At 67.7% G+C, this 56,669-nt stretch carries 50 protein-coding genes and 1 tRNA gene (2 of these 51 running past the window's edge); 30 read left to right on the top strand and 21 right to left on the bottom strand.

From position 1 onward, the window contains the following. Positions 1-264, bottom strand: the 5' portion of a protein-coding gene (locus AC07NC_RS07440; protein WP_008264222.1) for a hypothetical protein. It extends 51 nt beyond the left edge of the window; the window shows 264 of its 315 coding nt (coding positions 1-264); it begins with the start codon at positions 262-264; its stop codon lies beyond the left edge, outside the window. A gap of 198 nt (positions 265-462) precedes the next feature. Between AC07NC_RS07440 and AC07NC_RS07445 the strand changes: the two genes are divergently transcribed. Next, positions 463-2,499, top strand: a complete 2,037-nt coding sequence (locus AC07NC_RS07445; RefSeq protein ID WP_494569192.1) for an AsmA family protein — start codon at positions 463-465, stop codon at positions 2,497-2,499. Positions 2,500-2,562: 63 nt separating this feature from the next. Continuing rightward, positions 2,563-3,414 (top strand): alpha/beta hydrolase, encoded by an 852-nt coding sequence (locus AC07NC_RS07450; protein WP_494569112.1) that lies wholly within the window; start codon positions 2,563-2,565, stop codon positions 3,412-3,414. Positions 3,415-3,616: 202 nt separating this feature from the next. On the opposite strand, the gene AC07NC_RS07455 is transcribed toward AC07NC_RS07450, so the two are convergent. The 10 genes from AC07NC_RS07455 to AC07NC_RS07500 form a co-directional block, all read right to left on the bottom strand. Continuing rightward, positions 3,617-3,701 (bottom strand) — tRNA-Leu (locus tag AC07NC_RS07455). Positions 3,702-3,849: 148 nt separating this feature from the next. Further along, a complete protein-coding gene (locus AC07NC_RS07460) occupies positions 3,850-4,386 on the bottom strand; it encodes a CcdC protein domain-containing protein (RefSeq protein ID WP_494569113.1) in 537 nt (178 codons plus the stop codon). A gap of 49 nt (positions 4,387-4,435) precedes the next feature. Beyond that, entirely contained in the window at positions 4,436-5,455 is a 1,020-nt protein-coding gene (locus AC07NC_RS07465; protein WP_426026398.1) for a fumarylacetoacetate hydrolase family protein, read from the bottom strand. A 46-nt stretch (positions 5,456-5,501) separates the two neighbouring features. Further along, the gene (locus AC07NC_RS07470) at positions 5,502-6,221 is read right to left on the bottom strand and encodes a hypothetical protein (RefSeq protein WP_494569114.1); all 720 of its coding nucleotides are present in this window, start codon (positions 6,219-6,221) and stop codon (positions 5,502-5,504) included. A gap of 61 nt (positions 6,222-6,282) precedes the next feature. Beyond that, positions 6,283-6,549, bottom strand: coding sequence for a hypothetical protein (locus AC07NC_RS07475; protein WP_292098921.1), 267 nt, complete (start codon positions 6,547-6,549; stop codon positions 6,283-6,285). 212 nt (positions 6,550-6,761) lie between these two features. Further along, complete coding sequence (locus tag AC07NC_RS07480) at positions 6,762-7,823, bottom strand: isoaspartyl peptidase/L-asparaginase family protein (protein WP_494569115.1); 1,062 nt, start codon at positions 7,821-7,823, stop codon at positions 6,762-6,764. Between the two features lie 158 nt (positions 7,824-7,981). Continuing rightward, the gene (locus AC07NC_RS07485; protein ID WP_231492561.1) at positions 7,982-8,161 is read right to left on the bottom strand and encodes a hypothetical protein; all 180 of its coding nucleotides are present in this window, start codon (positions 8,159-8,161) and stop codon (positions 7,982-7,984) included. A gap of 6 nt (positions 8,162-8,167) precedes the next feature. Continuing rightward, positions 8,168-9,280 (bottom strand): 4-hydroxyphenylpyruvate dioxygenase, encoded by a 1,113-nt coding sequence (hppD, locus tag AC07NC_RS07490; protein WP_494569193.1) that lies wholly within the window; start codon positions 9,278-9,280, stop codon positions 8,168-8,170. Between the two features lie 149 nt (positions 9,281-9,429). After that, complete coding sequence (locus tag AC07NC_RS07495; RefSeq protein WP_494569116.1) at positions 9,430-10,557, bottom strand: DUF5694 domain-containing protein; 1,128 nt, start codon at positions 10,555-10,557, stop codon at positions 9,430-9,432. A gap of 107 nt (positions 10,558-10,664) precedes the next feature. After that, positions 10,665-11,300, bottom strand: coding sequence for an exopolysaccharide biosynthesis protein (locus tag AC07NC_RS07500; protein ID WP_492071728.1), 636 nt, complete (start codon positions 11,298-11,300; stop codon positions 10,665-10,667). 108 nt (positions 11,301-11,408) lie between these two features. Here AC07NC_RS07500 and AC07NC_RS07505 point away from each other — a divergent pair, with 108 nt between their 5' ends. The 3 genes from AC07NC_RS07505 to AC07NC_RS07515 are packed head-to-tail and all read left to right on the top strand — an operon-like array spanning position 11,409 to position 13,158. Then, entirely contained in the window at positions 11,409-11,984 is a 576-nt protein-coding gene (locus AC07NC_RS07505; RefSeq protein WP_008258849.1) for a YqaA family protein, read from the top strand. A gap of 39 nt (positions 11,985-12,023) precedes the next feature. Next, on the top strand, positions 12,024-12,566 hold the full coding sequence (locus tag AC07NC_RS07510) for a disulfide bond formation protein B (RefSeq protein ID WP_426026402.1): 543 nt from the start codon (positions 12,024-12,026) through the stop codon (positions 12,564-12,566). 4 nt (positions 12,567-12,570) lie between these two features. Then, positions 12,571-13,158 (top strand): demethoxyubiquinone hydroxylase family protein, encoded by a 588-nt coding sequence (locus AC07NC_RS07515; RefSeq protein WP_292150714.1) that lies wholly within the window; start codon positions 12,571-12,573, stop codon positions 13,156-13,158. Between the two features lie 44 nt (positions 13,159-13,202). On the opposite strand, the gene AC07NC_RS07520 is transcribed toward AC07NC_RS07515, so the two are convergent. Beyond that, positions 13,203-14,405 (bottom strand): acetyl-CoA C-acyltransferase, encoded by a 1,203-nt coding sequence (locus AC07NC_RS07520; RefSeq protein WP_494569117.1) that lies wholly within the window; start codon positions 14,403-14,405, stop codon positions 13,203-13,205. A 284-nt stretch (positions 14,406-14,689) separates the two neighbouring features. On the opposite strand from AC07NC_RS07520, the gene AC07NC_RS07525 reads away from it, so the two are divergent. The 6 genes from AC07NC_RS07525 (at position 14,690) to aguB (ending at position 22,635) form a co-directional block, all read left to right on the top strand. Continuing rightward, on the top strand, positions 14,690-15,844 hold the full coding sequence (locus tag AC07NC_RS07525) for an outer membrane beta-barrel protein (RefSeq protein ID WP_494569118.1): 1,155 nt from the start codon (positions 14,690-14,692) through the stop codon (positions 15,842-15,844). Positions 15,845-16,274: 430 nt separating this feature from the next. Beyond that, the gene (locus AC07NC_RS07530) at positions 16,275-17,501 is read left to right on the top strand and encodes a capsular polysaccharide export protein, LipB/KpsS family (RefSeq protein ID WP_494569119.1); all 1,227 of its coding nucleotides are present in this window, start codon (positions 16,275-16,277) and stop codon (positions 17,499-17,501) included. A gap of 180 nt (positions 17,502-17,681) precedes the next feature. Further along, complete coding sequence (locus AC07NC_RS07535; protein WP_494569120.1) at positions 17,682-20,153, top strand: TonB-dependent receptor; 2,472 nt, start codon at positions 17,682-17,684, stop codon at positions 20,151-20,153. Positions 20,154-20,327: 174 nt separating this feature from the next. Then, positions 20,328-21,347, top strand: coding sequence for an agmatine deiminase family protein (locus AC07NC_RS07540; protein WP_494569121.1), 1,020 nt, complete (start codon positions 20,328-20,330; stop codon positions 21,345-21,347). Further along, positions 21,344-21,739: a four helix bundle protein gene (locus tag AC07NC_RS07545; RefSeq protein ID WP_494569122.1), complete on the top strand. Its 396-nt coding sequence runs from the start codon at positions 21,344-21,346 to the stop codon at positions 21,737-21,739. The genes AC07NC_RS07540 and AC07NC_RS07545 overlap by 4 nt, the downstream gene beginning before the upstream one ends. Continuing rightward, a complete protein-coding gene (gene aguB, locus AC07NC_RS07550) occupies positions 21,736-22,635 on the top strand; it encodes an N-carbamoylputrescine amidase (protein ID WP_494569123.1) in 900 nt (299 codons plus the stop codon). The genes AC07NC_RS07545 and aguB overlap by 4 nt, the downstream gene beginning before the upstream one ends. Positions 22,636-22,775: 140 nt before the next feature. On the opposite strand, the gene AC07NC_RS07555 is transcribed toward aguB, so the two are convergent. Then, entirely contained in the window at positions 22,776-23,516 is a 741-nt protein-coding gene (locus tag AC07NC_RS07555) for an alpha/beta fold hydrolase (protein WP_494569124.1), read from the bottom strand. Between the two features lie 71 nt (positions 23,517-23,587). Here AC07NC_RS07555 and AC07NC_RS07560 point away from each other — a divergent pair, with 71 nt between their 5' ends. The 6 genes from AC07NC_RS07560 to rplT all read left to right on the top strand — a co-directional run bounded on the left by AC07NC_RS07560 (position 23,588) and on the right by rplT (position 29,439). After that, positions 23,588-24,550 (top strand): glycosyltransferase family 9 protein, encoded by a 963-nt coding sequence (locus tag AC07NC_RS07560; protein ID WP_494569125.1) that lies wholly within the window; start codon positions 23,588-23,590, stop codon positions 24,548-24,550. 124 nt (positions 24,551-24,674) lie between these two features. Further along, the gene (infC, locus tag AC07NC_RS07565; RefSeq protein WP_035309352.1) at positions 24,675-25,196 is read left to right on the top strand and encodes a translation initiation factor IF-3; all 522 of its coding nucleotides are present in this window, start codon (positions 24,675-24,677) and stop codon (positions 25,194-25,196) included. Positions 25,197-25,336: 140 nt separating this feature from the next. Continuing rightward, positions 25,337-27,343, top strand: a complete 2,007-nt coding sequence (locus AC07NC_RS07570) for an alpha/beta hydrolase family protein (RefSeq protein WP_494569126.1) — start codon at positions 25,337-25,339, stop codon at positions 27,341-27,343. A 28-nt stretch (positions 27,344-27,371) separates the two neighbouring features. Then, the gene (locus tag AC07NC_RS07575; RefSeq protein ID WP_494569127.1) at positions 27,372-28,673 is read left to right on the top strand and encodes an MFS transporter; all 1,302 of its coding nucleotides are present in this window, start codon (positions 27,372-27,374) and stop codon (positions 28,671-28,673) included. A gap of 160 nt (positions 28,674-28,833) precedes the next feature. After that, on the top strand, positions 28,834-29,031 hold the full coding sequence (gene rpmI, locus AC07NC_RS07580) for a 50S ribosomal protein L35 (protein WP_003166435.1): 198 nt from the start codon (positions 28,834-28,836) through the stop codon (positions 29,029-29,031). Positions 29,032-29,085: 54 nt separating this feature from the next. Further along, positions 29,086-29,439, top strand: a complete 354-nt coding sequence (gene rplT / locus AC07NC_RS07585) for a 50S ribosomal protein L20 (RefSeq protein WP_008258832.1) — start codon at positions 29,086-29,088, stop codon at positions 29,437-29,439. 131 nt (positions 29,440-29,570) lie between these two features. Here rplT and AC07NC_RS07590 read toward each other — a convergent pair whose 3' ends face one another. Continuing rightward, positions 29,571-31,181, bottom strand: a complete 1,611-nt coding sequence (locus AC07NC_RS07590; protein ID WP_490334405.1) for a response regulator — start codon at positions 31,179-31,181, stop codon at positions 29,571-29,573. A gap of 160 nt (positions 31,182-31,341) precedes the next feature. Here AC07NC_RS07590 and AC07NC_RS07595 point away from each other — a divergent pair, with 160 nt between their 5' ends. From AC07NC_RS07595 to AC07NC_RS07615, 5 genes are all read left to right on the top strand, one after another. Further along, entirely contained in the window at positions 31,342-32,319 is a 978-nt protein-coding gene (locus tag AC07NC_RS07595; protein WP_494569128.1) for a polysaccharide deacetylase family protein, read from the top strand. A 63-nt stretch (positions 32,320-32,382) separates the two neighbouring features. Next, complete coding sequence (gene pheS, locus AC07NC_RS07600) at positions 32,383-33,459, top strand: phenylalanine--tRNA ligase subunit alpha (RefSeq protein WP_494569129.1); 1,077 nt, start codon at positions 32,383-32,385, stop codon at positions 33,457-33,459. 4 nt (positions 33,460-33,463) lie between these two features. Then, positions 33,464-33,853 carry a hypothetical protein gene (locus AC07NC_RS07605; RefSeq protein WP_154726387.1) on the top strand — a complete coding sequence of 130 codons (390 nt, stop codon included), beginning with the start codon at positions 33,464-33,466 and terminating at the stop codon, positions 33,851-33,853. Then, positions 33,850-36,288 (top strand): phenylalanine--tRNA ligase subunit beta, encoded by a 2,439-nt coding sequence (gene pheT, locus AC07NC_RS07610; RefSeq protein ID WP_494569130.1) that lies wholly within the window; start codon positions 33,850-33,852, stop codon positions 36,286-36,288. Before AC07NC_RS07605 ends, pheT begins: the two co-directional genes overlap by 4 nt. A gap of 350 nt (positions 36,289-36,638) precedes the next feature. Further along, a complete protein-coding gene (locus AC07NC_RS07615; protein WP_008260390.1) occupies positions 36,639-37,247 on the top strand; it encodes a DUF1134 domain-containing protein in 609 nt (202 codons plus the stop codon). Between the two features lie 93 nt (positions 37,248-37,340). Here AC07NC_RS07615 and AC07NC_RS07620 read toward each other — a convergent pair whose 3' ends face one another. Both AC07NC_RS07620 and AC07NC_RS07625 read right to left on the bottom strand, forming a co-directional pair. Beyond that, entirely contained in the window at positions 37,341-38,252 is a 912-nt protein-coding gene (locus AC07NC_RS07620) for a Rossmann-fold NAD(P)-binding domain-containing protein (protein WP_494569131.1), read from the bottom strand. An 8-nt stretch (positions 38,253-38,260) separates the two neighbouring features. Next, positions 38,261-39,484, bottom strand: coding sequence for an NAD-dependent epimerase/dehydratase family protein (locus AC07NC_RS07625; RefSeq protein WP_008259673.1), 1,224 nt, complete (start codon positions 39,482-39,484; stop codon positions 38,261-38,263). Positions 39,485-39,839: 355 nt separating this feature from the next. On the opposite strand from AC07NC_RS07625, the gene AC07NC_RS07630 reads away from it, so the two are divergent. From AC07NC_RS07630 to AC07NC_RS07640, 3 genes are all read left to right on the top strand, one after another. Continuing rightward, the gene (locus AC07NC_RS07630; protein ID WP_494569132.1) at positions 39,840-40,886 is read left to right on the top strand and encodes a DUF4167 domain-containing protein; all 1,047 of its coding nucleotides are present in this window, start codon (positions 39,840-39,842) and stop codon (positions 40,884-40,886) included. A 128-nt stretch (positions 40,887-41,014) separates the two neighbouring features. Continuing rightward, entirely contained in the window at positions 41,015-41,704 is a 690-nt protein-coding gene (locus tag AC07NC_RS07635) for a DUF4893 domain-containing protein (protein ID WP_008260147.1), read from the top strand. Positions 41,705-41,760: 56 nt separating this feature from the next. Further along, positions 41,761-42,504: a DUF4893 domain-containing protein gene (locus AC07NC_RS07640; protein ID WP_494569133.1), complete on the top strand. Its 744-nt coding sequence runs from the start codon at positions 41,761-41,763 to the stop codon at positions 42,502-42,504. A gap of 4 nt (positions 42,505-42,508) precedes the next feature. Here AC07NC_RS07640 and AC07NC_RS07645 read toward each other — a convergent pair whose 3' ends face one another. Together AC07NC_RS07645 and AC07NC_RS07650 are read right to left on the bottom strand one after the other, a co-directional pair. Then, positions 42,509-44,155, bottom strand: coding sequence for a serine hydrolase (locus AC07NC_RS07645; protein WP_494569134.1), 1,647 nt, complete (start codon positions 44,153-44,155; stop codon positions 42,509-42,511). Between the two features lie 50 nt (positions 44,156-44,205). Next, on the bottom strand, positions 44,206-46,098 hold the full coding sequence (locus AC07NC_RS07650) for a BCCT family transporter (protein ID WP_492071691.1): 1,893 nt from the start codon (positions 46,096-46,098) through the stop codon (positions 44,206-44,208). Between the two features lie 138 nt (positions 46,099-46,236). On the opposite strand from AC07NC_RS07650, the gene AC07NC_RS07655 reads away from it, so the two are divergent. The 4 genes from AC07NC_RS07655 (at position 46,237) to AC07NC_RS07670 (ending at position 51,696) form a co-directional block, all read left to right on the top strand. Beyond that, positions 46,237-46,881, top strand: a complete 645-nt coding sequence (locus AC07NC_RS07655; protein WP_494569135.1) for a LysE family translocator — start codon at positions 46,237-46,239, stop codon at positions 46,879-46,881. Positions 46,882-47,083: 202 nt separating this feature from the next. Further along, positions 47,084-49,672 (top strand): ATP-dependent chaperone ClpB, encoded by a 2,589-nt coding sequence (clpB, locus tag AC07NC_RS07660; protein ID WP_494569136.1) that lies wholly within the window; start codon positions 47,084-47,086, stop codon positions 49,670-49,672. 107 nt (positions 49,673-49,779) lie between these two features. Then, the gene (locus tag AC07NC_RS07665) at positions 49,780-50,448 is read left to right on the top strand and encodes a hypothetical protein (RefSeq protein ID WP_494569137.1); all 669 of its coding nucleotides are present in this window, start codon (positions 49,780-49,782) and stop codon (positions 50,446-50,448) included. A gap of 42 nt (positions 50,449-50,490) precedes the next feature. Continuing rightward, positions 50,491-51,696 carry a helix-turn-helix domain-containing protein gene (locus AC07NC_RS07670; protein ID WP_291548175.1) on the top strand — a complete coding sequence of 402 codons (1,206 nt, stop codon included), beginning with the start codon at positions 50,491-50,493 and terminating at the stop codon, positions 51,694-51,696. A gap of 497 nt (positions 51,697-52,193) precedes the next feature. Here AC07NC_RS07670 and AC07NC_RS07675 read toward each other — a convergent pair whose 3' ends face one another. Beyond that, a complete protein-coding gene (locus AC07NC_RS07675; RefSeq protein WP_291548174.1) occupies positions 52,194-52,490 on the bottom strand; it encodes an endonuclease domain-containing protein in 297 nt (98 codons plus the stop codon). A gap of 640 nt (positions 52,491-53,130) precedes the next feature. After that, the gene (gene prmC / locus AC07NC_RS07680) at positions 53,131-54,045 is read right to left on the bottom strand and encodes a peptide chain release factor N(5)-glutamine methyltransferase (protein WP_494569138.1); all 915 of its coding nucleotides are present in this window, start codon (positions 54,043-54,045) and stop codon (positions 53,131-53,133) included. 93 nt (positions 54,046-54,138) lie between these two features. Between prmC and AC07NC_RS07685 the strand changes: the two genes are divergently transcribed. Continuing rightward, a complete protein-coding gene (locus AC07NC_RS07685) occupies positions 54,139-55,443 on the top strand; it encodes a YihY/virulence factor BrkB family protein (protein ID WP_494569139.1) in 1,305 nt (434 codons plus the stop codon). On the opposite strand, the gene hslU is transcribed toward AC07NC_RS07685, so the two are convergent. After that, positions 55,433-56,669, bottom strand: the 3' portion of a protein-coding gene (hslU, locus tag AC07NC_RS07690) for an ATP-dependent protease ATPase subunit HslU (protein ID WP_292150886.1). Its footprint extends 65 nt past the window's final position; the window shows 1,237 of its 1,302 coding nt (coding positions 66-1,302); its start codon lies beyond the right edge, outside the window; its stop codon occupies positions 55,433-55,435. The two genes, AC07NC_RS07685 and hslU, sit on opposite strands and share 11 nt — an antisense overlap.

The raw sequence follows: 56,669 nt of genomic DNA on the forward strand, positions 1-56,669 counted from the left end.
CGCCGTCATGCAGCGCGGCGTGGACCAGGTTTCGCCGTTCGAGCGGGCGTTCAAGGTTTCGCGCGCGCTGACGAAGACCGGCTGAACGCCGAACTCGCGCTGGTAGGCGCGACGGGTGGCCGCATCGGTCGCGCAGATCATGACGATCTGTTGGGATTCGGCGCGCTGCGGCTTGGACGTCTCGGCCAGGCTGGGGGTCGCGGTCGCCGCAATGGCGGCGAGAACCAGCGCGGGCGATGCAAATCGGGTCATTGAGCGGGTCATCGGGCATCCTCCTGTGGCCTGAATTAAGATCAGGGCTCTGATGAAATATGCGCCGAATTTTCGCGTTGTAAAGTTTTTGCGACAACTAAGCGCATAACTGACGAAATTTTAGGCCAGGAGAGGTCGGAGGGGACCGGGCGGCTCCAAACCGCGACTTGCGCGTTCTGTCTGGCTCACGGAGCCGATTGTTTGGCCAAGATGCTGAAGTGGAACGAGTTGTGGTCGGGCCTGCGTCGCAGGGGCATAGATCCGGCTGTGGTTCGCGCGCGAAGCTTTCACGATTGGGTGCGGCGGAATGACCCGGTGTACGCCGCCGTCCGACGGCCCGGTCGCGCCGAGGCCTGGGCAGGGGGCGTCGGCCTTTTTCTGATCGGTCTGGTGGTTCTGGCTCTGATCCTGTTCGACTGGAACATGGTGCGCGGACCCATCGGACGCTGGGCCTCGGCGGCGTATGATCGCGACATTGCGCTTCAGGGCGACCTGGACGTCCATCTGTTCAGCTGGACGCCTTCGGCGGTGGTGCGGGGTCTCAAGATCGGCGGGCCGGAGTGGGCGCGGGATCGCGATACGGCCGATGTGGACGAAATCCGCGCCTCGGTGCGGCTGCGCAAACTGTTCGCCGGCCAGATCGAAATGCCGTTGCTCAGCTTCACCCGCCCCCAGCTAGTGCTGATCACCGACAAGGACGGCCGCAACAGCTGGGACCTGAACCCCGAAAAGCCCGACACGGGCGAGGGGATGAAACTGCCGGTCATCCAGCAACTGGTCATCACCGACGGCCGCCTGGTCTTCGACGAGCGGCGACGCGGTCTGAAACTGGAGGCGACGGTCGATGCGCGCGAGGGGCAGGGCGACGACGCCGGTTTCGTGCTGGACGGCGAGGGCGAGGTCAATGGCTCGCCGCTGACGCTCCGCGTTCGGGGCGGTCCTTTCATCAATATCCGGCGAGACCGACCCTATGACTTCGAGGCGAGCGTCAGCGGCGCGGGTTCCAGCCTGACCGCCAAGGGCGCCGTGACCCGGCCGTTCGACCTGGGCCGGTTCGACGCCACCCTGAGCTTGCAGGGGCGCGACCTGTCGGACCTGTATCTGCTGACGGGGGTCGCCCTGCCCAACACCCCGCCCTATCGACTGAAGGGCGCGTTGAAGCGGAACGAGAATATCTGGACCTTCAGTGATTTCGACGGCCGGGTCGGGGCCTCGGACCTGTCCGGCGATGTGCGGGTCGATGCGGCGAAACGGTTGCGGGTCGATGCGGAACTGACGTCGCGCCGCCTCGACATCGACGACCTGGCCGCCGTCCTGGGCGCCCGCACCGTGACGAATGCGGCGGGATCCAATACCGAGGCGCCCGTGGCCGTCGGCGGCAAGCTGCTGCCCGACGCGCCGCTGCAGACCGAGCGCCTGCGGGCGATGGACGGAAGCCTGAGCTATCGGGCGGTCGCGGTGAAGGCCAATGACCTGGATGTGCGGGCGGTGAACCTGGGCGCGGAACTGAAGGACGGCGTCCTTGATCTCGATCCCGTCAGTTTCAACTTCAATCGGGGCGAACTGAACGGCACGGCCCGGATCAATGCGACGCGCGACATCCCCTACAGCGTCGTCGATTTCCGTCTGGCCGGCTATCCGCTGGAATCCATCATTCCCGCGCGCGACGGAACTGCGCCCCTGACCGGGCGCGCTCTGGGCCGGGCGCGGCTGGAAGGACCCGGCGCCTCGATCCATGATTTCGCAGCGGCGTCCAAGGGCTCGCTCAGCCTGGTGGTGCCCGACGGTCAGATGCGGTCGGCCTTTGCCGAACTGTTGGGCATCAACGCCAGCGCCGGCCTGCTGAAACTGTTGCGCGGAGACCAGTCCACGGCCCAGATCCGGTGCGCCGTCGCCGATTTCGACGTGCGGGGCGGCGCGGCGACGGTCAAGACCCTGGTCATCGATACGGATGTGGTTCTGGCCCAGGGCACAGGCACGATCGACCTGGGGGCCGAAACCCTGGACCTGCGTGTGGATGGCGAGTCCAAGAAGCCGCGCCTGCTGCGGGTCTGGGCGCCCATCACGGTCAAGGGGGCCTTGACCGCCCCCCAGGTCGGCGTCGATGTCCGCGCCCTGGTCGGCCAGGGCGGGGTCGCCGGTCTTCTGAGCGCGGTGGTGGCGCCGGTCACGGCCCTGTTCGCCTTCGTCGATCCGGGCCTAGCCGAGGATGCGAACTGCGGCCGGCTGATCGCCGGGGCGCGATAAATCTGCAAAGGGTCTGGGCCGAACGAGGGGCGACGACGTATTGGAAGCCATGGACTGTATCGCATGACCCGGCGGGGCCTGTTGGCGCCCATTGCGGGCCTGATGGCCGCCGCCTGTTCACCCCTGGGCCTGCTCAACAGTCTGGGGCCGAGGGACGGGGGCGTGCGACGCGTGGCGCGCGACATCGCCTATGGCGACGATCCCCGCCAGAGGCTGGACCTGTACGGCCCGACCGCGCCGGGGACCTATCCGGTCCTGGTCTTCTTCTATGGCGGCGGCTGGGATTCAGGGTCGCGCGACCTCTATGGCTGGGCGGCCCAGGCCCTGGCCGCCCAGGGGTTCGTCGTGGCCCTGCCCGATTACCGCGTCGTGCCCCAGGTGGTCTTTCCCGCCTTCATCGAAGACGCCGCCGTCGCCACGGCCAGGGCGGCGGATGTCGCCGCAGCCTATGGCGGCGATCCGGAACGGCTGGGGGTGTTGGGCCATTCGGCCGGCGCCCATCTGGCCCTGATGATCAGTCTGGACCGTCGCTATATGCAGGCGGTCGACCGCCCTGGACTGATCAGGGCGGCGGCCGGTCTGGCGGGCCCCTATGATTTCCTGCCGTTCGACGTGGGGGCGTCCCGCAACGCCTTCGGCCGCGCGCCCGATCCGACCCTGACCCAGCCCGTCACCTTCGTTCGCGCCGACGCACCGCCGATCTGGCTGGGTCACGGCACGGCCGACGTCGTGGTTCACGCCGAGGACACGACCATTTTGGACCAGAGAATGAAAGCGGTCGGCGGTCGGTCCGAGGCGAAGCTCTATCCTGGTCTGGACCACGCCGACCTGATCGCGACCTTCTCGCCTCTGTTCCGCAAGAAGGCGACGATTCTGGCCGATGTGACCGGCTTCTTCCACCGCGAACTGGGCTGATCGCCGAGCGGGGACTTTTCAAGAATGCGACTTAATGCCAATATGTCGGCTGGTCGGATTTTAGTATTCGTACCGATCATTCACGGCCCGTTCCGAACCTGTCTGGCTCCGGCGCCCACGCGTGCCGAACCTGCTGGCTCCGGGGCGGGCCGTCTTCGTTTCCGCGCCATATGGCGGCGGGAAGACACACCGACAGGAAGGGTGGTGCGGGCGGCCGGGGTCGAACCGGCACTCCTTTCGGAACTGGATTTTGAGTCCAGCGCGTCTACCAATTCCACCACGCCCGCAGCGGAGCCGGTCTCATGCCACAAGGGCATGAGCCGGGTCCAGAGGGTCTTCACCGCATCATGAAGTTTACGCGGACGGCCGTCCTGCGTGGGGCGCAGCCTGAGCGCCGCAGGCGGATTTCGGGATCGTTGCAATGATGGGGCCCGATCAGGCCGCCACCTCCACATGGCTGTCGGTCCCGCCGGCCAGCACCCGTCGGGCGCGGATGTACATCTCGACCCGCTGCAGGACGATCAGTCCCATGGCGAAGACCAGGAAGGCGTCGGTGACGGCCATGGCGTTCAGGCGCCAGTCGGCGGCGTGGGTTTCGATCAGGTCGCGCAGGCCGGCGCGGCCCGCGAACAGCACGACCAGCAGGATCAAGCCCAGCGGCGAAGCCTGGGCCATCAGCGAACCGTCCGGCTCCTTCTCTATGGTGACGGTCTTGCCGCGATACCAGCCGGCCAGGCCGCCCAGGACGGCGCCGATGGCCAGCACGGCCCAGGCGCCGGGGCCGAACGGCGCGTGTACGGCGCGAGGACTATAGGTCGAGCCCCAGACGCCGAGCCCGATCAGGGGCACGACGATGGCGGGCATGATCCACAGGAACTGGGGCTTCAACGGCCGCTTGCGCCGGTTCTTCAGCAGCACCAGGACCAACACGGCCGGGAAGACCAGCAGCGGTATGAGTTTCTCGGGCGGCATGTCGTCCTCCAGGCCTCCCCCGAGGCCGACATCGGTCAATCCGGCGTGGTCAGGCGTCGCGCGGAAGCGGCTCCACCGTCTGCTCGATGGCCCCGAAGATCGAACGATGCTGGTCGTCCATCATCTCGATCCGGACCGTATCGCCATGGGCCAGGAAGGGGGTCTCGGCGGCGCCGCGCAGGATCGTCTCGACCGTGCGGACCTCGGCGATGCAGGAATAGCCCAGGCCGCCCTCGGCGACCGGCTTGCCGGGGCCGCCGTCGGCGTCGCGGTTGGAGACCGTGCCTGAACCGATGATCGTCCCGGCCGACAGGGACCGGGTCTTGGCCAGATGGGCGATCAGGGTCCCGAAGTCGAAGGTCATGTCCACGCCCGCGTCGGCGCGGCCGAAGGGCTGGCCGTTCAGCTGGACGGTCAGTTCGCCGTGCAGCTTGCCGTCCCTGAAGCGGTCGCCCAGCGCATCCGGCGTCACGAAGACGGGCGAGAGGGCGCTGGCGGGCTTGGACTGGACGAAGCCGAACCCCTTGGCCAGTTCGGCCGGGATCAGGTTGCGAAGCGACACGTCATTGACCAGGCCGACCAGGCGGATGGCGGCCAGGGCTTCGTCCCGCGTCGCGCCCTGGGGCACATCGCCGACGACCACCACGATCTCGGCCTCCAGGTCGCAGCCCCAGGCGGGGTCGGCGAGCGGGATGGGGTCGCGCGGCGCCAGGAAGCCGTCGGAGCCGCCCTGGTACATCAGGGGATCGGTCCAGAAGCTAGCGGGCATCTCGGCGCCCCGGGCGCGGCGCACCAGCTCGACGTGATTCACATAGGCCGAGCCGTCAGCCCACTGATAGGCGCGGGGCAGGGGGGAGGCGGCGTCGCGTTCGTGGAAGCGGCCGCGCGGCACGGCCTCGTGCTCGAGGCTCTCGGCCAGGGCGTGGAGCCGGGGGCCGCAGCGGTCCCAGTCGTCCAGCGCGGCCTGGAGGGTGGGGGCGATAAGGAAGGCGTCGGTGAACCAGTGCAGGTCCTGCGAGACGACCACGAGGCGGCCGTCGCGGCCGTGCTTGAGCGAGGCGAGTTTCATGCCCAAGGCCTAGACCGATTTCGCGCCGGGGGGAACAGAGGGGCGGTCAGTGACGGGGGAGGGGCGGGGCGTCGTCCTTTTCCACCTTGGGCGGCAGGGTCGTCGCGAAGGCGCGCTGGAGGGCCGAGAGTTCTGAAATCCGGCTGGCGCGATCGCTCCAGTAAATGTGGAACGCCTCGACCGCTTGTCGGATCTGGATGCGATGGGCCGCCACAAGCTCCTGGGGAGACGGGCAGGGCGGGGGCGCGGGCGGTGGGGGCGGCGCGGCCTCCGTCACGACATAGCCGTCCTCGACTCCCGTTCCGCAGAGGCCGGACGTGAGAACCTTCGCCTCTTCCAGCTTGTAGCTGATCGGGACCGGTCGCACCGGGGGCGGGCTCGGTTCCGGCGACTTTGGTTTGGGCTTGTCGGCTGCCTTGCCTTCCAGCGCATCGTCCAGCTTCTTCAGCGGAAGATCCGCGCCGATGGCCAGGACAGATTTCAGTTCGCGCCGGACGGTCGCCACAAGCTCTCGCGCCGCCGGCTCTCCGTCGCCGACCGCGCGAATGGCGCGTTCTGACGCCTGCAGAATGATCTCGTACTTACGCTTGATGATCGTGACCAGGACGACGTCCTGTCGCCGGCGCTCTCCGTTTACGCCCAGCCAGTTCGCGATGACGGCCGCCGCCACGGCGCTCAGAATACAAAGGATGAAGGTGGTCGAGCTGTCCCAGGCCATGGGCGTGGTTACAGCCTCAGCGGGAAAGTCGGTTTGTGTCGGCAACATTGTCATCCCCCCACTCGCCGACCCATGATGCCGCAGCCGCGAAGCTGGGCCAAGTGAAAGCTTAACGATGTTCGGTGAGCAGGGCCTTGGCCTCGGCGCCGGCGCGGGCGGCGGGATCGCGCACCTCGACCTCGACGATGACGCCGCCCTCGGGCTCGACCGCCCACAGATAGCGACGCTCGACCTCGACCGTGCGGCCGGAGGGGGCGAACCCCTCGAAGGTGTCGCCCCAGGGGGTGATTTTCTTCAGCTCGACAAAGGGCATGGCGCAGGCGGCGTCCAGCTCTTCTTCGGCCATCTTGGTCAGTTCGTCGTCGGTCGGGGTCATGGGGTCAGTCTTACAGGAGGGAACGGCTTTTTGCTTTCGTCATCCTCCGGGCCGCGAAGCGGAACCGGGGGACCCAGCGGCGCCGGAGGCGAAATCCATCCGCCGCAAGAACGCTAAGGGGCGAGTCCCCGACAGGTTCGCGCTCGCGCGCGCCGCTGGGTCCCCCGATCTGCGCCGCTGCGCGGCTTGTCGGAGGATGACGAAAGAGGAGGTCAGTCTTCGTCGGCGTAGATCGCGACGCGCGCGGCGGCCGTCGAAGACACCGCCCCCCGATACATGCCCGAGGTGTTCATGGCGAAGGCCGGGGTTCCGGTCAGACCCATGACGATGACCCCTCCGTCGCCGCCTATGGAGCCGACGTCGGCGATCTCGGCCTCGGCCGCCGCCTGGACGGTCGCGCCGTCGGCGGTGCGGCGACAGATGTCGCGCGCCACGGTCGAGCGGATGAAATACTCGCCCGAGCCGGTGGCGGAGACCGCGCAGCCGTCGGCGTTGGAGGCGTAGGTGCCGGCGCCGATGATCGGCACGTCGCCGACCCGGCCCCAGCGTTTGGCGGTCATGCCGCCGGTCGAGGTGGCGGCGGCGAGACGGCCCTGGCTGTCCAGGGCGACGGCGCCGACGGTGCCGAACTTGCGTTCGTTCAGAGGCGGAGCGACGGCCGCTTGGGCTCCGGGCGCGGGCGCGTCGGCGGGACGGGCGGGCAGGGGCAGGCCGGCCTCGGTCAGGGCCTTGATCAGGCCCTGCCAGCGGCGTTCGGTGAAGAAGAAGGCCGGATCGACCTGTTCCAGACCGGCCTGGGCGGCGAAGGCGTCGGCGCCGGGACCGATCAGCATGACGTGCGGCGACTGTTCCATCACGGCGCGGGCGGCGGCGACCGGGTGGCGGGTGGTGGTCAGCCCGGCCACGGCGCCGGCGGTCAGGTCCGCCCCGTTCATGACGGCGGCGTCCAGCTCGTTGCGGCCGGCCGCGGTGAAGACGGCGCCCCGCCCGGCGTTGAACAGGGGATCGTCCTCCATGACCTGAACGGCGGCCTGGACGGCGTCCAGCGCCGAGCCGCCCTGTGACAGGACCGCCGATCCGGCGTCCAGCGCCCGTTGCAGGGCGGCGCGATAGGCGGCGTCCTGTTCCGGCGTCAGGCCGGCCCGCTCGATCACCCCCGCCCCGCCGTGGATGGCCAGGGACCAGCGGGGAGCAGCCGGCTCCTGGGCGTGGGCAAGGCCGGCGACGATGGAAAAACAGAGTGTAATTAGTGCAATTCGTCCAGATCGCATCATGGTCGGTCCCTCCATCGGTGGATTGTAGCCCGACCCCCGGCGATGTCAGGTCGATGGGTGCGACAATCTGAAAAGCGGTGCGTTTTCAAGCACGAGGTAGATGAAATTGTGCGGGGACGGGCCTGAGAGCGACGGGAGTGGGGGGCAGACGCGGCCCATCACTCCCGATGGTGCAGCCGCTTCCACACCCGATAGGCGACGATGGGAGCGAAGCCGCAGATCAGGGCGGCGAGCAGGACCGTCCAGAACCCGCCGCCCAGCCAGAACTCCCCCGCCAGGGCGCCGGCGCCGGCCGCGAGGGCCGGGCCGAGCCAGGGCAGCCAGGTCGGCGGCCGCATCCGCATTCAGGCGTCGACCTTGATGACGCCGCGACGGATCTGGTCCAGTTCGATGGAGTCGAACAGGGCCTGGAAATTGCCGTTGCCGAAACCCTCGTTGCCCTTGCGCTGGATGATCTCGAAGAAGATCGGACCGAAGGTGTCCTGGGTGAAGATCTGCAGCAGCAGGCCCTCCTCGTCCGACCCGTCGATCAGGATGCGGTTTTTGCGCATCCGCTCCACGTCCTCGCCATGGTTGGGCAGGCGTTTGTCGATCAGTTCGAAATAGGTCTCGATGGTGTCCTGGAAGTCGACGCCGCGCGCACGCATGGCCTCGACCGTCTCGAAGATGTTCTCGGTGGTCAGGGCGATGTGCTGGATGCCCTCGCCATTGTAGCGGCGCAGGAATTCCTCGATCTGGGAATTGTCGTCCTGGCTCTCGTTCAGGGGAATGCGGATGGCGCGATCGGGCGCGATCATGGCTTGGGAGAACAGGCCGGTCGCCTTGCCCTTGATGTCGAAATACTTCTGCTCTTCGAAGTTGAAGACCGAGCCGTAGAAGCCGGACCAGGTGCGCATCTGGCCGCGGCGGACATTGTGGGTCAGGTGGTCCAGGATCTCGAGGCCCATCGAATTCTTGCGCTCGGCCTCCTCCCAGCCCTCGATCTCGTCCCAGGCGTCGTACAGCGAGCCGGCGTCGCCATACTGGTCGATGACGTACAGCAGCGATCCGCCGATGCCTTGGAGGATATAGGGATAGTCGCCCAGCGCCCCGCCGTTCGCATCCGTCGCGGCCACGGCGCCGCGTTCCAGCGCGCCCTCATAGGCGGCCTTGGCGTCGCTGGTGCGGAAGGCCATGCCGTTGGCAGAAGGGCCGTGGTCGGCGGCGAAGGCCTGGGCCTGACCGGTCGGCGTGCGGTGGACCAGGAAGGAGATGTCGCCCTGTTTCAGGCGCACCACGTCGGTCTTCGGGTTCACGTGGGTCTGGGTGAAGCCCATCAGTTCAAGGCGCGAAATCATCGCCTTCGGTTCCGGGCCGGTGAATTCGACGAATTCGAATCCATCGACGCCGAGGGGGTTTTCCAGGTTGATCTGTTCCGCCGTCGTCTGGGCAGGGGCCTGATCAGAGGTGGGGGTCATGTCGTTCATGGCGCGTCTCCCGCGTAGCTTCTGTGGCGGGCTTAACCGAAAGGGGCCGCCGATTGGCGCGGAACCTAGTCGCGGATGACGACAGAGCCAAGGCGGTCCCACGGGGTCGTGATGGCGACGGCCCCGCTCGGCCTACGCGATCAGCGCAGCATCGTCTCCACATCCGCCAGACGCACATCATGCATCTGGTCCAGATAGGCGTCGTAGTAGCCCTTGTGCGCCGCGCCGACGATGGTCAGCATCCGCGTGCCCGGATAGCGGCCCAGCACGTCGCGCATGTTGGCGACCATGCGCAGGTTGCGGGTTTCCCAGAAGCCGACGTACCGGCGACCGAAACCTTGGGGCGACGGTTCCGTCAGAGCGGCGCCGAAGTCCGACTGGTAGACCAGCGCCGGCGCATCCGGGGCGTTATAGGTGCGATACATCTGAAGGACGCCGTCCGGTTCGGTCAAGGCGGCGCCGAGGCGGATATCCGTCGCCCTGCGGGCATGGCTGGCGGGATTGTCCCACGCGCTCATGATGGCCGCGCCATAGGCTTCCACCTCGGCGGGATCGGCGCCGTCCGGCGTGTCGGCGGAATGGTCGTCAACGCTCCAGAGACGCTCCAGGCCGAGTTGAGCCGCAAGGGGCGCCGCGATCAGATAGGTCTCGTTGTGCTGGCTCTTGATCCTGTTCAAGCGCGTGACCAGGGCCGCGTTCAGGCCGTCTTGCGCGATACGCTCCTCCGGCTGGAGGCGAAGCCACTGCACGAGCGCGGATCCGTTTTCTCCCGCCGCCATGAAGACCGCCGCCAGACGGCGTCGCTGGGCGGGCGTGGGTTGAGCGGGCCAATCCGCCAGAAGACGCTCGGCCTCAGCATTGGCGGCCGGCACGTCCAGGCTCAGGGCCGCATTGGCGGCGGTTGTGTCGTCGCAATAGGTCTTGACCGTCTCGGCATAGCGCGACGGGTAGCGACGCAGGTTGTCGCATTGCAGCCCCGACAAATCTTCCGTTGCGATGGCGGTGGGCCGCCAGGCAGCCAGGCGATCCAGAAGCGGCGTCAGCAAGACCGGCTGGAAGCCCTCGTTGAGGTTGGAAAGGTGCGGCGTGCCGAGCACCAGAACTTCATTCGGCGCCCCGGCGGGCGGTCCCTTCAGTTCGGACGGATGGAAAGAGGGACGAAAGGCGGGCGACGTCGCGTCCTGGGCCATCACCGCCGATTTCGCGACCAGAGCCAGGCAGACGGAAGACAGGACCAACGACAGGAAACGGCCGGAAGAATGGGACATGAGGCGCCTCGAAGCGAAAACCACATCGCTCCATAGCGACGCTGGTGTCTTCTTCCGGCGAAACACAGTTCGACGCCCGTTAAATTTCGGACATCCCGGGACGCGCCTTAGCCCGGCAGAAGCCGCGTCGCCCATTCGGCGCCTAGCAGCAGCCCGGTCGCCACCACGCCCAGGAGCGTCAGCCAGGCCGTCGTCACCGCCGCGCCGGCGATCACGAACAGGCCGTCGCGTTGAATCAGGCCGACCGACAGAAGCGCCAGGGCCACGGAGGGGATGGTGTTGGTCATCGGCAGGACGATGGTCAGGGTGGCCAGGATCATGAAGACTGCCGCCAGCTTCTCGCCCGGTCCATCGGCGAAGCGACGCAGTCGGGGGCGAGAGAACCGGTCGATCCAGCCCAGTTTCGACTCGGCGAAATCGGCCATGGCCTTGAGCCACGAACCCCTGGCGCGCAGCTTCAGCAGCCAGCGGGGCAGCCAGGGCTCTTCCCGGCCCACCAGCATCTGGCCGGCCAGCAGGATAACGGCCACCCCGACCACCTGGGGCACGCCGTAAAGGCCAGGGACCAGGCAGGGAATCGACAGCAGCAGGATCAGCAGCCCATAGGCGCGCTCGTCCAGACGGTCGCGAATTTCTTCCAGGGTCAGGCCGGCCTCGCCCCCGTCGTCGGACAGCCGACGCAACAGGCGAGCGATGTCTTGGCTGACGTCGTCGGCGTGGCCGGACGGAGAGGGGACGGTCATGCCGCCTCCTTTAGAGGCGTCGGGAACGGACGGCGAGGGCTTCGATGTCGCGGCGCGTGACGTCGGGCGCAGGTCTTGCTAGGGCGTCGCCCCTGCCAGGGGATTTCCATGCTTCGCAAGCTCTATGACGGCGTCTTCAATCTGGCGCGAGGCCGCCACGCGACGCCCGCCCTGGCCATGGTCGCCTTCGCCGAGAGTTCCTTCTTCCCCATCCCGCCCGACGTGATGCTGGCGCCGATGATCCTGGCCCGGCCCGAGAAGGCTTATTTTTACGCCGGGGTCTGCACCCTGGCCTCGGTCCTGGGCGGGATTCTCGGCTACGCCATCGGCTATTTCCTGACCGATCTCGGTCTGGCGATCCTTCGGGTTCTCGGCCATTCGGACGGGCTGGATCATTTCCGCCAATGGTTCGCCCAGTGGGGGCTGTGGGTCATACTGATCAAGGGGTTGACCCCCATTCCCTACAAGCTGGTGACCATCGCCTCCGGCCTGGCGGCCTTCAGTTTCCCGGTCTTCATGGGGGCGTCGGTCGTGACCCGGGGCGGCCGGTTCTTCCTCGAGGCCTGGATCCTGAAACGCTGGGGCGCGGCCATGCTGGCCCAGGTCGAGAAACGCCTGGCGCTGTGGTCCGGGATCGGCCTGGTGGTGTTGATCGCCCTGATCGTGATGCTGAAGCTTCTGTAAGTCGACGGCGACGCCTTGGCGGGTTAAGACCGCTGCACGATGAGAGACATCTATCGCCTGATGACCCGTTGGTGGACCGCCTTCGCCCTGGCCGCGTCGCTGGCCATGCTGGGCGCGGCCCACGCCTTCGAGCGGTTCGCGGGCCTGGCGCCCTGCAACCTCTGCCTCAAACAGCGCGAGGTCTATTGGGGCGCGGTCGCCGTGGCGGCGGTGGCCACCGCCTGGACCTTGCTGAGCGGCAGCCGGCGCGGCACGCCCCGGATCGCCGCCTTCCTGCTGGCCGCCGTCTTCGCCACCGGCGCCGTCACCGCCGTCTTCCACATGGGCGGCGAGTACAAGTGGTGGAGCCTGCCCGCGACCTGCATGGGCGGGGGCGGCGTCGATCTGGAAAGCCTGACCGCCTTGGCGCTCGGCACAGGGCCGGCCCAGAGGGTGGCCATGTGCGATTCCGTGGCCTGGAGCTGGCTGGGCCTGTCCATGGCCGGCTGGAACGCCCTCCTCTCCCTCGCGTTGGCGGGGTTCAGCCTGCTGGCGGCCAAACGCCCCAAGGACGCCCGCGCCCCCCGGATCGAAAAGGCCTGACGCCATGACCGACGCGGCGACCCCCGACTCCCGGCCTCGTCCCCCTCTGCCCCGGCCAGGCCGCGGCGCCGACAAGGCGCGGATGGATGAGATCCTGCGGGTCGATCACGCCGGCGAATATGCGGCGGTCCTGATCTATCGCGCCCAGAAGGCCGTGTTCGAGGGCCGCAAGGCGCACGGCGGCATGGTGCGCGACCTGGGCGAGATGCAGGATCAGGAGGCCGTGCATCTGGCCCGGTTCGAACGGCTGTTGACCGAACGCCGGGTGCGGCCCACGGCGATGACGCCGCTGTGGCGGATCGCGGCCTCGGCCCTGGGGGCGGGCACGGCCCTGATGGGCGAGAAGGCGGCCCACGCCTGCACCGAGGCAGTCGAGAGCGTGATCGAGAAACACTACGCCGAACAGATCGCCGAGATCGGCGAGCGCGATCCCGCGCTGGCCGCCGAACTGAAACAGTTCCGCGACGAAGAACTGGCCCACCACGATCACGCCATCGAACACGGCAGCCGCGAAGCCCCGGCCTATCGGCTGCTGAGCGGGGTGATCAAGGCCGGCTGCCGGGTGGCGATCAAGGTCAGCGAGAAGGTTTAGACGTCTCCTCCCCATCGCTACGCGACAGGGAGGAGACGGGAACCTCAGAAGATCTCGAATAGCCCCGCCGCGCCCATGCCGCCGCCGATGCACATGGTGACGACGCCGTATTTGGCGCCGCGCCGCTTGCCCTCGATCAGGACGTGGCCGGTCATGCGGGCGCCGGACATGCCGTAGGGGTGGCCTATGGAGATGGCGCCGCCCGAGACGTTCAGCAGTTCGTCCGGGATTCCCAGGGTGTCGCGGCAGTAGAGGACCTGGACGGCGAAGGCCTCGTTCAGCTCCCAGATGCCGATGTCGTCGACCGTCAGGCCGTGACGTTTCAGCAGTTTGGGCACGGCGTAGACCGGGCCTATGCCCATCTCGTCGGGTTCGACCCCCGCCACCGCCATGCCGCGATAGGCGCCGAGCGGCTGGAGATTGCGCTTCACCGCCTCGCCGGCCTCCATGATGACGCAGGCCGAGGCGCCGTCCGACAGCTGGGAGGCGTTGCCTGCGGTGATATATTCGCCCTGCTGGATCTCCTCGCCGCCGCCGAAGACCGGCTTCAGCGTCTTCAGCCCCTCCAGGGTGGTTTCGGGCCGGTTGCCCTCGTCCTTCGACAGGGTGACCTCCCGGGAGGTGGTCTCGCCGGTCGCCTTGTCCGTGACCAGCATGGTGGTGGTCACGGACACGATCTCGGCGTCGAGCCGGCCTGCCGCCTGGGCCGCCGCCGTGCGCTGCTGGGACTGAAGCGCGTATTCGTCCTGACGGTCGCGGCTGATGTTGTAGCGGCGGGCCACGACCTCGGCTGTCTCCAGCATCGACATATACATGTGGGGCGCGAGCTTCAGCAGGGTCTCGTCCTTGGCCCGGTACAGGTTCATGTACTGGTTCTGGACCAGGGAGATGCTCTCCAGCCCGCCGCCGACCGCCATCTTCTGCTGGTCGAACATCACCTGTTTGGCCGCCGTGGCGATCCCCATCAGGCCCGAGGCGCACTGGCGGTCCAGACTCATGCCCGGAACCGAAGAGGGCAGGCCGGCGGCCAGGGCGATCTGGCGGGCGACGTTGGTGCCGGTCGAACCCTGCTGCAGGGCCGCGCCCATGATCACGTCCTCGATCTCGGCCGGATCGACGCCGGCGCGCTGGACCGCGTGTTTCACTGCATGGGCGCCCAGCTGCTGGGCCTGGGTGTCGTTGAAGGCCCCGCGATAGGCCCGGCCGATGGGAGTGCGGGCGGTGGAGACGATGACGGCTTCGCGCATGACGGAGATCCTTCTTTGTTGGGCGGGCCTGTCGCGATTTGCGCGACTTGTGACCAGAACGGTTTCCTCTGCGACGAACTTAGGCCCCTCACGCGGCGTCAACGCAAGCCGCGACACGTCACGAACGGCGCGGTTTCCCGACCCTCGTTCGCCCATTGTGTTGAAACGGCGCCACAGTCGCCACATTCATCTCAGGCGGGCGGAACAACCGGCCAGCGATGCCGTTTGGCTCGGGAACGTCGGGCAGCAGCTCGGCTTCAGGCATTTTACAGATTGAGGAAGCTATGAAGCTCAAACTTCTCGCCTCCGTCGCCGTCGCAGGGCTGTTCGCAGCTGGCGCGGCCTCGGCGGAACCGAACGGCTGGTACGGCGCGATCGACGCCGGTTACCACATGATCGACGACATCAACGCCGAATCGTCGACGACAGGCGCCAACTGGAACTATGAAGTGAACGACGGCTGGGCGGCTTTCGCCCGTCTCGGCTATCGCTTCAACCCCAACTGGCGCGTTGAACTCGAAGGCGGCTACCGCTCGGGCGACATCGGCACCGTGCGCGCCGTCTCCGGCACCCAGGGCCTGTGCAACCTGACCCCGGCGACCGGCGGCTGCTTCTCTCCGGAAGGCGACATCAAGTCGGCCACCCTGATGGCCAATGTCATCTATGATTTCGGCTATGAAGCCTGGGGCATCCGTCCCTTCGTCGGCCTCGGCGCCGGCGTGAACCGCGTCACCACCGACACCAACGGCAACCTGCGCGCCAACCGCGGCGCCACCTTCACCGCCGATGACGACTCGACCAAGTTCGCCGCTCAGGCGATCGCCGGTCTGGCCTGGGCTGTGGGCGACCGCACCAATATCGACCTGACCTACCGCTATCTGACGGGCGACGCCTCGTTCGCCTCGACCACGGTGGGCACGGGTCCGGGCGCAACCTCGTTCGGCGAATGGGACGGCGACTACGATCAGTCGCACACCGTGACCCTGGGTCTGCGTTACAGCTTCGGCGCTGAAGACGCCCCCCCGCCCCCGCCTCCTCCGCCCCCGCCGCCGCCGCCTCCTCCGCCCCCGCCGCCGCCCCCGGCTCCGGTGGCCCAGGCTCCGGTCGCCCGCCAGTTCGTCGTCTACTTCGACTGGGATCGCTCGGACCTGACGACGGAGGCCCGTTCGGTGGTCAGCCAGGCCGCCACCTACGCCAAGTCGGGTCGTCCGACGCGCGTCCTGATCGTCGGCTACACCGACACCTCGGGCTCGGCCGCCTATAACCTCGGCCTGTCGAACCGTCGTTCGCGCACCGTCGCGGACGCCCTGGTCGCCCAAGGCGTCAACGGCGGCGTCATCGCTCTGGACGCCAAGGGTGAAACCGCCCTGGCCAAGCCGACCGCTGACGGCGTGCGTGAGCCGCTCAACCGTCGCGCGACGATCGACATCAACTTCTAAGACCTAGCCCCCCGGCCCGACGAAAGTCGGATCGGGGGGCGCGGGACCTTGAGGTACGTCTATCGGACGGATCAAAAACCGCCGTCTTCGTTCGAGGATGGCGGTTTTTCCATGTGGAGAGGCGGTAACGGTTGGTCGAAATCGCGCCGCATTATGGAATTTGGGTTGATCCGACCTCTGGAGCGAGCGAGATAAAGCCTAATGGTCACATTCTCCGCCAAACGCCCCGATTGCATCGGCGAAGAGTCGTTCCTTGACCCGCCGCGCCGCTTTAAGCGCACTGGGGATCTGTAAAATGGTCGATCTTCGCCAGTCGCATCGACAGGTCACGGGGCGTCGGCGGCGGCGGTACCGGCTTCGGGCGGACAGCCCCCCGGCCGTTCAATCGCGGCTTCGCGCACAGCCCCCAGCGCCTGCGCGCGGCGGCGAGGTGACGATCCTGCCTGTCGGCTCCCGTCACCATAGTCAAAGCCTGGCCGGCCGGCGGTTCCTGATCGTGTCGGCGCCGTTTGGCGGATTCGGCGTCGCTCTGGCGCGGACGTTGGAGGCGCGGGGCGCGACGGTTCAGCGGATGATCTTCAACGCCGGCGACGCCATGAATTGGCGCCGCGCCGGCGGCCTGGTGTTCAAGGCCGCAGCCGAGGTCTGGGCCGAACGGTTGGCGGAGGTGGCGGCCGACTTCACCGATCTCCTCCTGTTTGGTGAAGGCGGCCCCTATAATCGCGCGGTCCTGTCGGCGACCGAAGGGCTCGACGCCCGCGTCTGGGTGCTGGAAAATGGATATTTCCGTCCTGATTGGGTCACGGTCGAGCTGAACGGCGTCAATGCGTCCAGCGGCCTTCCCCGTTTTCGCGACGGCTATCCCGCGCCGGAACCCGTCCTTCCCGAACCCATCCCCGTGGGCCGGATTCTGCCTCACCATGTGGTCAACATAACCGCCTACCATGTGGTCCAGACGTTGGGCGCCTTCCTGTTTCCGCGGCACGCCAACCATTACACGGCCTCGCCCCTGAGCCAGTGCCTGGGCCATGTGCGGCGCTATCTGGGCCTGGCTACGCGGCGTGCGTCGGAGAACGATGTCGATGTCATCGCCGCGAGGGGTGAATTCTTCATCGCCTGTCTCCAGCGTGAAGGCGATGCGCAACTGCTTCGCTATTCGCAGTATGCCGACAACACCGCCTTCCTCGCCAAGGTCATGACCAGTTTTGCGGCCCATGCGCCCCGGAACGCGCGACTGGTGGTGAAGAACCATCCGCTGGATCCGGGTCTGATCGATCTTGCGGCGGTGACGCGACGTCTGGTCATAGAGCGCGGCCTGCAAGGCCGGGTCGATTTCATCGACGGCGGAAATCTGGCCCAGTTGTGCCGCGCCTCTCAGGGCATGGTGGTGAACAATTCCAGCGCCGCCCTGTCCGCCCTGGGCTTCCATACGCCGGTCAAGGTTCTGGGCGACGCCTTCTTCGACTTCGACGGATTGACCGACCAGCAGGCGCTGGACGACTTTTGGTCGGCGCCCCAGGCGCCGGACACGGCCCTGTTCACCCGATTCCGCGCCCATGTGATCGCCCAGAGCCAGGTGAACGGCAATTTCCATGAACCCCGGGCGATCGGGCGGACAGCGCATGGCGTCGCCGACATGTTTGAGCGGATTTTCTAAGCAATCCCCCGTAGGGCGGCATGAATGTTGCGAAGGGGCCACAGCTGGGCCTTGTCATATCTCTGTCATATAACTGTCGCCTGACATTGCAACACCCGACGTAGATGGGGCCAGATTTCGACAGGCGACCCCGCCTGTCGCCTTTAGGGTCTGTACGGCCTTCATCTGGGGATAGATGCAATGATCAACCGCAAGCGCCTCTTCTGGGCGACCACCGCCATCGTCGGCACGCTGGCCGGCGCCGGCGCCGCCTCCGCACAATCGACCGGCACCCAAGCGACTGAAGTCGATGAAATCGTTGTCACCGGCGCGCGCGGTCCGCGCACCATCGACGGCGCCATCGTGGCTGAGAACGTCGGCAAGAGCCGTTCGACGATCACGCAAGAGTATATTGCGACCCAGGCTGCGGGTCAGTCGATCAACGAGATCCTGAACCTCGTTCCCGGCATGAACTTCACCAACAACGACCCGTATGGTTCGTCGGGCGGCAACATCCGCCTGCACGGCTTCGACGGCAACCGCATCGCGCAGACCTTCGACGGCATGCCGCTGAACGACTCGGGCAACTACGCGCTCTATACGAACCAGCAGCTGGATAGCGAGCTGATCGACCGCGCCACGGTCAACACCGGCACGACCGACGCCGACAGCCCCTCGGCCTCGGCCACGGGCGGCACGATCAACATCTCGTCCATCACCCCCACCGAAGAGTTCGGCGGCTGGGTGAAGGGCTCGCTGGGCGACTTCAACTACAAGCGCGTCATGGGCCTGGTGAACACCGGCGCCGTCGGCCCCTGGGGCACCCGCGCCTGGCTGGCCTATTCCGACCAGTCCTACGACAAGTGGAAAGGCATCGGCGACCTGGGCAAGATCCAGTACAATGCCAAGATCTACCAACCGATCCGCGACAACGGCGACTTCGTCTCGCTCGCCGCGCACTGGAACCGCAACCGCAACAACAATTACAACGGCCCGAACCTGTTCCGTAACGCGGATGGTTCGCTCGGTTCGACGGCCGACACCAGCCCCTTCGGCTGGAACGTCGACTTCGTCCCGACCTACACGGCGCCGACCTTCCGCAATGGCTTGGCTGACGTTGATTCCAACGGCACCAGCTACTGGGGCCTACGCGTCAACCCGTCGGACACAGGCAACCTGCGTGGTCAGTCGCGCTTCACCCTGGCCGAGGGTCTGATCTTCACCTTCGACCCCTCGTTCCAGTATGTTCTGGCTAACGGCGGCTCGCAGCAGACGGTTCTGGCTGAGAATGACGCGCGACTGCTCGGCACCAAAGCCACGGGCGGCGTCGATCTGAATGGTGACGGCGATCTGCTCGACAAGGTTCGCGTCATGGCCCCGTCGAATACCCATACCCAGCGCTACGGCATCAACTCTTCGTTGATCTGGAACGTCAACAACGACCACTCGCTGCGTCTGGCCTATACGCTGGACTGGGCGCGTCACCGTCAGACGGGCGCCTACGGCACGATCGACTTCTCCAACCCGTCCGAGCCACGCTTCTCGAACTACTTTGGCGGCCGCAACGGCGAAACCATCACCAACCTGGACGGCTACGACCTGCGTGGGCGTGACCGTCTATCCTACGCCGAACTGAACCAGGTGGCCTTCGAATACCGCGGCAAGTTCATCGACGATCACCTGCGCCTGAGCCTGGGTGTCCGCGCGCCCTTCTTCAAGCGCGACATGAACCAGAACTGCTACTCGGCCAAGGGTTCCAGCTCGGTGGCCTGCACCACGCAGACGACGACCGTGTCGCCGAACTCGACCTCCAAATACACCTACTACCGGATCGGCACTTCGACGACCGACTACATCGCGCCCTACAGCCGCGAGAAGACGTTCGACGACATCTTGCCGAACCTGAACGCCACGTGGCGCTTCGACGGCGCCAGCAGCGTCTACTTCTCCTATGCGGAAAGCCTGACCCTGCCGCGCACCGACAACCTGTACACGGTTCTGTACAATGCGGACGGTGAGCTGATCAGCCCGATCCTGGACCCGGAAACCAGCAAGACCTACGACGCCGGCTACCGCTACCAAACCGGAACCCTGATCGCCTCGGCCAACGTCTGGTACACCCAGTTCCAGAACCGCATCCTGTCGGCCTATGATCCGGAAACCAACATCAGCACCGACCGTAACGTCGGCGATGTGGACATGATGGGCTTCGACGCCCAGCTCGGCTACTCGCCGATCGAGTCGCTGTCCTTCTATGCCTCGGCTTCGTACAACGACAGCGAGATCCAGGACGACTATCGCAGAAACTCGAGCAGCGTCATCGCGACGGGCGGCAAGAGCCTGGTCGAGGTGCCGGACTGGACCTTCGTCCTGAGCGCCAAGTATGAAACCGGGCCGCTGAGCGCCGGCGTCAAGGCCCGCTACGTCGGCGAACGCTGGTTGACCGACCTGAACGATCTGGCCGTGCCGAGCTATACGGTCGTCGACGCCAACGCCCGCTTCGACCTGGGCTACTTCGGCTTCGACGGCACGTCCTTGCAGATCAATGTGACCAACCTGCTGGACGAAGAATATTTCGGCTCGCTGGGCACCGGTCTGGACGCCAACTCATCGCTGTACGCCAACCAAGGCCCGCCGCGCACGATCCAAGCTTCGGTCCGCTACGCCTTCTAAGGCTTAGCCAGACTGAAACGATGAAGGGCGGTCCGTTCGCGGGCCGCCCTTTTTCTTTGCGCGAGAACCGCAGCCGCCGTCGCGCCGTTGAAGTCGGGGGCGGTTGGGGCCATATGGCGCGGCTCGCGGGTCGCCCGCCCGCTCCGTTGGACCCCAGACAGGACCTGCCCGCCGATGACCGCTCCCATCTCCGCCGCCATTCCTGCCGAGTGGGCTCCGCACCGCGCCATGTGGGTGGGCTGGCCCAGCCATGCCGAATACTGGTTCGAGGCGCTGGAACAGGCGCAGGACGAGGTCGAGGGGCTGGTGCGGGCTCTGGCTGGGCCGGGGCGTGAACAGGTCAAGCTGATGGTCGGCAAGGCCGAGGTGCTGGCGGACGCCCGGGCGCGCTTTGAGGGCGTCGAGAATGTCGAGGTGGTGGCCGGTGAGTTCGGCGACATCTGGCTGCGCGACACCGGGCCGATCTTCGGCGCGGGATCGACGACGGCGGCGGCGTTCAAGTTCAACGGCTGGGGCGGGAAATACGACATGCCGGGCGACGAGCTGGTCGCCGGTCAGATCGGCGAACATGCGGGCGTGGCCCTGACGTGGAACGATTTCGTCATGGAGGGCGGGTCGCTGGATCATGACGGGGAGGGGACGGTGCTGACCACCCGCCAGTGCCTGCTGAACCCGAACCGCAACCCGGCCTGGAACCAGGACGAGGCGGTCGCGACGGCTGCGCTGGAGGCCGCCATTGGCGCCAAGGCGGTGCTTTGGCTGGGCGACGGCCTGTTGAATGACCACACCGACGGCCACGTGGACAACCTGGCCCGTTTCGTCGCCCCGGGCGTCGTGGCCTGTCCCATCGCCTGGGGGCGGAACGACCCCAACGCCGAGGTCTATGACGCCACGGCGCGTGATCTGTCGGGCATGACCGACGCGGCGGGGCGTAAGCTCCGTGTACTGAGAATCCCGTCTCCGGGCCTGGTGCTGGACGAGGACGAACGCCCGATTCCGGCCAGCCACATGAACTTCCTGATCGCCAACGGCGCTGTGGTGGTGCCCACCTACGGCGACGACGAGGCCGCGCGGTTCGCCTGCGAGGCCCTGGCGACCGCCTTCCCTGATCGCGAGATCATTCCGCTGCCGTCCAAGGCCATCCTGACCGGCGGCGGTTCGTTCCACTGCATCTCCCAGCAGGAGCCGGAATGAGTGGTGAGTGGCGAGTGGCGAGTGGCGAGGTTCGTCACTACCGCGACCTGCTGGTCTGGCAGAAGGCGCTGACCTGGGTCGAACTTGTCTATGCGGCGACCCGAGAATGGCCGTCCGATGAGCGTTTTGGACTGATCAGCCAAGTCCGGCGGGCTTGCGTGTCTGTGCCTTCCAACATCGCCGAAGGTTGCGCCCGGCGTTCCACGCCTGAATTTCTGCGTTTCCTCTCTATCGCCAGGGGATCGCTGGCGGAGGTGGAGACCCAACTGATTATCGCCCAACGGCTGACCTATCTGGAGGACGCCGCACTGACGCGGCTGCTCGACTCCGCCGACGAAATCAGCCGGGTGCTTTCCGGCCTCATCTCCAAGCTCGAGGAGCGCACGAAATGACTTCCCTCGCCACTCGCCACTCGTCACTCGCCACTTCCAGAACCATCACCGTCGCCGGCATCCAGACCTCTTATGGCGAGGACATGCAGGCGAACATCGCCAAGACCATCGACTTCGTGCGCGAGGCGGCGGGCAAGGGCGCGCAGGTGATCCTGCCGTCGGAACTGTTCCAGGGGCCGTATTTCTGCGTGTCGCAGGAGGAGCACTGGTTCAGCCAGGCCTATGAATGGCGCGAGCATCCGTGCGTCACGGCCATGGCGCCGGTGGCCAAAGAACTGGGCGTGGCCATTCCCGTCTCCATCTTCGAAAAAGACGGGCCGCAGTATTACAATTCGCTGGTCATGCTGGACGCGGACGGAGAGGCCCTGGGCGTCTATCGCAAGAGCCATATTCCCGACGGCCCCGGCTATCAGGAGAAATATTATTTCCGGCCGGGCGATACGGGCTTCAAGGTCTGGAAGACGCGCTTCGGCAAGGTCGGGGTCGGCATCTGCTGGGACCAGTGGTTCCCGGAAGCCGCGCGCGCGATGATGCTGATGGGCGCCGACGTGCTGATGTATCCGACCGCCATCGGCACCGAGCCGCATGACGCGACCCTGCACACGGCCCAGCCGTGGCGGCGCGCCATGCAGGGGCACGCCGTGTCCAACGCGGTTCCCGTCGTCGGGGCCAACCGGATCGGGCATGAGAGCGTGACCGAGGTCGGCCAGACCTTCTACGGCCATTCCTTCATCGCCGATCAGCAGGGCGATCTGGTCGAGAGCCTGGGCGCCGAGGAGGAGGGGGTGCTGGTGCACCGCTTCGACCTGGATGAACTGGACAAGTATCGCGCCGCCTGGGGCTTCTTCCGGGATCGGCGGACGGATCTGTATGGGGCGTTGACGGGGGGGAAGTAGCCCACAAACCTTCGTCATCCTCGGGCTTGACCCGAGGACCGGATGCGGGGCGGACTTTGCGCCCAACGGGGCGCAATGCGGCGGACAGCCCGGCCCTCGGGTCAAGCCCGAGGGTGACGAAGCGAGGGGGCGCGGGGGGCTTAGCCCCGCATCCCCTCCACCGCCGCCACCAGCCGGTCGAGGTCTGAGGGCGTGGACAGCCGGTGGTCGCCGCCGTCGATCAAGTCCAGGCGGACGTCGCCGCCCGTCAGCCGCTCGATCAGTTCGACCTGATGGCGCCAGGGGACCACGTCGTCGGCGCGGCCTTGCAGGATATGGACCGGGGCGGCGATGTTGATGACGCCGTCCAGCAGCAGCCAGTCGCGCGCCTCCTCGAACATGCGCCGCGTCAGGACGTATTCGCCCAGGCCTTCCTCGACGATCAGGGTCTCGCCCTCGCGCAGAATGGCCTGACGTTCGTGGTCGGCCAGGCCGGGCCACATCAGCCGTTCGGTGAAGTCCTGGGCCGGATTGACCAGGACCAGCCCCTTGATCCGCTCGGGCCGCGCCAGGGCCGCCAGCAGGGCGACCCAGCCGCCCATCGACGAGCCGACCGGGATGATCGGGCCGGACAGGCTGTCGATCAGGGCGACCGCATCCTCGCGCCAGCGACCGATGGTGGCCCGGCGCCAGTCGCCGGAGGACTGGCCGTGGGCGAAATGGTCGTAGCGGACGAAACTCCAGCCGCGGTCGTGCGCCGCCGCGTCCAGGGCCAGGGCCTTGGTCCCCTCCATGTCGGAGCGGAAGCCGCCGACCCAGACGACGGTCGGGCCGCCGCCCTCGATGCGTTTGAAGGCCAGGGTTTCGCCGTCGGGGCGGGACAGGTGCTGGATGTCGGTCATGGGGGCGTTCTGCCCGGACTTTCCTTCGCCGTCACCCTTGACCGCGCCGCGCGATGGCGGAACACAGGCCCATGTCCGCACCCCAGGTCCTGTTCGTCACCTCCAATCGCATCGGCGACTGCGTCATCTCCTCGGGCGTGATCCGCGAGATTTCACGTCAGGTTCCGGGAGCGCAGATCGCCGTCGCCTGCGGCCGGCCGCCCGCGCCCTTCTTCCGCAATGCGCCCGGCGTCGTGCGCACCATCGTGCTGGACAAGAAGAAGAGGGCCGGACACTGGGTCGATCTGTGGAAACAGGTGCGTTCGACCCGCTGGGATCTGGTCGTCGACATCCGGGGCTCGGCCTTGGCCTATCTGATCCCGGCCAAGCGACGCATCGTCTATAACCGCTCGTGGGAGACGGGGCTGCGCAAGGTCGAGATGGTGTCGCGGCTGATGGGGGCGCCGACGCCGCTGGATCCCGAGATATTTCTGGACGACCAGGCGCGGGCCGAGGCCGCCGCCGTCATCGATCCGCAGCTGGCCGGCGGCGCCGGGCCCGGTCGCATCATCGCCCTGGCCCCCATCGCCCACCAGCCGGGCAAGAGCTGGCCCGCAGACCGCTGGGGCGCCCTGGTCGAGAAGCTGAAGGCCGAGCCGCGTTTCGACGGCTGGCGCTTCATGCCCGTGGGCGGGCTGGGCGACCGGCCGCCGGCGACGCCGGCGCTGGAGGCGGCCGGGGCTCGGGCCATCGACTTCGTGGGCAAGGGCGACATCCTGGCCTCGGCCGCCGCCATCGACCGGGCCGATCTGTTCGTGGGCAATGACTCCGGCCTGATGCATGTGTCGGCGGCGCTGGGGCGACCGACGCTGGGCCTGTTCGGGCCGACGGAATGGTGGCTGTATGGTCCTTGGGGGCCGAAGACGCGCACGGCGGCCTCGAACGAGACGCGCGGGGAGTTCGCCCCCATCGAGGCTCTGAGAGTCGATCATGTCTTCGATGCGGTGCTGGCGCTGCACGACGCCTATATCGCCGAAACGCCCGCCAAGCCTTGAAAAACCGGGCTTCTGGGCGCATATTGCCGTCATGAGGGGAACGTGGCGACAGCCGCGTGCATTCGCTCATCACGACACACGCCTTCTTTGACCACATAAGGAAACGACGCCCATTCGCCGTCCCATGCAAGCGCCACCCGTGAAAGACGGGCCGCGTATGAACCAGGATATCCGCGCCCCTCGCGTTCTGCTCATTGATCAGAACGGTGAGAAACAGGGCGTCATGCCCACCTCTTCCGCGCTCGAAGCCGCCGAAGAAGCCGGGATGGACCTGGTCGAGATCGTCTCCACCTCCGAACCGCCGGTGGCCAAGATCCTCGATTACGGCAAGCACCGTTTCCAGGAACAGAAGAAGAAGGCCGAGCAGCGCAAGCGCCAGAAGGTCGTCGAGCTCAAGGAAATCAAGCTCCGTCCGAACATCGACACCCACGATTATGAGGTGAAGGCCAAGGCCATGCACCGCTTCTTCGACGAGGGCGACAAGGTCAAGGTCACGCTGCGCTTCCGCGGCCGTGAAATGGCCCACCCCGAACTGGGCATGAAGCTGCTGAACAAGGTCCAGGCCGATTTCGATGAAATCGCCAAGGTCGAGTTCGCGCCCAAGATGGAAGGCCGCCAGATGATCATGATCCTGGCGCCGCGCTGATCGGCACGATCCATCGCTGATCTGGAAAGCCCCGACCGGACCCGGTCGGGGCTTTCTTTTTTTCGCGCGTGGGGCGCGGACCTCTTGCAACTTGCGGGCGGGGCGTCCGAAAAGGAGGTTCGACTCGGGGGAGGACGTGCGTGGTGTTCAGGTCAGGGGCGAAGGCGGTCGCATTTGCGGTCGCGGCTTTGGTTTGCGCAGGGAATGCAGGGGTCTGGGCCCAAAGCGAGGGGCAGGGCGCGGCCCGGAGCGCGGCTCCCCCGCCGCTTGAGGCCTATGGCGCGACGCCGGCCATCGAATATATCGAACTGTCGCCCAGCGGCGACCTGATCGCCCGCATCACCGTCGTGGGCGAGACGCGGGCCATCGCCGTCACCCGGATGACGACCGGCGAGCATTTGTTCGCCGCCGACGTCGGCGACGTCAAGGTGCGCGACCTGCGCTGGATCGGCGAGAACCGGGTTCTGGTCGTCACCTCGCAGACGCGGGGCATCGCCATGCTGGGCGTGCCGCGGTCGGAACTGTTCTTCGGCCAGGTGCTGGATCTGGAGAAGAAGAAGCTGGTCCAGGTGCTGGATCGCACGCCGGACGTGCTGGCCGTGCTTTACGGTTCGGCTTCGATCCGCACCACGCAGGACGGCGAGGCCCTGTTCGTGCGCGGGGTCAATGTCACGACCGACCAGATCGATCTGCACCGCATCGACCTGAGAACAGGGCGCGGCCGCTCCGTGGCCGCGATGGATCGCGAGACCGACGACTATGTGCTGGACGGCGACGGCGAGGTGATCGCCATGGCCCGCTATGTGGAACGCACCGGCCGCTGGTCGTTGCGACTGCCCAACAAGGGGCGCGGCTTCCACGAGGCCTGGGCGACCGACGCCCCGGTGGACACCCCCTCCTTCTACGGCATGGGCCGCAGGCCCCGCACGATTGTCATCGGCGCCGACCGGCCGGACCTGGCCCAGCAGGAAACGGATTCCGAGACTTCGGACGTCCTGTTCGAAGTCAATGTGGACACCGGCGAATGGACCCGCCTTCCGTTCGAACACCATGCCGACTTGCTGGTGCATCATCCGCAGACCCGTCTGCTGATCGGCGGCGCCCGCACCGAGGAAGACGGCGTCCGGTACGAGTTTCTGGAACCCCAGGCGTCGCGGCGGTGGCGGTCCATTGAGCGGGCCTTCAAGGACAAGGCCCCGCGGCTGATGTCCTGGAACGATGATCTGAGCCTGATCGTCGTCTTCACCGACACGGGCGAGGCGGGTCAGTATCAGCTGGTCGATTTTGATCGCGGCGTGGCCGACAGCCTAGCCGAGTCCTATCCGACCATCGCCCCCGAACAGGTCGGCGCCGTGCGCCCCATCCATTATGCGGCCCAGGACGGGCTGGATATTCCCGGTTATCTGACCCTGCCGCCGGGCGTGTCCGAACCCTCGGGTCTGCCGCTGGTGGTTCTGGCCCATGGCGGGCCGGCGTCGCAGGACGTGGCGGGCTTCGACTGGTGGGCCCAGGCCCTGGCGTCGCGGGGCTATGCGGTCTTGCAGGCCAATTTCCGGGGATCGACCGGCTATGGCCGCGACTTCCTGGAGGCCGGCTATGGCGAATGGGGGCGCAAGATGCAGACGGACCTGTCCGACGGCGTGCGCTGGCTGGCGGGCGAGGGGATCATCGACCCGGCTCGTGTCTGTATCGTCGGCGCCAGCTACGGCGGCTATGCGGCCATGGCGGGGCTGACGCTGGACGGCGACGTCTATCGCTGCGGCGTGTCCGTCGCGGGCGTGTCCGACCTGCGCCGCATGGTCAATTGGGAAGCGCGGCAGGAAAATCGCAACGACAGCCAGACGGTCCGCTACTGGAACCGGTTCATGGGCGCCGCGCGCCTGAACGATCGGGCGCTGGACGCCCTGTCGCCGGCCCATCTCGCGGCCTCGGCCGACAGTCCCCTGCTGCTGATCCATGGCAAGGACGATACGGTGGTGCCCATCGAGCAGAGCCGGGTCATGGCCGAGGCCCTGCGCCGCGCCGACAAGCCGGTGGAGCTGATCGAGCTGCAGGGCGAGGATCACTGGCTGTCGCGTTCCGTGACGCGCCGGCAGATGCTGGTCGAGACGGTGCGGTTCCTGGAGGCGAACAATCCGCCTCGCTAGGCCTGATACGCCGCGCTAAGGCTGGGGCATGACCGTTTCGCCCGTTACGCCCCCCAAGGTTCGCGCGCCCGCCCTGGCCGTGCTGTTCTCCGTGGTGTTCATCAATCTGGTCGGGTTCGGCCTGGTGGTGCCGCTGTTGCCCTTCTTCGCCCAGAGCCTGAAGGCCGAGGCCTGGCAGATCACCCTGATGTTCTCGGCCTATTCGCTGGGCCAGTTCTTCGCCGAACCCTTCTGGGGGCGGCTGTCGGACCGGATCGGGCGCAAGCCCGTCCTGCTGGCGACGCTGGCGGCCAATGCCGTCGGCTATCTGATGCTGGCCTTCGTGCCCAATATCTGGCTGGCCATCGCGGTGCGCCTTTTCACCGGACTGGGTGCGGGCAATATCTCGACCGTTCAGGGCTATGTCGCCGACGTCACGCCGCCGGAGCAGAGGGCGGGGCGGATGGGGCTGATCGGCGCGGCCTTCGGCCTGGGCTTCATCGTCGGGCCGGGGCTGGGCGGCCTGCTGACCCAGCCGCAGCTGGGGCGGCTGGGTTATCAGCTGCCGATCTTCCTGGCCGCAGCCCTGGCGGCCCTGGCGGCGGTCGGGGTGATCGTCTTCCTGCGCGAGAGCCGGGCCAAGGCCGATCCTGCGGCGGCGCGTCCGCCCTTCCTGGCGGGGCTGAAGGACGCGCGGACCAATCCGGTGGTGTCGCGGGTCCTGGTCGTGACCCTGGTCTATATGGCCGGCTTTTCGGCGATGGAGAGCGTGTTCGGCCTGTGGTCCGAGAGCCGCTACGCCTGGGGCGCGCGCGAGGTGGGGCTCAGCTTCATGATCGTCGGCGTGATATCCACGCTGAACCAGGGCTTCTTCGCCGGGCGTCTGGCGCGGCGGTTCGGCGAGGCGCGGGTGCTGGCGACGGGGATGCTGCTGTTCGGCGCCTCGCTGGTGCTTCAGGTCCTGGCCCCGGTCGCCTGGTTCCCCGCGACCCGGCTGGAGCTGGGCACCCTGTCGATCCCCCTGGTCCAGGGCTGGGTCATTCCCCTGGTCATGGCCGTGGGCGCCTGCGGCATGTCCCTGGCCATGCCCAATATCTCGGCCATGATCAGCCGCGCCTCGCCGCCCGACCGGCAGGGCGCCATGCTGGGCCTGAACATGGCCTCCAGCTCGGTGGCGCGGATCTTCGGGCCCATGGTGGCCGGTGCGCTGTTCTCGGGCCTGGGGCATGACTGGCCCTTCCTGATCGGCGCGCTGCTGACCATCCCGGCGGCGGTGATGGCGATCAACGCCGGGCGGGCGATCCGCCGGGGTCAGGTCGCTGCAGAAGCGCCCGCCACGTCCTTGTCCTGACTCATCTTGCGTCGGCCGGCGTCTTCGCTTACAAGCCGCGCCTTCGCGTACCGAACCGCCAGGCGAACAGGCATGCCTAGGCGGTTCTTAAACTCTGGAAGGTCAAGTCGTCGGGCTCAAGTAGTCCGAAGGACGATAGCCCTCCAAAAAGGAGATCGAAATGCCGAAACTGAAGACGAAGTCGGGCGCCAAGAAGCGCTTCAAATTCACGGCCACTGGCAAGGTCAAGGCCGGGGTTGCGGGCAAGCGTCACCGCTTGATCAGCCACAACTCGAAATACATCCGCCAGAACCGCGGCACCTCGGTCATGGCCGACGCCGACGCCAAGAAGATCAAGTCCTACATGCCGTACGCCTGATCGGCGCGCGCTGTACGACGGATCTCAACCCAAAGAATTTGAAGGAATAGCGACATGGCTCGCGTTAAACGTGGCGTAACTTCGCACGCCAAGCACAAGAAGGTTCTGGAGCAGGCCAAGGGCTTCTCCGGCCGCCGCAAGAATACGATCCGTACGGCCAAGGCCGCCGTCGACCGCGCCGGGCAATACGCCTATCGCGACCGTCGCGCCAAGAAGCGCAACTTCCGCGCCCTGTGGATCCAGCGCATCAACGCCGCCGCGCGTATCGAAGGCTTCACCTACAGCCAGTTCATCAATGGCCTGAACAAGGCCGGCATCGAACTGGACCGCAAGGTCCTGGCCTCGATCGCCGCCGACGGTGCGGGCTTCAAGGCCGTGGCCGACAAGGTTCGCGCCGCCCTGGCCTGAGGGCGTCGGGCCCAGGCCCGTCCGCGTTCGAAAAGATCAACGCCCGCTCCGGTCTTCCGGGGCGGGCGTTCTTCGTTTCAGGGCCAGAGCTGGCCCGGGGACGGGCCAGGCGGCGGACTCAGCCGGCGGACTCAGGCGGCTTGCGGCACGGGGGCGGTCTGAGCCGCCGCCAGCACCAGGCGGATGGCGTTCAGCAGGGCGTCGGGCTGGATCGGCTTCTGGGCCACGCCGTTCATGCCGGCGGCGATATAGTCCAGCTCGTCCCCTTCCTCGGCGTTGGCGGTCAGGGCCAGGATCGGCAGGCGCGAGGCCGGGCCGGACAGGGCGCGGATGGCGCGGGTGGCGGCGACCCCATCCATCACCGGCATCTTGATGTCCATCAGGGCGAGGTCGAACCGGCGGACCTGGACGGCGTCCAGCGCCTCCTGGCCGTTTTCGGCCATTTCGGCGGTGCAGCCGAACATCTCCAACAGCTTGGCGGCGACGAAGCGGTTGGTGGCGTTGTCGTCGACCACCAGCACATGCAGGGTTTCGTGCGGCGTCGGCTCGGCCATGACCGGACCGACGGCCCCCGCGTCGGCGGCGCAGGCGCTCAGCGGCAGCCGGACCTGGAACCGCGCCCCGCCCATCGGCGAGACGCCCAGGCTGATGCCGCCGCCCATCCGTTCGGCGATCTGACGGCAGATGGCCAGCCCCAGTCCGGCGCCGGCGCCTTCACGTCCGGCCTTGCCGATATTGAAGGGGTCGAAGATGGTCGCGGCCGCCGCCTCCGGCACGCCGGGGCCGCTGTCGTCCACGGTCAGTTCGACGCTCAGGCCCGTGTCGGAACTGCGGCTGACCAGGGTGGCGGCCACGCCGCCGGTCTGGGTGAACTTCAGGGCGTTTCCGACCAGGTTGTTCAGCAGCTGTTTCACCCGCATCCCGTCCGCCAGGACCCAGGGACCGGCCTCGAGGTCGGTGCGGACGGTCAGGTTCAGGCCCTTCTCCTCGGCGCGCGGCCGCCACAGGGCGTCGATGTCGAAGGCGACGGCAGACAGGTCCAGCGGTTCTTCCTCCAGGGTCAGCATTCCGGCCGAGGCGCGCGACATGTCCAGGGCGTCGGTCAGCAGCCGCAGCAGGCTCTGGCCGGAATCGATGACGGTGCGGACGTAGGGGCGAAGCTCTTCCTGTTCGAGCTTTCTCTCCATCAGGGCGGCGACGCCCAGAACCCCGTTCAACGGCGTGCGGATCTCATGGCTCATGACGGCCAGGAATTCGGACTTGGCGCGGCTGGAGGCGACGGCTTCGGCCTCGGCTATGGCCAGGTCCCGCGCCAGGGCCCCCATTTCCTCGGCCCGCTGGCGGTGCAGGGCGGCGCCGGCCTGCACGACCTGCAGAGCCGTGCCGACGCCGACATAACGTCCCTCGGCCACGACGATGAAGCCGCCCAGCAGGGCGCCCAGTTCCGCCGCGCCATAGGCCTGGAAAAAGGCCTCGGCGCTGGTCCCGGCCTCCGCAATGGGGGCGTTGCGATCCATCAGGCTCTCGGCCGGCTTCTTGGCGTAAAGGGCGCGCCCGAACTCGGCCGCCATGCGCAGGGTGAAGGCGTTGCGCTCGATGATGCCGACCGGCCGCCCGTCATCGTTCACGACGGCCAGGGCCAGGGTGTTCGGCTCGGTCTGGAAACGTTCGAACACCTCGGCGCCCGGCGTGGACGGAGCCACCGGCGCGATCAAGTCAACGAAATCACCGATCAGCGGCATTCGGCCCCCCTTATGTCCACGAGGGCGGGCTTAACCAGTGATATTTAACAACCGCTTTGCCGATCATGAACCTTTCGCGGCGCGTTTCGGACGGTTGTTCCGTGAACGGACGATGACGACGCCGGTTCCCATGCGCGGAAGTCGGGACTAGTCTGGCCTCATGGCGATACGTGTCCTGATCTGCGGTCTTGCGGCGGTCGCCGCCCTGGCCTTCCCGGCGGCGGCTCAGGACCGCCGCATCGCCGTGACCTTCGACGACCTGCCCTATCAGGCGTCGGAGGCGGCGCTGTGCGAACCCGCCGAACTGATGCGGCTGACCACGGATTTCGTGGCCATGCTGAAGCCGCTCGACACCCAGGGGACGGCCTTCGTCAACGAGGGCAAGGTCTGCGAGCCTGTTCGGGCCTCGGCCCTCCCGGCTGCGCTGAACGTCTGGCTGGACGGCGGGCTGGATCTGGGCAACCACAGCTTCAGCCACATCAATATCCACCGTAAGACGGCCGAGGCTTATCTGGCCGATGTGGACGCTGGCGCCCCGACCACGCGCGCCGCGCTGGAGACGCGCGGGCGGACCCTGCGCTGGTTCCGTCATCCCTATCTGTTCACCGGAGAGACCCAGGAGAAGCATGACGCCATCGCCGCCGGCCTGGCCCAGCGCGGCTATACGGTCGCCCCCGTCACGATCGACAACAACGACTGGATGTTCGGCGACGTCTATCGCAAGGCCGAGCAACTGGGCGATGAGGCGCTGAAACGGCGGATCGGCGAAGCCTATGTGGCCCACATGACCACGGTGCTGGACTTTTTCGAACCCTATAGCGCCGAGCTGACCGGCGGGCGCGAGCCGGCCCAGGTCCTGCTGCTGCACGCCAACAGCCTGAACCAGGCCTATTATCCGCGGATCCACGCCCTCTATCTGGCGCGCGGCTATCGGTTCGTGACGCTGGAAGAGGCCCTGTCGGACCCGATCTATGCTCATGAAGATCGTTATGTCCGGGCCAACGGGATCTCGTGGCTGCACCGCTGGAACAGCACGGACGGCAAACCTATTCGCTGGGAGCCGGAACCGCCCGCCTGGATCGTCGCGGCGAACAAGGCGCCGGCCGACCAGCTTGCCGCCATCGCCTCTGCGCCCTGATCAGTCCCGCCGCGCGCCTTCAAGGGTGACGAACGCGCCCCGGCCCGCTAATGCACGGGCCAAATGACCGATCTCGCCACACTCGAACTCGAACTGATCAACGCCATCGGCGGCGCAGAGAGCGTCGCCGCCCTCGAAGAGGTGCGCGTCGCCGCTCTGGGCAAGTCCGGCTCCATCTCCGGCCTGCTGAAGGGGATGGGGGCCATGAGCCCCGACGAACGCCGCGAACAGGGGCCGATGATCAACGGCCTGCGCGACCGCGTGTCCGCCGCCATCGCCGCCAAGAAGGCCGAGCTGGAGGCCGCCGAACTGGACACCCGGCTTCAGGCCGAGCGCGTCGACCTGACCCTGCCGGCCCGGCCGCGTCGCAAGGGCGGGGTCCACCCCACCATGCAGGTGATGGACGAGATGATCGCCCTGTTCGCCGAGATGGGGTTCGCCGTGGCGGAAGGCCCGGACATCGAGGACGACTTCCACAACTTCACCGCCCTGAACTTCCCGCCGAAACACCCGGCGCGGGAAATGCACGACACCTTCTTCCTGAAGCCCGACCCCGAGACGGGCGAGCGCAAGGTGCTGCGCACCCACACCTCGCCGGTGCAGGTCCGCACCATGATGAGCCAGACGCCACCGATCCGCATCATCGCGCCGGGTCGCACCTTCCGTAAGGACTCGGACGCCACCCACACGCCGATGTTCCACCAGATCGAAGGCCTGGTGATCGACCGCGACATCCATATGGGCCACCTGAAGACGACGCTTCAGACCTTCATCGCCCGCTTCTTCGAGCTGGACGAGGTTCAGGCGCGGTTCCGGCCGCATCACTTCCCCTTCACCGAGCCCTCGGCCGAGATGGACATCCGCTGCGACCGGTCGGGCGGGAAACTGGTGTTCAACACCGGCGACGACTGGCTGGAGATCCTGGGCTGCGGCATGGTGCATCCTAATGTGCTGCGCAACTGCGGCATCGACCCGGACGAATATCAGGGCTTCGCTTTCGGCATGGGGGTGGATCGCCTTGCCATGCTGAAATACGGCGTGCCGGACCTGCGCCCCATGTTCGACGCCGATACGCGCTGGCTGGCGCACTACGGCTTCTCGGCCTTCGCCGCCCCCAATCCGGCCTCGGGCCTGAGCTGATATAATGACCGATACACACGCCATCACCCTCGACGCCATCGGCCCCGGGCCGGAATATCGCAACGGTTCGATCTGGCTGCCGCAGCTGTTTCTGGAAACCCGCCGCGCCGGCCATGCGAATATCGAGGGCCGGACCTTCATCGAATGCCTGATTGAAGGCCCCGCCGTCCTGCTTCCCCTGTCGGGCTGCAACTTCGACGGCTGCAATATGGGCGACGCTCAGGGCGACCCTCGCAGCCTGATGCTCAAGCCCGTAGGCTCCGAGCGGGTGACCGGCACGGTCGCGATCAGGGACTGCAAATTCATTCGCTGCCGCTTCCTGGGCGTCGGTTTTACCGGGCCGCAGAGCTTCCTTGACGAGATGATCGCCGGTCTGGGCGGGGCCGCAGCATGAAGTTCACCCTTTCCTGGCTCAAGGATCACCTCGAGACCGAGGCTGACGTCCATCAGATCGCCGAGGCCATGACCATGGCCGGGCTGGAGGTCGAGGAGGTTCTCGACCCCGCCGCCAAGCTGGCGCCCTTCACCGTGGCCAGGATCCTGTCGGCCGAACGTCACCCCAACGCCGACCGGCTTCAGGTCTGTCAGGTCGAGACGGTGGACGGGCTGAAGGAGATCGTCTGCGGCGCGCCCAATGCGCGGGCGGGCCTGACCACCATCTACGCCCCCATCGGCGCCTATGTCCCCGGTCTGGGCGTGACCCTGGTCGAGAAGCCGGTGCGCGGCGTGGTGTCCAACGGCATGCTGTGTTCGGCCTCGGAGCTGGAGCTGGCGGATGAGAGCGACGGCATCCAGGAACTGCCGCCCGAGATCCCGGTGGGGACGCCGGTCGCCGGCCTGTTCGGCGCGGAACCCGTCATCGATTTCGAGGTCACGCCGAACCGGCCCGACTGGCTGGGCGTCGCCGGCATCGCGCGGGACCTGGCCGCCGCCAGCGTCGGCAAGCTGAAGCATTTCGACATCGCCGTGGTGCGCGGGGCCTTCCCGTCGCCGATCACCGTGCGGCTGGATGCGCCCGAGATGTGTCCGGTCTTCGCCGGCCGGGTGATCCGGGGCGTCAAGAACGGGCCGTCGCCGGCCTGGCTGCAGAAACGCCTGACCGCCATCGGCTTGCGCTCGATCAACCGGCTGGTCGATGTGACCAATCTGATCGCCTATGACCGCGCCCGCCCGCTGCACGTCTATGACGTGGCCAAGCTGGTCGGGACCGAGATCGTGGTGCGCGGCGGCCAGGTCTCGGCCGAGACGGCTCATATCGAGGGCGGCGAGCCCGAACATCTGATCGCCCTGGACGGCAAGACCTATACGGCCGCCGCGACCGACTGCGTCATCGCCGACGCCGGGGGCGAGCGCCCCATCGGCCTGGGCGGGGTCATGGGCGGCGAAAGCACCGGCTGCGACGAGACCACGACCGATGTCTTCATCGAAAGCGCCTGGTTCGACCCCCTGGTCATCGCCCAGACGGGTCGTGCGCTGGGCATCCATTCCGACGCCCAGTACCGGTTCGCGCGCGGCGTCGATCCGGTCTCGGTCACGCCCGGCTTGGAGCTGGCCACCCGCCTGATCCTGGACTTGTGCGGCGGCGAACCGTCCGAGATCGTCTTCGTCGGCGAGCCCCCGGCCAGCCCGGCGCCCTTCGCCTTCGACCCAGCCTATGTGAAGCGTCTGACGGGCATGGACCTGGACGACGACCGGATCGGGACCATCCTGGGCCAGCTCGGCTTCCTGATCACGGCCGCGCCGGCCGGTCAGGCCGAACCCTGGATCGTCACCCCGCCGTCGTGGCGGCGCGACGTCGAGGGCCGGGCGGATCTGGTGGAAGAGGTGGCGCGGATCGAGGGCTTCGACAGCCTGCCCGACACGCCCCTGCCCGAGGTCGCCCGTCCTGCCGGCGGGGTGCTGAGCCCGCGCCAGGCCCGCGTTCGCACCGCGCGCCGGGCGCTTGCCGCCCTGGGCTACGCCGAGGCCGTCACCTGGTCCTTCACCAAGCAATCGACCGCGGCCCTGTTCGGCGGGGGCGATGACCGGCTGGTGCTGGAGAACCCCATCGCGGCCGATCTGGACTGTATGCGCCCCTCGGCCCTGCCGAACCTGATCCAGGCGGCGGCGCGCAACGCCGCGCGCGGCTTCGCCGACGCCGCCCTGTTCGAGATCGGTCCCATCTATCTGGGCGACGGTCCCAAGGATCAGCGCACGGTCATCGCCGCCCTGGTCGCCCCCCACGCCGCCCGCCACTGGGCCGGCGCCGGAGAGGACGCCCTGTTCGCCCTAAAGGCCGATCTGACCACCCTGCTGGAAGAGATCGGCGCGCCGGTCGCCTCGCTGCAACTGGCCCAGGGTCAGAACCGCGACTGGTGGCACCCCGGCCGTTCGGCCCGGCTGCAGCTGGGGCCGAAGAATGTGATGGTCGAGTTCGGCGAACTGCATCCGCGCGTGCTGAAGGCGCTGGACGCCGACGGCCCGATGCTGGGCTTCGAGATCGTGCTGGACGCCGTGCCCGAGCCGCGGGGCAAGTCGGGCAAGGCGCGGGGAACCGCCGACCTGTCGGCCTTCATGCCCCTGACCCGCGACTTCGCCTTCGTGGTCGAGGACGCCAAACCGGTCGGCGATCTGGTCCGGGCTGCGGCCGGCGCCGACAAGGCCCTGATCGCCGATGTCCGGGTGTTCGACGTCTATCGCGGCAAGGGCGTGGACGACGGCTTCAAGTCCGTCGCCCTGGAAGTGGTGATCCAGCCGCGCGAGGCGACCCTGGCCGAGGCCGAGATCGAAGCCCTGACCGCCAAGATCGTGGCGGCGGTGGAGAAGCAGGGCGGCAGGCTGCGGGGCTGACGGGCCCCCTCCGTCACGGCGCTCTGCGCCGCGCCACCTCCCCCAAGGGGGGAGGATTTCGGTCGCCGCCGTTCGCATTCCTCCCCCGTTGGGGGAGGGGGACCGCCGCGCCTCTTCGCGCGGTGGTGGAGGGGGCCTGACACGGATTTCGGTGTTGTGGGCCCGATAGATGCCGCAGCCAGCCGTACCCCCTCCGTTACGGCCCTGCGGGCCGCGCCACCTCGCCCAGAGGGGGAGGAGTAAGCCCCCGTTAACCTTGAAGCCGCAAGGCTGCCGTAAAGGTCGGGGACGGTGTCACAAAGCCCGGCGTCCTCGCTGGCTGTCCCTCGCCGCCTTTAGGAGCGCCCCCCATGCATCGCCGCCAACTGATCCTTTCCGGCCTGGCCACCGCCGCCGGCGCCTCGTCCGTCGGGGCCTGCGCCACGGCTCCGGCCAACCCGAATTATCCGATCCGTTCGGACAATACTGCGCCGGCCTACAGCTTCGACGAACTGGTCGCGGCCGGGTCCAAGGAGCTGGGCATCGCGGCCGAGGTCGTGGGCGGGGCCATCGAGCGGGTCTTCGCCGACCAGGGCGACCGCCCCACGGCCTATATCGCCGGCGAAGAAGGGTCCGGCGCCGTGGTCGTGGGCGCGCGCTACGGGCGCGGCGCCCTGCACATGAAGGACCTGTCGGCCTCGCAGGAGGTGTTCTGGCAGGGGGCTTCGATCGGCTGGGACTGGGGCGGAAACGCCAGCCGGGTCTTCACCCTGGTGTACGGCCTGTATCACCCCGACATGATCTATCGTCGCTATCCGGGCGTCGAAGGTTCGGCCTATCTGATCGCCGGCCTGGGCGTGAACTATCAGCAGGCCGACGGCATCGTCCTGGCCCCCATCCGCACCGGCGTCGGCCTGCGCCTGGGCGCCAATATCGGCACCATGAGCTACAGCCGTCAGCGCAACCTGCTGCCCTTTTAAGCGCGCTATGCTCGCGACGCGGTCGCTCGCGGCTTGAGCGCGCGACCGCATTCACCCGTCATCCTCGGGCTCGACCCGAGGATGACGGCGTGATCAGCCCACCAATCGCAACGGCGGCGGCGTCTCCAGCATCGTCGCCAGCCCCTCGCGCCAGGTCGGATATTTCGGACGCCAGCCCAGTTCCGCCTTGGCCAGGGCGTTCGAGACCCGTTTGGAATCCAGATAGAAGCGCCGCATGGCCTCGCTGACGCTGTCGTCGGTCCAGTCGACCTCGGGCGGGCGCGGCAGGCCCATTTTCGCGGCGGCCCATTCCACCACCACATCGGCTGCGGCGGGTTCGTCGTCGGTCAGATTGTAGGCGGCGCCGGGCCTGGGCCGGTCCATCGAGGCGAACAGGGCCGAGACCACATCGTCCACATGGATGCGGTTGAAGACCTGGCCCGGTTTGCGCACCAGTCTGGCCGTCCCGTCGCGCAGCCGTTCGACCACGCTGCGGCCGGGGCCATAGAAGCCCGGCAGGCGGAAGATCTGCACCGTCAGCCCCATGCCCTGACCGCCGTCCAGCCAGTCGCGCTCGACCCGCACCCGCCGTGCCCCCTCCAGGCTGGCGGCGTTCAGCGGTCCGTCCTCGAACACCCAGCCCCCGGCCCGGTCGCCGTAGACGCTGGTCGAGGAGACGTATCCGATCCAGTCGGGCCAGGCCTGGGACGCCACCGGCCCCAGGGCGCGCAGACCGGGGCAGCCGTGGGTGTCGGGCGCGGCCGTGACCAGAACCGCCGTGGCGGCCTCCAGCGCGGTCTTCAGGGCCTCGGGATCGGCGGGGTCGATCGCCGTGATCCCCTCGGCCGCCAGGGACCGGCGGCGTTCGGCGTCGCGCGAGGTGGCGACGGCCCGCCCGCCGCGCCGGATCGCCTCCAGCGCCGCCGCCCGGCCCAGATAGCCGCCGCCGAAGACCAGCAGGCACGGCTCGCGGCCGGACGAAGAAGCAGGGGCGGCGTCGGGCATCGATCTACTCAGGCAGACAGGACTTGGGGCGGCGCATACGGCCGCGCTTCATTTTCCAGCGCCTCGGCCCGGCGTTGGTTCCAGGCGGAGACACAGGGCACCCGTGTCAGGTCGGCCCGGTCGGCGTAGTGGCGGGCGATCTCCGTCACCTCGTCCATCAGGCCCTGGGCCAGGGTGATGGGCTTCAGCCCCAGGTCGCGAAACTGGTCGTTGGCGACGACCAGGTCGTTCTCGTCGGCCTCCTGGCGCGGATTGGCGACATTGTGAACCACGGCGCCGGTCTTGTCGGCGATCATGGCGGCCAGGTCGCGGACCCGGCGGCTTTCGGTCATCTGGTTCAGGATCTTGACCCGATCGCCACGCTTGGGCGGGTTCTTCAGGGCCAGTTCGACGCAGCGCACCGTGTCCTGGATATGGATGAAGGCCCGCGTCTGGCCGCCCGATCCGTGGACCGTCAGCGGATAGCCGACCGCCGCCTGCATCAGGAACCGGTTCAGCACCGTGCCATAGTCGCCGTCATAGTCGAACCGGTTGATCAGCCGCTCGTCCAGCTTGGTCTCGACCGTCTGCGTCCCCCAGACGATGCCCTGGTGCAGGTCGGTGATCCGCAAGGCGTCGTTGCGGGCGTAGAACTGGAACAGCAGGGCGTCCTGCGTCTTGGTCATGTGATAGATGCTGCCCGGATTGGGCGGGAACAGGATCTCCTGTTCGGCGGGGCCGTGGTCGGTGTCCACCGTCACCTTCAGATAGCCCTCGGGGATGCGCAGGCCGGCGGTGCCGTAGCCATAGACCCCCATGGTGCCCAGGTGGGCCAGATGCACGTCCAGCCCGCTTTCGACGATGGCGGCCAGCAGATGGTTGGTGGCGTTGATGTTGTTGTCGACGGTGTAGAGCTTGTGCCGCGCCGACTTCATCGAATAGGGGGCCGCCCGCTGTTCGGCGAAATGCACCACGCTGTCGGGCGCCAGGTCGCGGATCAGGGCGACCAGCCGGTCGAACTCCTTGCCGACCGTCATGTTGACGAAGCCGATGTCGCGGCCCGACACCTCTTTCCAGGCCTTGATCCGCTCGCCCATGGTGCGGATCGGCGTCAGGGACTGGACCTCCAGCTCGTTGTCGATGTTGCGCCGGCTCAGGTTGTCGACGACGGTCACGTCCCAACCTTTGGCCGACAGGTGCAGGGCCGTCGGCCAGCCGCAGAAACCGTCGCCGCCCAGAACCAGAACGCGCATGAAAAAAGCCTCGTCGTCGTCGCAAAGGTCATGCCTAGCCCAGCGGAGGGCCATCGGCAAAGCGGGGCTGTTAGGCGTGGGGTGCGACGCTTTGACGAAAACCCCTTGGAAAGGGACGGCGCACAGGCTAAGTCTCCTTCGTCTCCCACTCAAACGCAGCTTTCCGGGCCTACACCCGTCTGTTCGCGGCTTGAGCCGATCATGACGGTCGGTCCCGAAAGGATCGGCGCACCATGCGGGCGACAAGGCATTCCGACAGTTCGACAATCGGGGATCGGCCCCGAGCGAGACGGAACCACGAAACGGACGGACCCGGCCGCTGGCCTGGGCTCCATCCCTGCACACGGTAGCGCGAATGAGAGATTTCAAGGGCATGAAGCGTCAGCGCGGACGCAATCGGAACAAGGCGGGCGCCTCAAACGCCAACAGCGCCAATCCGAATCGTTCGTGGGACTCGCAAGGCCCCGAAAACATCAAGGTCCGGGGCAACGCCCAGACCGTGTATGAGCGCTATCAGCAGCTCGCCCGCGACGCCTCGTCCGGCGGCGACCGGGTGCTGGCCGAAAACTATCAGCAGCACGCCGAACACTATTACCGCGTCCTGCGCGCGCTTCAGCCGCAGCGGTCCTTCTCCGACATCGCCGCGCGCGAACAGTCGAACCAGGGCTTCGACATCGATTTCGAGGACGAATCCGGCGCCCAGGCCGCCGCCTTCGTCGCCGCCCAGCAGGCCGCCGACCGGCAGGCCGCCGACCGTCAGAACCAGGACGGCGCCGAGCGCGACCAGACCCAGAACCGCGACCGCAACGACCGGGACCAAAACCGGGATCGCGATTTCAATCGCGACCGCGACCCATCCCAGAATCGCGACCGGGATCGTGATCGTGACCGGGATCAGGCGCAAAACCGTGATCAGAACCGTGATCGCGACCGCGACCAGACCCGCGACGCTCAGCCGCCGCGTGAACCCCGCGAGCCGCGCGAAGACGGCGAGGCCCGCGCCGAGGGCGAGGGCGGTCGCCGCGAGAGCCGCCGCGAACGCTGGGAGCGTCGCCGCGAGGAACGCAACCGTCGCTTCGAAGGCCAGGAGAATGCAGGTTCGGACGAAGCCGCCGACGGCGTCCAGCAGGACGCCGCGCCCGTGGCCGAGCGCGCCGAGCCGGTGGTCGAATCGCCTGCCGTCGAGGGTCCGGCCGCAGAGGAACGGCCCGCTCGCCGCACCCGTCGTCCGGCCGTCGCCGCCGCAGCCTCGGATGACGACGCCCCGACCGCCCTGCCGGGCTTCCTGACCCGTTCGTCCGCCCCCGCGCCCGCCGCCGAGGCTGCCGCGGACGCCGAAGCCGCGCCGCGTCGCCGCGCCCCGCGCCGCAAGGTCGAGGCTGTCGCCGACGGCGAAGACTGAGCCGCGCCCTGATCCGATGGGCGTGCGGCCTTGACGGCGGCCGCCCATACGGCGCCTAAAGGGACGACTTCGCCATAAGGCTCGGCCCTCCAGAGCGTCGGGCCCGACCAGCGTTAAGGGAAGCTTTGATGCGTCAGTTCGTTCAGTCTCGCCCGACCGTCCGCACCCTCGTCCGGGGTCTCGCCCTGACCGCCGTGGTCGCCGTCGCGGCCTGCGCCTCGACCCCGCCGCCTCCACCGCCCCCGCCGCCGCCCGGCGGCTCCGGCGCGGTGCTGATGGACTGGCGCGGCGTCATCACCGCGGCGGACCGCGACCGGTATCAGCGTCGCGACGCCGCCTGGACCCTGGCCCTGCAACAGGCGGGGCGCCAGCGTGGATCCGGCGATCTGAACAGTCTGGGCGATCTGATCGACCCCAGGGCCGGCCGCGCCGACGTGGCGCCGCCGCCCGGAAACTACCGCTGCCGCACCGTCAAACTGGGCTCCCAGGGCGGTGAGGATGGTCTGGGCTATGTGATCTACGGCTGGTTCGCCTGCCGGATCGAACAGACCTCGCGCGGCCTGAAGTTCACCAAATTGACGGGGTCGCAGCGTCCGTCGGGCCTGTTGTTCCCCGAGAACGACCGCCACATGCTGCTGCTCGGCTCCATGGCCCTGGCCCAGGAACCGGCCGCCAACTCCTACGGCCGCAATCCCGACCGCGACATGGTCGCCGTGCTGGAACGGATCGGCGAGGCGCGCTGGCGGCTGGTCCTGCCCTGGCCGCAGTATGAGTCCAATCTGGATCTGATCGAGCTGGTCCCCGCCAGCGGCGGCTGACTGAACCTTGCGGCGGCTCGGCCGTTAGGGGGGGCGTATCCCACGGAAGCTCGATCATGCGCCGCACCCCGCTCGTCTTCGCCCTCGCCGCCACCGCCGCCCTTGCGGCCTGTGGTGAAAACAGCCCGAACAGCGCGGCTGAGATTTCCCCCGCCGTGTCCGAACCCGCCGCAGGCGTGCCGGCCCGCGCCGCGCCGCCCGCCCGGGCGACGCCCGAACAGCAGGCGGCGACCCCGACCGGCGGGGTCCAGGGCGGGACCGACAACTGGCGCAGCGTCGCCACGCCCGGGGACGCCAGCCTGCTGGGGCGGCTCGATCAGGCCTGGCGCATGAGCCGCGCCGAGGCGGAAACGGCCGGCTTCGCCCGTCAGGTCGAGGCCCTGGGGCCTTTGGTCGATCCCAACGCCGCCCAGGCGGGCCAGCTTCAGCCCGCGCCCGGCGACTACCGCTGTCGCACAATCAGGCTGGGACGCCACGCCGAGGGCCAGGGCGCCGCCTTTGTCGAACAGCCTTGGGCCGCCTGTTCGGTGGAGATGACCCCCGGCGGCGATCTGATCCTGGCCAAGACCGCCGGGTCGCAGCGGATGCGCGGCCTGCTTTATCCGGATACGGATCGTCGCCTGGTCTATGTCGGAGCCCAGGGCGTGGGCGAGGCGCAGAAGGCCGTCCCCGCCTATGGCCAGGACACCGCGCGCGACCAGGTCGGGGTGCTGGAACGGATCGGCCAGAACCGCTGGCGGCTGGTCCTGCCCTGGCCCAGGCAGGACGCCAAGCTGGAGCTGGTCGAGATCACGCGCTGATCGGCTAGACCCGCGTCAGCTTCAGATCCTGATAGTCGTATGAGAAGTCGATGTCGGGCGACACGCCCTTCATCGTCGCCGTGGCCGGTTTGGCGGTCTGGATGTTGAAGGTGACGAAGGCGTCCTCCTCGCGCTTGTCCGGGAACCGGGTGCGGAAGGTTTCGCCGTCATAGGGTTCCAGCCAGCCTTGCAGCGCCGGGGTGTGGGTGAAGGTCAGCCACAGGCCGGTCCTGCGATTTCGGCCCCGGCCCTCGGTCTTCCGTTCAATGGTGATGTCGCCGTACCAGGGGTCGCGCCAGGTTCCGGCATAGGCCTCCAACGGCATGCTCGGCGCCGCGCCCGCCGCCTGTTTGGCGTCGATCTCGGCGGCGGCGGCGATGGATTTCGCATTGCCCTCGGCCTCCAGCCGTTTGGAGTCCGCGATCCAGTCCACATCGACCTTGCCCATGCACAGGTCGGCGATGCCCGCGCGCAGGGCGCGCAGCAGGAAGCTTTCCTCGGCGTTGGAGAAGATGCTGAAACCGGTCTTGCGGCCGGGGATCAGCACCGTGGCCGAAATCCCGCCGGGCGAGCCGCCGCCGTGGCTGATCAACCGCTCGCCGCGATAGTCCTGAACCTGCAGCCCCATCGCATAGGTCGAGGCGATGGCCCGGTTCGGCAGTTCCGCCGTCGGTCCGGGCGAGCTGCCGACGATGATGTTGGGCTTGAACATCTCGCGCGCCGCCGCCTCCGAGAACAGCCGGGTTCCGTCGGGCAGCAGGCCGTCGTTCAGCCGCACGGCGATCCACTTGGCCCAGTCGGTCGGGGTGGTGCAGATTCCGCCCGCCGCCGCCGCCGAATCCCAGTTCCACACCTCGACGATGGAGGCCGCGATCGGCGTCATCGCCCCCTGATAGCGCAACGGCGGTCCGACCCGGCCATGGGGCAGGGCGGACCTGGCCGGATCGGCCAGCCGCGCCAGGGGCACGGTCTCGCTCATGCCGACGCGGTCCAGGATGCGGGTCTGGATGAAGTCTTCCCAGGTCAGGCCCGACACCGCCTCGATCACCGCCCCGGCGACCACGAACATCAGGTTGCAATAGTGATAGCGCGCCCGGAACCCGTCCTCGATGGGCACGAAGGCGGCCTGGGCCAGGACCTCGGCGCGGGTCCGGTCGCTGTTGGGCCAGAACAGCAGGTCGCCGGCGCCCAGGCCGAACCCGGCGCGGTGGCTCAGGGTGTCGCGCACCGTGATGTGTTCGCCGATATAGGGGTCCGACAGGGTGAAGCCGGGCAGATAGGTGCGAATGGGCGCGTCCCACGCCACCTTGCCCTCGTCGACTAGGATGGCCAGGGCGGCGGCGGTGACGTTCTTGGTGTTCGACGCGATGGCGAACAGGGTGTGTTCGTCCGCCCGGGCGGGCTTGCCCTGAAGCTTCACGCCGTAACCGCGCGTCAGGACGGGCGTTCCGTCCTTGACCACGGCGATCCCCAACGCCGGCTGGTCGGGCCATGCCGCCATGGCCTGGGTCACATAGGCGTCCACCGCCTCGGCCAGACCCGCATCGTCATTGGCCGCCTGCGCCCAGACGGGACCGCCGGCGGCTTGGGCCGCCAGCGCCGCCGCGCCTCCGGAAGCGAACAGGGAACGGCGCGACAGGCGAAGGGACATCAGGAAAGGCTCCGGCGAAGACTGCCGTGACGCTAACGCGCCTTTCCCCTCTAGACCAGCCGCCAGGCCTGCAGATGGTCCAGCACGTCGGCGACGATCTGCTGGCGGGTGAAGCCGGTCACGTCGCGCGGCCGGGTCCCCTCTCCGGTCTGGGCCGTCATGCGCCACTCGATGGCGCGGCGCCCCTCCGGCGCGTCCAAGGGGGTGATGGCGGGCAGGGGGCGCGACCGGGCGCCCAGTCGGTAAAGAAAGTCGCGGCCCTCGGCGTGGGGCACGACCAGCCAGACCGCCTGTTCGTCCGCCTCGACCCGGCTCTGGTCCAGGCCTTCGGCGACCAGGGCCTCGCGCACCTCGGTCAGGGCGGGAACGCCGTGACGCTGCATCTGGCGGGCGATGTCGCGGCGGCTGGCCGGGGCGAAGATCCGCTTCAACCGCTCGCCCAGCGGCGGCGTCTCGGTCTCCACCGTCTCGCCCTTCAGGTCGGCGTTCATCTGCCGGATCAGGGCCAGACACAGCAGGATGATGATGACGGTGAAGGGCAGGGCGGCCATCAGTGTGGCGGCCTGGAGCGCGCTCAGCCCGCCCGCCAGCAGCAAGGCCGCCGCCGTCAGTCCCTCCAGCGTGCACCAGTAGACCCGCTGCCAGCGCGGCGTGTCGTCCGCCCCGCCCGAGGCGATGGTGTCGATCACCAGCGACCCGCTGTCGGCCGAGGTGACGAAGAAGACCGCCACCAGCAGCACCGCCAGGGTCGAGGTGATCGCCGCCCCCGGCAGGTTCTCCAGGAAGTGGAAGATGGCGGTCGACAGATCGGTCTGCACCGCCTGCGAAATCGCGCCCGCCGCCTGGCCCATGTCCAGGCTGATGGCCGTGTTTCCGAACACCGTCATCCACAGGAAGGTGAAGCCGGTCGGGACCAGCAGCACGCCGATGATGAACTGCCGCACTGTCCGGCCGCGCGAGATTCGGGCGATGAACATGCCGACGAACGGCGACCAGGCGATCCACCAGGCCCAGTAGAACAGGGTCCAGTTGGCCATCCAGCCGCGCGGCTCATAGGCGTAGAGGTTGAAGGTGCGGACGAAGAAATGGTCCAGATACAGGCCGAAATTCTGCACCAGGGCCTTCAGCAGGAAGCCCGTCGGCCCGACCACCAGCACGAACAGCATCAGCAGCACGGCCAGGACCAGGTTCAGCTCCGACAGGCGCCGCACCCCCTTGTCCAGCCCGGTCAGGACCGAGGCGGTCGCCGCCGCCATGACCAGGGCGATCAGCCCCACCTGCATCCAGGGCGTATTGGGCAGGCCGGTCAGATAGTTCAGGCCGCTGTTGATCTGGGACACCCCCAGGCCCAGCGAGGTGGCGATGCCGAACAGGGTGCCGCAGATGGCGAAGATGTCGACGGCGTCGCCGATCGGCCCGTTGATCCGCTTGCCCAGCAGGGGCGAAAGCCCGGACCGCAGCGTCAGCGGCAGCCCCTTGCGGTGCGCGAAATAGGCCAGGCTGAGCCCGACCATGGCATAGACGGCCCAGGCGTGGACGCCCCAGTGGGTGAAGGTGATCACCATGGCCTCGCGCGCGGCGTCCAGGGTGCCGGGCGCGGCCTCGGGCGGGGCGGCGTAATGCTGGATCGGCTCGGCGACGGCGAAATACATCAGGCCGATGCCCATGCCGGCGGCGAACAGCATGGCCAGCCAGGAGACATAGGGGAAGTCGGGCTCGGCGTCGTCGGGGCCCAGTTTCAGCCGTCCCGTCGGCCCCAGGGCCAGATAGGCCGCCACCGCCAGGAAGCCGGCGACCGATGCGACATAGAACCAACCGAAGGTGTCGATCACCCAGGCCTGGGCGCGGCCGAAGAACAGGTCCGAGGCGCCGGGCGCGACCAGGGCGACCAGCAGTAGGGCCCCGGCTATGGCGCTCGCGCCCCAGAAGACGCGCGGGTTCATCTTGGATCTCAGCATCGGCTGAAAGCGTATGGCGAAGCTGGAGGTTCCCGCCCCGCCGCGCGGAAGGCGATCGGCGGCGAACACCCCGCGATTGGACCCGCCCCCCGAGGCGGCCTAGAGATCGCACTGGAGGCTTGAATGGAATTTCTGACGAACGGGCCGGTCGATCCGGGGGTCATACTGCCGTTTCTGGCGGCGGTCGTCCTGATCGAGCTGACGCCCGGTCCCAACATGGGCTGGCTGGCGCTGGTGTCCCTGTCGCAGGGCCGCACGGCGGGGCTGGCGGCCGTGGCGGGCATCACCCTGGGCCTGACGCTGTGGATGCTGGCCGCCGCCTTCGGCCTGACCGAGATCGTGCTGGCCTGGCCGGCCCTGTATCAGGCCATTCGGTGGGCGGGCGTGGGGTTTCTGTTCTGGCTCGCCTGGGAAGCCTGGAAGGGCGAGGGCGGTCCGGCCCGTCCGGCGCCCCAGACGCGTGATCGTCGTCGTGCGCTTTTCCTGCGGGGCCTGACCGCCAATCTGCTGAATCCGAAGGCGGCGCTGTTCTATATCGCCCTGCTGCCGGGCTTCATGCGTCAGGACTACGGCCCGGCCCTGCCCCAGGCGCTGACCCTGGGCGGGATGCATGTGGCGGTCAGCGTGGCGATTCACGGCCTGATCGTCGTCACCGCCGCCCGCGTGAGCCGTTTGGGCGCCGTCAACCAGGGCGCAGGCGGCCGCGCCCTGATGGCGGGCGGGCTGGTGCTGATCGCGGCCTGGACGGCCTGGGAGACGCGGCTCTAGGCCGGCTCGCGTCTGCGGCCCGGCCGTCGGCCAGGGACGACAGACGGCGCCGCCGCAATTGATTCCGGTCAAGGCGAACCCTCGACCGTCGGGGGCACTTGTGTGGCCGGATCAACACACCCACTTCCTCTGGCGAACGGACGCGTCGCTTGCTCCAGAGGGCGCGTCGGACCATTTCCGCCTCACGAGGGGACACGACACGATGAATCTCGATCTCTACTCCGACCGCGCCAAACAGGCCGTCCAGTCCGCCCAGTCTCTGGCCCTGGCCCGCCGTCACCAGCAGTTCGCCCCGGAACACCTGCTCAAGGTGCTGCTTGAGGAACGCGACGGCCTGGCCCGCAATCTGATCACCGCCGCCGGCGGCGACGCCAAACGCGCCGAGGCCGACACCGAGACCGCGCTGAAGAAGCGCGCCCAGGTCACGGGCGGCTCGGGCCAGCTCTATCTGGACGGCGACACCGCCCGCGTCTTCGCCGCCGCCGAGGAGGCCTCGAAATCCGCCGGCGACGCCTTCGTCACCACCGAACGCCTGCTGGCCGCCCTGGCGCGCGAGGGCGGCGTCGCGGCCGAGGTGCTGAAGGCCTCGGGCGCCACCGCCGACAAGCTGGACGCCGCCATCGCCGAGGTGCGCAAGGGCAAGACCGCCGACAGCGCCGGCGCCGAAGACGGCTATGACGCCCTGAAACGCTACGCCCGCGACCTGACCCTGGCCGCCCGCGACGGCAAGATCGACCCGGTCATCGGCCGCGACGAGGAAATCCGCCGCACCATCCAGGTCCTGGCTCGGCGGACCAAGAACAACCCCGTCCTGATCGGCGAGCCCGGCGTGGGCAAGACCGCCATCGTCGAGGGTCTGGCCCTGCGCATCGTCAACGGCGACGTGCCCGAGAGCCTGCGCGACAAGACGGTGATGGCGCTCGACATGGGCTCCCTGATCGCCGGGGCCAAATACCGCGGCGAGTTCGAGGAGCGGCTGAAGGCCGTCCTGTCCGAGGTCTCGGCGGCCGAGGGCGGCATCGTCCTGTTCATCGACGAGATGCACACCCTGGTCGGCGCCGGAAAGGGCGACGGCGCCATGGACGCCTCCAACCTGCTGAAGCCGGCCCTGGCGCGCGGCGAACTGCACTGCGTCGGCGCCACCACCCTGGATGAATACCGCAAGCACGTCGAGAAGGACGCGGCCCTGGCCCGTCGCTTCCAGCCGGTCTTCGTCTCCGAACCGACGGTGGAGGACACGGTCTCCATCCTGCGCGGGCTGAAGGAGAAGTACGAGGTCCACCACGGGGTCCGCATCTCCGACAGCGCCATCGTCGCCGCCGCCACCCTGTCGAACCGCTACATCACCGACCGCTTCCTGCCGGACAAGGCCATCGACCTGATCGACGAGGCCGCCAGCCGCGTCCGCATGGCCGTGGACTCCAAGCCCGAGGCCCTGGACGAGATCGACCGCCGCCTGGTCCAGCTGAAGATCGAACGCGAGGCCCTGAAGAAGGAGACCGACACGGCGTCCCAGCACCGGCTGGAAAAGCTGGAGGACGAGATCGCCGATCTGGAAGGCCAGTCCGACGACCTGACCACCCAGTGGAAGGCCGAAAAGGACAAGGTCGGTCAGGGCGCGCAACTGCGTGAAACCCTGGACCGCCTGCGTCTGGAACTGACCAACGCCCAGCGCGCCGGCGACCTGGGCCGCGCGTCCGAAATCGCCTACGGCCAGATCCCCCAGATCGAAAAACAACTGGCCGAGGCCGAGGCCAACGAGACCAGCGGAAAGGGCCCTCTGACCCCCGAGGTCGTCGACGCCGAACAGATCGCCGCCGTCGTCAGCCGCTGGACCGGCGTCCCTGTCGACAAGATGCTGGAGGGCGAGCGCGAGAAGCTGCTGAAGATGGAAGAGGCCCTGGGCGGCCGCGTGGTGGGTCAGGATGAGGCTTTGGCCGCCGTCTCCGACGCCGTGCGCCGCGCCCGCGCCGGCCTGAACGACCCCAATCGTCCCCTGGGCAGTTTCCTGTTCCTGGGCCCGACCGGCGTGGGCAAGACCGAACTGACCAAGGCCCTGGCCGAGTTCCTGTTCGACGACGAAGCGGCCATCACCCGGCTCGACATGTCGGAATATATGGAGAAGCACAGCGTCTCCCGCCTGATCGGCGCCCCTCCCGGCTATGTCGGCTATGACGAGGGCGGCGCCCTGACCGAGGCCGTGCGCCGCCGCCCCTATCAGGTCGTCCTGTTCGACGAGGTCGAAAAGGCCCACCCCGACGTCTTCAACGTGTTGTTGCAGGTGCTGGACGACGGCCGCCTGACCGACGGCCAGGGCCGCACCATCGACTTCCGCAACACCCTGATCATCATGACCTCCAACCTGGGCAGCCAGTATCTGGCCGAACAGGGCGAGGGCGACGATGTCGAGGCCGTCCGCCCCTTCGTCATGGACGCCGTCCGCGCCCACTTCCGGCCCGAGTTCCTGAACCGGATCGACGAGATCATCCTGTTCCACCGCCTGGGCCGCGAACAGATGGGCGGCATCGTGCGGATCCAGCTGTCACGCTTCGAGAAACTGCTGGCCGACCGCCGTCTGAACCTGTCGCTGGACGACGCGGCCTTGGCCTGGCTCGCCGACCGCGGCTACGACCCGGCCTATGGCGCGCGTCCGCTGAAGCGGGTGATCCAGAAGGAACTGGTGGACCCGATTGCGCGGAAGCTGCTGGCCGGCGAGATCGAGGACGGCGGGGTGATTGCGGTTACCGCCGGCGAGGGCGGGTTGGAGATCGGGAAGGCGCGGGTGCATTGACGGAGCGAAACGTTTCGACTTGAAAACTCTCTGTTCGCAAGATATATGCATCGTTGTCATTCTTGCGAAAGTCCGGCCCGATGGTGAGGCGTGTACCTCTGAACCCCGTGCAGCTTCTGCTTCGCGGTCCGAGCAGCGAAGAGCTAATTCGGTTCTTCCGGGCCTTGGCCGAGGAGATCGACGCTGCATTTGCCAATGCCAGCGTCATCATTCCGCTTCTGGAAAAAGGCAGACCTGCAGTTCAGGCCAGGGGATCTACGCGGCGCTGGCAGCTCGACGAGGCCGTGCGGCGCGCGGCCTCCCGGGCGGGATTCGAAGCATCGACGGGCTATACCGACCCGCCGTCCTGGTCGTTCCCGCTTATCAGTCTTGGCGCATTCTCTGTGACTTTGGGCATTGTCGACAAGACGCGGAGCGGACGCGTGTTGAGGGCCAAAGGAGCGTATGTCCAACGGATGGTGGCGCGTAACCGCCCCCTCGACCCGCAACTCCCTTTGTTCGACGAACCTGGGTCGAAGGTGCCTCGAGTGATCCCGCCCGGCACCTTTGGAGCTATGATCGTCGTCGAGTACTCGTCAGCCCAGCCCGATTCTGCCGTTTACGTTGGCTTCTATATTCCTTCTGAAGACCTGACTCAGGCCTATTACAGTTACTCGCTGTTTGACCTTATGGTCGAGTTGCGTGACGCGGATGCTGAGGTCAAAAAGCCGGCGCGCCGTACCGTGGCGCGGAAGAAGGTCGTCTTGAAACGGCGCCCGCCTAAGAAGACAGACTAGCTATGCGATTGAACTCAATTACGTTGGACGTGGGGGTCTAAGATGCCCGCGAGGGTCGAAGGATTCGTGCCGGGCCGTTTGAAGATGGCTCGCGAAGCTCGCTTGCTCCGTCAAACGGAACTCGCTGAGCGTATCGATTGGTCGGAATCATCTGTTTCGAAGTGGGAGAATGCCAAGTCGCCCCAATCGCCAGAGCCTGCGGCGATCCCGGTGCTGGCAGACGTCCTGCAAGTCGATCCTAGCTGGTTCTTCAAGCCGATGGAGCGGGCGGACAGGGCTTCGTTTTTCCGATCTTTGTCGCGTAGCCTCGGACAATTGCGCGACAAAGCCGAGGCAAGGCTTGGCTTTGTGGAGGCTATTGAAGAGACGCTCAGCGAATACGTTCATCTGCCAGATGTCGATGTTCCCGACCTTATGGACGGGCGCGATTTCCGGACCCTGCGTTTGGACGACATCCAGCGCATCGCTGATGAACTTCGAGACTACTGGGATCTTGGCGAGGGTCCTATCGACGACCTGCTTCTTGTAATTGAGAACGGGGGGATCGTCGTTGCGGAAGACAATATCGGATCTGCCGACCTTGACGGTGTGTCGAGGTGGTCAGAGGTCAGCGAGCGGCCGTATATCCTGCTGGCGCGCGACAAGAATGTTGGGGTTCGCCGTCGCTTTGACGCAGCACATGAACTTGGCCACGTGGTTCTTCATCGGCGCGTCAGCTCGGTCGAGCTTGTCGAGAATTTTAAATTGATCGAGGAACAGGCAATGGCGTTTGCCGGAGCTTTTCTGCTCCCCGAACAGTCCTTCACTGACGATCTGTTCTCGACATCGCTTGAGGCTATGATCCGCATAAAGGAAAAGTGGAAAGTGTCGGTTGCCGCGATGATTATGCGGCTCCGTGCAACGGGAAGGGTAACCCCCGAGTATGAGCGACGGCTGTGGCAGTACTATAGCTACCGGAAATGGCGGGGCGGAGAGCCCTTCGACGACACATTGCCGATAGAGACTCCCGTAAATCTTCGATCCTCAATCGAGGTTATTACGGGCGAAGGCGGCATCAGGCGATCTGAGTTGCTGAAGGATATCGGGCTCTCCCGCACAGATGTTGAGACCTTAGCATCGCTCGAGGAAGGCTTCTTCGCCCCGTCAGAGGCCAATATCATTCGATTGGAGCCTCGGCTGAAGCCTTCAAGCGCTTTGGTAGGGCCTGGCGGCCGCGTGCTGCCATTGAGGCCGGGTGCGAAAAGCTAGCTTTGAGGTTTCCTGCTTCGAGTACTCTCAAGCGAAGCCCACTCTCCGCCCACACCAAAGGCCCCGCGTCGCGACGGGGGCCTCCGGTCATCTCGCCGTCACGCCGCTTCGCGTCGCGCCTCCTCCCCATTTCATGGGGAGGAGGCAGGCAAGGGCCGTCGCGCCGCCTCCTCCCCGCCTGCGGGGAGGGGGACCGCCGCGCCGCTTGCGCGGGGGTGGAGGGGTTCTGGACGCCGCACCCTCTTCTCCTTCTCCCATTGGGAGAAGGTGGCCGCGAAGCGGACGGATGAGGGTCGGGTGTCCAAGTCGGCGCAAGCCGTCGCAGCGGTCGGGCCGCAGCGGACGCTAGGGCGGCGCACGACCCTCACCCTTTCGCGCAAGGACGACGGCTGCGCCGCCGTGCGCTCAAGCCCTCTCCCAACGGGAGAGGGAAGGCCGTCAGAAGCCCAGCATCTTCGCGCGATCCCGGATCGCGTCGTCTATGCGCCAGGGTTCGGTCAGGCTTGGGCATTGGTGAAGCGAACGACGGTCCAGCCGAGGGCCTCGATGGTTTGCTGGCGAAGGTGATCGTTCAGCACCACGTCATCGCGTTCATGCACCCCGCCGTCGATCTCGATGACCAGATGGAGCGGGACGCAGGCGAAATCGACGACAAAGCGGCCGACCGGATGCTGACGTCGAACCTTCCAGCCATCAACAGCGCCGCCGCGCAACCGCGTCCAGACACGGTCCTCGGCCAAGCCGCCGCTTTGTCGCAGTCCGCGCGCACGCGGCGTCAGCCGGTTGGACGTCATTGCTTGAGCATCGGCGTCATCTCCACCCCGTCACAGGGAGACCGCCCGATAAAAAGCCATCAAGCCTCCTGCCGACGGTCATCCGATACCGTTCTGCGCCTTTCGGCAAGATGGGTAAGCGCACAGTGAATCGGACAGCCGCACCTCTTCTCCTTCTCCCATTGGGAGAAGGTGGCCGCGAAGCGGACGGATGAGGGTCGGGTGTCGAAGTCGGCGCAAGCCGTCGCACTGGTCTGGCCGCAGCGGACGCCGGGTGGCGCACGACCCTCACCCTTTGGCTGCTTCGCGCCGCCCTTCGGGTCGCGCAAGGACGACGGCTGCGCCGCCGTGCGCTCAAGCCCTCTCCCAGCAGGAGAGGGAAGGCCGAGCGAGGCAAGAGCCGGCGCACCGTCTCCTCCCCGCCTGCGGGGAGGGGGCTGGACGCCGCACCGGCGCCTGCGCCCCTAATTCCGCCGACGAACCCGTTAGGTTTCAACGCCCTGACGAATAATCACGCCCGCTTTCCGCCCAGGGTTCGAAACCGTGCCATGATGACGCCGCGCGTCGGCGTCGGACGGGCGGGGTCATCGGGAGGGCGGATTTCAGACAAATTGTACGAATTGCACCCTGTTTTTTTCGTCCAGGGTCTGAATCCCCGCCCTCACTCCTGCGGGATCGGATTGGTCCTCGGGTCCGGGCCGTTGGTGACGACGCGGTCGCGTTCGCCCAGGTCCTTGACCACCTTGACGTCGGCGAAGCCCTGGGCCTCGAACAGGGCCTTGACCTGGGGCCCCTGGTCCCAGCCGATCTCGACGGCGAAGACCCCGCCGGGCTTGAGGATCCGCTTCACCTCGGGCGCCAGGTCGCGATAGGCCTGAAGCCCGTCGGGGCCGCCGTCCAGGGCCAGGTGCGGGTCGTGGTCGCGGACCTCGGGGTCCAGGGTCGGGATATGGTCGGTGGGGATATAGGGCGGGTTGGACAGCACCAGGTCGAAGCTGGCGTCGCCGAAGCCCGCCGCCCATTCGGTGCGCAGGAAGGCCGCCCGGTCGTTCAGGTCCAGGTTGGCGGCGTTCTCCTTGGCCACGGCCAGGGCCTCGGTCGAGATGTCGGTGCCCACGCCGTGGGCCGCCGGCCGCTCGGCCAGCAGGGCCAGCAGGATGGCGCCCGAGCCGGTGCCCAGGTCGATGGCGCTGAAGGCCTGGGTCTTGGCGAAGGCCAGCATGGCCACGTCCATCAGGGTCTCGGTGTCGGGCCGGGGGCTGAGGACGTCGGGGGTGACGTTCAGCATGATCTTCCAGAAGCCCTTCTTGCCGACGATGCGCGACACGGGTTCGCGCTTCAGGCGGCGGTCGATCATGGCCTCATAGGCCGTGTGCTGTTCGGGCGTGACGACGCGGTAGGGGTCCGTCAGAATGTCCATGCGGCTGGCGCCGGCGGCGGCTTCCAGCAGCAGGCGGGCGTCGATGGCCGGGCTGTCGATGCGGCCGCCCTTCAGGCGGGCCTGGGCGGCCTTCCACACGGTCAGCAGGGTCGCGGCGCCGTCGGACGGCTTGGGGGAGAGGGGCTCGGTGGTCATTTCGGGTGATTGGCCCTTCGCGGCCGTGATTTCAAGCGCAGCCGATTTTCGGCGCCTCGGGAACGTCGCGCCAGCTTCGCCGTTGGCCTCCTGATGTCCAAGCCCAAGCCGTCCGCCGCCGCCGCCCTTCGCCGCCTGATCGCCGCCCGGCCGCAGGGGCGGCGCGGGCGCCCCGCCGGGGGGCTGGGCCGCCTGTGGAAATTCGTGGCCGCGACGGCGGGCGGCCTGGCCGCCGGCGCCGGCGCCGCCCATCTGCTCTACACCCAGGGCCACAAGGTCGGGCTGGAGCTGCGCCCGCCCCGTCCCGAACCTGCGCCGCCCGCCACGCCGACGCCCGAGGACTACGACCTCAGGGAGCCCGGCCGCGGCCGCCTGGCCAAACGGCCCGAACAGATCCCGCACAAGGGCTGGAGCGACATCCTTTGGCGCACCGGCGCCTCCTACTTCGGCGACCGGGTCGGCTTCGTCGCCGGGGGCGTGACCTTCTTCACCCTGCTGTCGCTGTTCCCCCTGCTGGGGACGTTCGTCACCCTGTACGGCCTGTTCGCCGATCCGGCCGACGCCTGGAGCCGGCTCCAGTTCCTGTACGGCGTCATGCCCAGCAGCATCGCCGCCTTCCTGGGCGGCGAGATGGAGCGGCTGGCCGCGAACTCGAACGGCCAGCTGACCTTCACCCTGATCTGGACCCTGGCCCTGTCGCTGTGGACGGCCAATGGCGCGGTCAAGGTGCTCTTCTACGGGCTGAACATCGCCTATCACGAGGTCGAGCGCCGCAACATCGTCCGCTACAACCTGCTGTGCATGGGCTTCACCCTGGGGGCCGTGGCCGCCGTCCTGTTCAGCTCGCTGCTGGTGGTGGGGGTGCCGGTGGTGGTGGGGCTGTTCGGACTGCAGGAGGAATGGGGCCTGCTGGCCCTGTTGCGCTGGCCCCTGCTGCTGGTCGGCTATGTCGCCGCCCTGACCCTGATCTACCGGTTCGGGCCGTGTCGGCAGAAGGCGCGCTGGCGCTGGCTGACGCCGGGGGCGATCTTCGCGGCGGTGGTCAGCCTGACGGTCTCCTTCGTCTTCAGCTGGTATCTGACCAACTTCGTCCGCACCGACTCCTATGGCCCGCTGGCGGCCATGATGGGCTTCCTGCTGTGGACCTGGCTGTCGGTCCAGGTGATCCTGATGGGGGCCGAGCTGAACGCCGAGATCGAGCATCAGACGGCCCTGGACACCACCACGGGCAAGGCCATGCCGATCGGCGAGCGGGGCGCCAAGGTGGCCGACAGCATCGGCGCCAAGCGGGGCAATCCCGCCGCCCTGGCCTTCACCCAGCGCCACGCCGAGGCGGTCGCCGACCGGCTGATGCGCCGCCGGGACCGCCGCGAGCGCGAGGCCGCCGCTAAAGAATGAACCGGCTCAGATCGACGTCCTTGGTCAGGAGGCTCAGCTTGTCGCGCACCGCCGCCCCGTCGAAGTTCACGGTCTGGCCCGCCAGGTCCGAGGCCTTGAAGCTGGTCTCCTCCAGCACCCGCTCCAGCACGGTCTGAAGCCGCCGCGCGCCGATGTTCTCGACGGCCGAGTTGGCCGCCACCGCCGCATCGGCCAGGGCCTCGATCGCGTCGTCGGTGAAGGTCAGGGTCACGTCTTCGGTCGCCAGCAGGGCCTGGTTCTGACGGATCAGATTGGCCTCGGGCTCGGTCAGGATCCGCTTGAAGTCGTCGCGCGTCAGGGCCTTCAGCTCGACCCGGATCGGCAGCCGCCCCTGCAATTCGGGCAGCAGGTCCGACGGCTTGGCCACATGGAAGGCCCCCGAGGCGATGAACAGCACATGGTCGGTCTTCACCGGCCCGTATTTGGTCGAGACGGTGGTCCCCTCGATCAGGGGCAGCAGGTCGCGCTGCACCCCCTCGCGCGAGACGTCGGCGCCGGAGGCCCCCTGGCGCGCCGCCACCTTGTCGATCTCGTCCAGGAAGACGATCCCCTCGTTCTCGGCCAGGATCAGGGCCTCCTTGGTCAGGCTGTCCTGATCCAGCAGCTTGTCGCCCTCTTCGGCGATCAGGGGGGCGGTGGCGTCGCGAACGGTCAGCTTGACCGTCTTGGTCCGGCCGCCGCCCATCTTGCCCAGCATCTCCGACAGGTTCAGCAGGCCCACGGCCCCGCCGCCGGGGATGTCCAGCCCCTGGATCGGCGAGGCGGTGTCGGCCAGGGCGATCTCGATCTCCTTGTCGTCCAGTTCGCCGGCCCGAAGCTTCTTCCTGAAGCTGTCTCGCGTCGCCGGCCCGGCGCCGGGACCGACCAGGGCGTCCAGGATCCGGTCTTCGGCCGCACCCTCGGCCCGCGCCCGCACCTCGCCGCGCCGGCGGTCGCGCACCATGACCAGGGCGCTCTCGACCAGGTCGCGCATGATCTGATCGACGTCGCGCCCGACATAGCCGACCTCGGTGAACTTGGTCGCCTCGACCTTGAGGAAGGGCGACCCGGCCAGCCGCGCCAGCCGCCGGGCGATCTCGGTCTTGCCGACGCCGGTCGGGCCGATCATCAGGATGTTCTTGGGCGTCACCTCATCACGCAGATCCTCGGGCACGCGCTTGCGACGCCAGCGGTTGCGCAGGGCCACGGCCACGGCGCGCTTGGCG

Source organism: Brevundimonas sp. GW821-FHT10A07, from assembly GCF_059415785.1.

Bases quoted from the DNA above. Each gene is read 5' to 3' on its own strand.
- AC07NC_RS07445 (WP_494569192.1), top strand. From the start codon at position 463: ATGCTGAAGTGGAACGAGTTGTGGTCGGGCCTGCGTCGCAGGGGCATA.
- AC07NC_RS07450 (WP_494569112.1), top strand. From the start codon at position 2,563: ATGACCCGGCGGGGCCTGTTGGCGCCCATTGCGGGCCTGATGGCCGCC.
- AC07NC_RS07460 (WP_494569113.1), bottom strand. From the start codon at position 4,386: ATGCCGCCCGAGAAACTCATACCGCTGCTGGTCTTCCCGGCCGTGTTG.
- AC07NC_RS07465 (WP_426026398.1), bottom strand. From the start codon at position 5,455: ATGAAACTCGCCTCGCTCAAGCACGGCCGCGACGGCCGCCTCGTGGTC.
- AC07NC_RS07470 (WP_494569114.1), bottom strand. From the start codon at position 6,221: ATGTTGCCGACACAAACCGACTTTCCCGCTGAGGCTGTAACCACGCCC.
- AC07NC_RS07475 (WP_292098921.1), bottom strand. From the start codon at position 6,549: ATGACCCCGACCGACGACGAACTGACCAAGATGGCCGAAGAAGAGCTG.
- AC07NC_RS07480 (WP_494569115.1), bottom strand. From the start codon at position 7,823: ATGATGCGATCTGGACGAATTGCACTAATTACACTCTGTTTTTCCATC.
- AC07NC_RS07485 (WP_231492561.1), bottom strand. From the start codon at position 8,161: ATGCGGCCGCCGACCTGGCTGCCCTGGCTCGGCCCGGCCCTCGCGGCC.
- hppD (WP_494569193.1), bottom strand. From the start codon at position 9,280: ATGACCCCCACCTCTGATCAGGCCCCTGCCCAGACGACGGCGGAACAG.
- AC07NC_RS07495 (WP_494569116.1), bottom strand. From the start codon at position 10,557: ATGTCCCATTCTTCCGGCCGTTTCCTGTCGTTGGTCCTGTCTTCCGTC.
- AC07NC_RS07500 (WP_492071728.1), bottom strand. From the start codon at position 11,300: ATGACCGTCCCCTCTCCGTCCGGCCACGCCGACGACGTCAGCCAAGAC.
- AC07NC_RS07505 (WP_008258849.1), top strand. From the start codon at position 11,409: ATGCTTCGCAAGCTCTATGACGGCGTCTTCAATCTGGCGCGAGGCCGC.
- AC07NC_RS07510 (WP_426026402.1), top strand. From the start codon at position 12,024: ATGAGAGACATCTATCGCCTGATGACCCGTTGGTGGACCGCCTTCGCC.
- AC07NC_RS07515 (WP_292150714.1), top strand. From the start codon at position 12,571: ATGACCGACGCGGCGACCCCCGACTCCCGGCCTCGTCCCCCTCTGCCC.
- AC07NC_RS07520 (WP_494569117.1), bottom strand. From the start codon at position 14,405: ATGCGCGAAGCCGTCATCGTCTCCACCGCCCGCACTCCCATCGGCCGG.
- AC07NC_RS07525 (WP_494569118.1), top strand. From the start codon at position 14,690: ATGAAGCTCAAACTTCTCGCCTCCGTCGCCGTCGCAGGGCTGTTCGCA.
- AC07NC_RS07535 (WP_494569120.1), top strand. From the start codon at position 17,682: ATGATCAACCGCAAGCGCCTCTTCTGGGCGACCACCGCCATCGTCGGC.
- AC07NC_RS07540 (WP_494569121.1), top strand. From the start codon at position 20,328: ATGACCGCTCCCATCTCCGCCGCCATTCCTGCCGAGTGGGCTCCGCAC.
- AC07NC_RS07545 (WP_494569122.1), top strand. From the start codon at position 21,344: ATGAGTGGTGAGTGGCGAGTGGCGAGTGGCGAGGTTCGTCACTACCGC.
- aguB (WP_494569123.1), top strand. From the start codon at position 21,736: ATGACTTCCCTCGCCACTCGCCACTCGTCACTCGCCACTTCCAGAACC.
- AC07NC_RS07555 (WP_494569124.1), bottom strand. From the start codon at position 23,516: ATGACCGACATCCAGCACCTGTCCCGCCCCGACGGCGAAACCCTGGCC.
- AC07NC_RS07560 (WP_494569125.1), top strand. From the start codon at position 23,588: ATGTCCGCACCCCAGGTCCTGTTCGTCACCTCCAATCGCATCGGCGAC.
- infC (WP_035309352.1), top strand. From the start codon at position 24,675: ATGCAAGCGCCACCCGTGAAAGACGGGCCGCGTATGAACCAGGATATC.
- AC07NC_RS07575 (WP_494569127.1), top strand. From the start codon at position 27,372: ATGACCGTTTCGCCCGTTACGCCCCCCAAGGTTCGCGCGCCCGCCCTG.
- rpmI (WP_003166435.1), top strand. From the start codon at position 28,834: ATGCCGAAACTGAAGACGAAGTCGGGCGCCAAGAAGCGCTTCAAATTC.
- rplT (WP_008258832.1), top strand. From the start codon at position 29,086: ATGGCTCGCGTTAAACGTGGCGTAACTTCGCACGCCAAGCACAAGAAG.
- AC07NC_RS07590 (WP_490334405.1), bottom strand. From the start codon at position 31,181: ATGCCGCTGATCGGTGATTTCGTTGACTTGATCGCGCCGGTGGCTCCG.
- AC07NC_RS07595 (WP_494569128.1), top strand. From the start codon at position 31,342: ATGGCGATACGTGTCCTGATCTGCGGTCTTGCGGCGGTCGCCGCCCTG.
- pheS (WP_494569129.1), top strand. From the start codon at position 32,383: ATGACCGATCTCGCCACACTCGAACTCGAACTGATCAACGCCATCGGC.
- AC07NC_RS07605 (WP_154726387.1), top strand. From the start codon at position 33,464: ATGACCGATACACACGCCATCACCCTCGACGCCATCGGCCCCGGGCCG.
- pheT (WP_494569130.1), top strand. From the start codon at position 33,850: ATGAAGTTCACCCTTTCCTGGCTCAAGGATCACCTCGAGACCGAGGCT.
- AC07NC_RS07615 (WP_008260390.1), top strand. From the start codon at position 36,639: ATGCATCGCCGCCAACTGATCCTTTCCGGCCTGGCCACCGCCGCCGGC.
- AC07NC_RS07620 (WP_494569131.1), bottom strand. From the start codon at position 38,252: ATGCCCGACGCCGCCCCTGCTTCTTCGTCCGGCCGCGAGCCGTGCCTG.
- AC07NC_RS07625 (WP_008259673.1), bottom strand. From the start codon at position 39,484: ATGCGCGTTCTGGTTCTGGGCGGCGACGGTTTCTGCGGCTGGCCGACG.
- AC07NC_RS07630 (WP_494569132.1), top strand. From the start codon at position 39,840: ATGAGAGATTTCAAGGGCATGAAGCGTCAGCGCGGACGCAATCGGAAC.
- AC07NC_RS07635 (WP_008260147.1), top strand. From the start codon at position 41,015: ATGCGTCAGTTCGTTCAGTCTCGCCCGACCGTCCGCACCCTCGTCCGG.
- AC07NC_RS07640 (WP_494569133.1), top strand. From the start codon at position 41,761: ATGCGCCGCACCCCGCTCGTCTTCGCCCTCGCCGCCACCGCCGCCCTT.
- AC07NC_RS07645 (WP_494569134.1), bottom strand. From the start codon at position 44,155: ATGTCCCTTCGCCTGTCGCGCCGTTCCCTGTTCGCTTCCGGAGGCGCG.
- AC07NC_RS07650 (WP_492071691.1), bottom strand. From the start codon at position 46,098: ATGAACCCGCGCGTCTTCTGGGGCGCGAGCGCCATAGCCGGGGCCCTA.
- AC07NC_RS07655 (WP_494569135.1), top strand. From the start codon at position 46,237: ATGGAATTTCTGACGAACGGGCCGGTCGATCCGGGGGTCATACTGCCG.
- clpB (WP_494569136.1), top strand. From the start codon at position 47,084: ATGAATCTCGATCTCTACTCCGACCGCGCCAAACAGGCCGTCCAGTCC.
- AC07NC_RS07670 (WP_291548175.1), top strand. From the start codon at position 50,491: ATGCCCGCGAGGGTCGAAGGATTCGTGCCGGGCCGTTTGAAGATGGCT.
- AC07NC_RS07675 (WP_291548174.1), bottom strand. From the start codon at position 52,490: ATGACGTCCAACCGGCTGACGCCGCGTGCGCGCGGACTGCGACAAAGC.
- prmC (WP_494569138.1), bottom strand. From the start codon at position 54,045: ATGACCACCGAGCCCCTCTCCCCCAAGCCGTCCGACGGCGCCGCGACC.
- AC07NC_RS07685 (WP_494569139.1), top strand. From the start codon at position 54,139: ATGTCCAAGCCCAAGCCGTCCGCCGCCGCCGCCCTTCGCCGCCTGATC.